This window comes from Roseovarius albus, from assembly GCF_900172335.1.
In the GTDB taxonomy this organism is placed as follows: domain Bacteria; phylum Pseudomonadota; class Alphaproteobacteria; order Rhodobacterales; family Rhodobacteraceae; genus Roseovarius; species Roseovarius albus.
The window spans coordinates 114,068-170,742 of record NZ_FWFX01000004.1; the positions used below are offsets into that span (position 1 = coordinate 114,068).

The 56,675-nt window shown below is 54.8% G+C and carries 54 protein-coding genes (2 of these 54 running past the window's edge); 34 read left to right on the plus strand and 20 right to left on the minus strand.

The features are described 5' to 3' along the window. A protein-coding gene (locus tag ROA7450_RS07930) for a TVP38/TMEM64 family protein (RefSeq protein WP_085805170.1) crosses the window boundary here: on the minus strand, window positions 1-50 show its 5' portion. It extends 682 nt beyond the left edge of the window; only the first 50 of its 732 coding nucleotides appear in the window; the start codon lies at window positions 48-50; the stop codon falls past the left edge of the window. A gap of 282 nt (window positions 51-332) precedes the next feature. Here ROA7450_RS07930 and rpmH point away from each other — a divergent pair, with 282 nt between their 5' ends. The 3 genes from rpmH to yidD are packed head-to-tail and all read left to right on the plus strand — an operon-like array spanning window position 333 to window position 1,134. After that, window positions 333-467 carry a 50S ribosomal protein L34 gene (gene rpmH, locus ROA7450_RS07935; protein WP_008554144.1) on the plus strand — a complete coding sequence of 45 codons (135 nt, stop codon included), beginning with the start codon at window positions 333-335 and terminating at the stop codon, window positions 465-467. Between the two features lie 23 nt (window positions 468-490). Further along, complete coding sequence (gene rnpA / locus ROA7450_RS07940; RefSeq protein ID WP_085805171.1) at window positions 491-892, plus strand: ribonuclease P protein component; 402 nt, start codon at window positions 491-493, stop codon at window positions 890-892. Continuing rightward, window positions 889-1,134, plus strand: coding sequence for a membrane protein insertion efficiency factor YidD (gene yidD / locus ROA7450_RS07945; RefSeq protein WP_085805172.1), 246 nt, complete (start codon window positions 889-891; stop codon window positions 1,132-1,134). The genes rnpA and yidD overlap by 4 nt, the downstream gene beginning before the upstream one ends. Before the next feature lie 125 nt (window positions 1,135-1,259). Here the strand turns inward: yidD and ROA7450_RS07950 are convergent, their stop codons facing one another. Then, on the minus strand, window positions 1,260-3,311 hold the full coding sequence (locus ROA7450_RS07950; RefSeq protein ID WP_085805173.1) for a tetratricopeptide repeat protein: 2,052 nt from the start codon (window positions 3,309-3,311) through the stop codon (window positions 1,260-1,262). Window positions 3,312-3,641: 330 nt separating this feature from the next. Here ROA7450_RS07950 and ROA7450_RS07955 point away from each other — a divergent pair, with 330 nt between their 5' ends. Both ROA7450_RS07955 and ROA7450_RS07960 read left to right on the plus strand, forming a co-directional pair. Continuing rightward, complete coding sequence (locus tag ROA7450_RS07955; protein WP_159454023.1) at window positions 3,642-4,484, plus strand: GNAT family N-acetyltransferase; 843 nt, start codon at window positions 3,642-3,644, stop codon at window positions 4,482-4,484. A gap of 167 nt (window positions 4,485-4,651) precedes the next feature. Then, the gene (locus tag ROA7450_RS07960) at window positions 4,652-4,933 is read left to right on the plus strand and encodes a helix-turn-helix domain-containing protein (RefSeq protein WP_085805174.1); all 282 of its coding nucleotides are present in this window, start codon (window positions 4,652-4,654) and stop codon (window positions 4,931-4,933) included. Between the two features lie 33 nt (window positions 4,934-4,966). Here ROA7450_RS07960 and ROA7450_RS07965 read toward each other — a convergent pair whose 3' ends face one another. Next, window positions 4,967-6,346, minus strand: coding sequence for an FAD-binding oxidoreductase (locus ROA7450_RS07965; protein ID WP_085805175.1), 1,380 nt, complete (start codon window positions 6,344-6,346; stop codon window positions 4,967-4,969). A gap of 81 nt (window positions 6,347-6,427) precedes the next feature. On the opposite strand from ROA7450_RS07965, the gene ROA7450_RS07970 reads away from it, so the two are divergent. Further along, a complete protein-coding gene (locus ROA7450_RS07970; RefSeq protein WP_085805176.1) occupies window positions 6,428-8,119 on the plus strand; it encodes a chloride channel protein in 1,692 nt (563 codons plus the stop codon). Between the two features lie 153 nt (window positions 8,120-8,272). On the opposite strand, the gene ROA7450_RS07975 is transcribed toward ROA7450_RS07970, so the two are convergent. From ROA7450_RS07975 to ROA7450_RS07990, 4 genes are read right to left on the minus strand one after another with little or no spacing between them, the layout of a single operon-like run. Continuing rightward, complete coding sequence (locus tag ROA7450_RS07975) at window positions 8,273-8,713, minus strand: hypothetical protein (RefSeq protein WP_085805177.1); 441 nt, start codon at window positions 8,711-8,713, stop codon at window positions 8,273-8,275. Between the two features lie 46 nt (window positions 8,714-8,759). Continuing rightward, on the minus strand, window positions 8,760-10,064 hold the full coding sequence (locus ROA7450_RS07980) for an FAD-dependent oxidoreductase (RefSeq protein ID WP_085805178.1): 1,305 nt from the start codon (window positions 10,062-10,064) through the stop codon (window positions 8,760-8,762). 9 nt (window positions 10,065-10,073) lie between these two features. Then, window positions 10,074-10,415, minus strand: a complete 342-nt coding sequence (locus ROA7450_RS07985) for a DUF427 domain-containing protein (protein ID WP_085805179.1) — start codon at window positions 10,413-10,415, stop codon at window positions 10,074-10,076. A 60-nt stretch (window positions 10,416-10,475) separates the two neighbouring features. Then, the gene (locus ROA7450_RS07990; protein WP_085805180.1) at window positions 10,476-12,278 is read right to left on the minus strand and encodes an aminopeptidase P family protein; all 1,803 of its coding nucleotides are present in this window, start codon (window positions 12,276-12,278) and stop codon (window positions 10,476-10,478) included. A 183-nt stretch (window positions 12,279-12,461) separates the two neighbouring features. On the opposite strand from ROA7450_RS07990, the gene ROA7450_RS07995 reads away from it, so the two are divergent. Further along, complete coding sequence (locus ROA7450_RS07995) at window positions 12,462-13,232, plus strand: methyltransferase domain-containing protein (protein ID WP_159454024.1); 771 nt, start codon at window positions 12,462-12,464, stop codon at window positions 13,230-13,232. A 52-nt stretch (window positions 13,233-13,284) separates the two neighbouring features. Here the strand turns inward: ROA7450_RS07995 and cobT are convergent, their stop codons facing one another. The 4 genes from cobT to ROA7450_RS08015 form a co-directional block, all read right to left on the minus strand. Further along, complete coding sequence (gene cobT, locus ROA7450_RS08000; RefSeq protein WP_085805182.1) at window positions 13,285-15,162, minus strand: cobaltochelatase subunit CobT; 1,878 nt, start codon at window positions 15,160-15,162, stop codon at window positions 13,285-13,287. An 11-nt stretch (window positions 15,163-15,173) separates the two neighbouring features. Further along, the gene (locus ROA7450_RS08005; RefSeq protein ID WP_085805183.1) at window positions 15,174-16,616 is read right to left on the minus strand and encodes a glycosyltransferase family 25 protein; all 1,443 of its coding nucleotides are present in this window, start codon (window positions 16,614-16,616) and stop codon (window positions 15,174-15,176) included. A 130-nt stretch (window positions 16,617-16,746) separates the two neighbouring features. Next, complete coding sequence (gene cobS, locus ROA7450_RS08010) at window positions 16,747-17,733, minus strand: cobaltochelatase subunit CobS (protein ID WP_085805184.1); 987 nt, start codon at window positions 17,731-17,733, stop codon at window positions 16,747-16,749. 172 nt (window positions 17,734-17,905) lie between these two features. Then, window positions 17,906-18,532 carry a DnaJ domain-containing protein gene (locus tag ROA7450_RS08015; RefSeq protein ID WP_085805185.1) on the minus strand — a complete coding sequence of 209 codons (627 nt, stop codon included), beginning with the start codon at window positions 18,530-18,532 and terminating at the stop codon, window positions 17,906-17,908. 306 nt (window positions 18,533-18,838) lie between these two features. On the opposite strand from ROA7450_RS08015, the gene guaB reads away from it, so the two are divergent. The 3 genes from guaB to ROA7450_RS08030 all read left to right on the plus strand — a co-directional run bounded on the left by guaB (window position 18,839) and on the right by ROA7450_RS08030 (window position 23,877). Beyond that, a complete protein-coding gene (guaB, locus tag ROA7450_RS08020) occupies window positions 18,839-20,287 on the plus strand; it encodes an IMP dehydrogenase (protein ID WP_085805186.1) in 1,449 nt (482 codons plus the stop codon). Continuing rightward, window positions 20,287-21,468 carry an RsmB/NOP family class I SAM-dependent RNA methyltransferase gene (locus ROA7450_RS08025; protein WP_085805187.1) on the plus strand — a complete coding sequence of 394 codons (1,182 nt, stop codon included), beginning with the start codon at window positions 20,287-20,289 and terminating at the stop codon, window positions 21,466-21,468. The genes guaB and ROA7450_RS08025 overlap by 1 nt, the downstream gene beginning before the upstream one ends. 438 nt (window positions 21,469-21,906) lie before the next feature. After that, window positions 21,907-23,877: an ATP-binding response regulator gene (locus ROA7450_RS08030; RefSeq protein ID WP_370738205.1), complete on the plus strand. Its 1,971-nt coding sequence runs from the start codon at window positions 21,907-21,909 to the stop codon at window positions 23,875-23,877. Here ROA7450_RS08030 and ROA7450_RS08035 read toward each other — a convergent pair whose 3' ends face one another. Continuing rightward, on the minus strand, window positions 23,878-24,507 hold the full coding sequence (locus tag ROA7450_RS08035; RefSeq protein WP_306372426.1) for a sulfotransferase family protein: 630 nt from the start codon (window positions 24,505-24,507) through the stop codon (window positions 23,878-23,880). A 199-nt stretch (window positions 24,508-24,706) separates the two neighbouring features. On the opposite strand from ROA7450_RS08035, the gene recA reads away from it, so the two are divergent. The 4 genes from recA (at window position 24,707) to ROA7450_RS08055 (ending at window position 29,340) form a co-directional block, all read left to right on the plus strand. Then, window positions 24,707-25,786: a recombinase RecA gene (recA, locus tag ROA7450_RS08040; RefSeq protein WP_085805190.1), complete on the plus strand. Its 1,080-nt coding sequence runs from the start codon at window positions 24,707-24,709 to the stop codon at window positions 25,784-25,786. A 129-nt stretch (window positions 25,787-25,915) separates the two neighbouring features. After that, the gene (gene alaS / locus ROA7450_RS08045) at window positions 25,916-28,576 is read left to right on the plus strand and encodes an alanine--tRNA ligase (protein WP_085805191.1); all 2,661 of its coding nucleotides are present in this window, start codon (window positions 25,916-25,918) and stop codon (window positions 28,574-28,576) included. Between the two features lie 3 nt (window positions 28,577-28,579). Continuing rightward, window positions 28,580-28,867 carry a DUF1330 domain-containing protein gene (locus tag ROA7450_RS08050; protein WP_085805192.1) on the plus strand — a complete coding sequence of 96 codons (288 nt, stop codon included), beginning with the start codon at window positions 28,580-28,582 and terminating at the stop codon, window positions 28,865-28,867. Beyond that, window positions 28,867-29,340, plus strand: a complete 474-nt coding sequence (locus ROA7450_RS08055) for an MOSC domain-containing protein (protein WP_085805193.1) — start codon at window positions 28,867-28,869, stop codon at window positions 29,338-29,340. Before ROA7450_RS08050 ends, ROA7450_RS08055 begins: the two co-directional genes overlap by 1 nt. A gap of 7 nt (window positions 29,341-29,347) precedes the next feature. Here the strand turns inward: ROA7450_RS08055 and typA are convergent, their stop codons facing one another. Together typA and ROA7450_RS08065 are read right to left on the minus strand one after the other, a co-directional pair. Beyond that, window positions 29,348-31,171, minus strand: coding sequence for a translational GTPase TypA (gene typA, locus ROA7450_RS08060; protein ID WP_085805353.1), 1,824 nt, complete (start codon window positions 31,169-31,171; stop codon window positions 29,348-29,350). A gap of 181 nt (window positions 31,172-31,352) precedes the next feature. After that, window positions 31,353-31,853, minus strand: a complete 501-nt coding sequence (locus tag ROA7450_RS08065; RefSeq protein ID WP_085805194.1) for a single-stranded DNA-binding protein — start codon at window positions 31,851-31,853, stop codon at window positions 31,353-31,355. A 187-nt stretch (window positions 31,854-32,040) separates the two neighbouring features. On the opposite strand from ROA7450_RS08065, the gene ROA7450_RS08070 reads away from it, so the two are divergent. Then, on the plus strand, window positions 32,041-32,637 hold the full coding sequence (locus ROA7450_RS08070; protein WP_085805354.1) for a lytic transglycosylase domain-containing protein: 597 nt from the start codon (window positions 32,041-32,043) through the stop codon (window positions 32,635-32,637). On the opposite strand, the gene ROA7450_RS08075 is transcribed toward ROA7450_RS08070, so the two are convergent. After that, window positions 32,634-33,452: a helix-turn-helix domain-containing protein gene (locus ROA7450_RS08075; protein ID WP_085805195.1), complete on the minus strand. Its 819-nt coding sequence runs from the start codon at window positions 33,450-33,452 to the stop codon at window positions 32,634-32,636. The genes ROA7450_RS08070 and ROA7450_RS08075 overlap by 4 nt on opposite strands. A gap of 83 nt (window positions 33,453-33,535) precedes the next feature. After that, window positions 33,536-34,417: a tRNA (adenosine(37)-N6)-dimethylallyltransferase MiaA gene (miaA, locus tag ROA7450_RS08080; protein ID WP_085805196.1), complete on the minus strand. Its 882-nt coding sequence runs from the start codon at window positions 34,415-34,417 to the stop codon at window positions 33,536-33,538. A 148-nt stretch (window positions 34,418-34,565) separates the two neighbouring features. On the opposite strand from miaA, the gene pyrH reads away from it, so the two are divergent. The 13 genes from pyrH to ROA7450_RS08145 all read left to right on the plus strand — a co-directional run bounded on the left by pyrH (window position 34,566) and on the right by ROA7450_RS08145 (window position 47,154). Then, entirely contained in the window at window positions 34,566-35,297 is a 732-nt protein-coding gene (gene pyrH / locus ROA7450_RS08085) for a UMP kinase (protein ID WP_085805197.1), read from the plus strand. Window positions 35,298-35,357: 60 nt separating this feature from the next. After that, a complete protein-coding gene (frr, locus tag ROA7450_RS08090) occupies window positions 35,358-35,921 on the plus strand; it encodes a ribosome recycling factor (protein WP_085805198.1) in 564 nt (187 codons plus the stop codon). A 17-nt stretch (window positions 35,922-35,938) separates the two neighbouring features. Beyond that, entirely contained in the window at window positions 35,939-36,661 is a 723-nt protein-coding gene (uppS, locus tag ROA7450_RS08095) for an undecaprenyl pyrophosphate synthase (RefSeq protein ID WP_085805199.1), read from the plus strand. After that, on the plus strand, window positions 36,661-37,443 hold the full coding sequence (locus ROA7450_RS08100; RefSeq protein ID WP_085805200.1) for a phosphatidate cytidylyltransferase: 783 nt from the start codon (window positions 36,661-36,663) through the stop codon (window positions 37,441-37,443). The genes uppS and ROA7450_RS08100 overlap by 1 nt, the downstream gene beginning before the upstream one ends. Continuing rightward, complete coding sequence (gene dxr, locus ROA7450_RS08105; RefSeq protein WP_085805201.1) at window positions 37,440-38,633, plus strand: 1-deoxy-D-xylulose-5-phosphate reductoisomerase; 1,194 nt, start codon at window positions 37,440-37,442, stop codon at window positions 38,631-38,633. The genes ROA7450_RS08100 and dxr overlap by 4 nt, the downstream gene beginning before the upstream one ends. Window position 38,634: 1 nt before the next feature. Further along, window positions 38,635-39,984 carry an RIP metalloprotease RseP gene (gene rseP / locus ROA7450_RS08110; protein WP_085805202.1) on the plus strand — a complete coding sequence of 450 codons (1,350 nt, stop codon included), beginning with the start codon at window positions 38,635-38,637 and terminating at the stop codon, window positions 39,982-39,984. A gap of 339 nt (window positions 39,985-40,323) precedes the next feature. Continuing rightward, window positions 40,324-42,651, plus strand: a complete 2,328-nt coding sequence (gene bamA / locus ROA7450_RS08115; protein WP_085805203.1) for an outer membrane protein assembly factor BamA — start codon at window positions 40,324-40,326, stop codon at window positions 42,649-42,651. 8 nt (window positions 42,652-42,659) lie between these two features. Then, complete coding sequence (locus ROA7450_RS08120) at window positions 42,660-43,247, plus strand: OmpH/Skp family outer membrane protein (RefSeq protein ID WP_159454025.1); 588 nt, start codon at window positions 42,660-42,662, stop codon at window positions 43,245-43,247. A gap of 70 nt (window positions 43,248-43,317) precedes the next feature. Beyond that, window positions 43,318-43,782 carry a 3-hydroxyacyl-ACP dehydratase FabZ gene (gene fabZ, locus ROA7450_RS08125; protein ID WP_085805205.1) on the plus strand — a complete coding sequence of 155 codons (465 nt, stop codon included), beginning with the start codon at window positions 43,318-43,320 and terminating at the stop codon, window positions 43,780-43,782. A 5-nt stretch (window positions 43,783-43,787) separates the two neighbouring features. Then, window positions 43,788-44,603: an acyl-ACP--UDP-N-acetylglucosamine O-acyltransferase gene (lpxA, locus tag ROA7450_RS08130; RefSeq protein WP_085805355.1), complete on the plus strand. Its 816-nt coding sequence runs from the start codon at window positions 43,788-43,790 to the stop codon at window positions 44,601-44,603. Then, entirely contained in the window at window positions 44,600-45,403 is an 804-nt protein-coding gene (locus tag ROA7450_RS08135; RefSeq protein ID WP_085805206.1) for an LpxI family protein, read from the plus strand. The genes lpxA and ROA7450_RS08135 overlap by 4 nt, the downstream gene beginning before the upstream one ends. Then, the gene (lpxB, locus tag ROA7450_RS08140) at window positions 45,403-46,569 is read left to right on the plus strand and encodes a lipid-A-disaccharide synthase (RefSeq protein ID WP_085805207.1); all 1,167 of its coding nucleotides are present in this window, start codon (window positions 45,403-45,405) and stop codon (window positions 46,567-46,569) included. Before ROA7450_RS08135 ends, lpxB begins: the two co-directional genes overlap by 1 nt. A gap of 24 nt (window positions 46,570-46,593) precedes the next feature. Beyond that, window positions 46,594-47,154 carry a hypothetical protein gene (locus tag ROA7450_RS08145; RefSeq protein WP_085805208.1) on the plus strand — a complete coding sequence of 187 codons (561 nt, stop codon included), beginning with the start codon at window positions 46,594-46,596 and terminating at the stop codon, window positions 47,152-47,154. A 5-nt stretch (window positions 47,155-47,159) separates the two neighbouring features. Here the strand turns inward: ROA7450_RS08145 and mnmA are convergent, their stop codons facing one another. After that, window positions 47,160-48,299 (minus strand): tRNA 2-thiouridine(34) synthase MnmA, encoded by a 1,140-nt coding sequence (gene mnmA, locus ROA7450_RS08150; protein ID WP_085805209.1) that lies wholly within the window; start codon window positions 48,297-48,299, stop codon window positions 47,160-47,162. A 122-nt stretch (window positions 48,300-48,421) separates the two neighbouring features. On the opposite strand from mnmA, the gene sciP reads away from it, so the two are divergent. The 5 genes from sciP to ROA7450_RS21425 all read left to right on the plus strand — a co-directional run bounded on the left by sciP (window position 48,422) and on the right by ROA7450_RS21425 (window position 54,100). Next, window positions 48,422-48,709: a CtrA inhibitor SciP gene (sciP, locus tag ROA7450_RS08155; RefSeq protein ID WP_085805210.1), complete on the plus strand. Its 288-nt coding sequence runs from the start codon at window positions 48,422-48,424 to the stop codon at window positions 48,707-48,709. 92 nt (window positions 48,710-48,801) lie between these two features. Further along, a complete protein-coding gene (gene ctrA / locus ROA7450_RS08160) occupies window positions 48,802-49,521 on the plus strand; it encodes a response regulator transcription factor CtrA (RefSeq protein ID WP_085805211.1) in 720 nt (239 codons plus the stop codon). Between the two features lie 116 nt (window positions 49,522-49,637). Further along, entirely contained in the window at window positions 49,638-51,785 is a 2,148-nt protein-coding gene (gene ligA / locus ROA7450_RS08165; RefSeq protein WP_085805212.1) for an NAD-dependent DNA ligase LigA, read from the plus strand. Then, entirely contained in the window at window positions 51,782-53,872 is a 2,091-nt protein-coding gene (gene recG / locus ROA7450_RS08170; RefSeq protein WP_085805213.1) for an ATP-dependent DNA helicase RecG, read from the plus strand. The genes ligA and recG overlap by 4 nt, the downstream gene beginning before the upstream one ends. 105 nt (window positions 53,873-53,977) lie before the next feature. Then, window positions 53,978-54,100: a hypothetical protein gene (locus ROA7450_RS21425; protein ID WP_268808456.1), complete on the plus strand. Its 123-nt coding sequence runs from the start codon at window positions 53,978-53,980 to the stop codon at window positions 54,098-54,100. 419 nt (window positions 54,101-54,519) lie between these two features. Here the strand turns inward: ROA7450_RS21425 and ROA7450_RS08180 are convergent, their stop codons facing one another. After that, window positions 54,520-54,975: an iron-sulfur cluster assembly scaffold protein gene (locus tag ROA7450_RS08180; protein ID WP_085805215.1), complete on the minus strand. Its 456-nt coding sequence runs from the start codon at window positions 54,973-54,975 to the stop codon at window positions 54,520-54,522. Between the two features lie 48 nt (window positions 54,976-55,023). Between ROA7450_RS08180 and hisI the strand changes: the two genes are divergently transcribed. Further along, window positions 55,024-55,404: a phosphoribosyl-AMP cyclohydrolase gene (gene hisI / locus ROA7450_RS08185; protein WP_085805216.1), complete on the plus strand. Its 381-nt coding sequence runs from the start codon at window positions 55,024-55,026 to the stop codon at window positions 55,402-55,404. Between the two features lie 37 nt (window positions 55,405-55,441). On the opposite strand, the gene gluQRS is transcribed toward hisI, so the two are convergent. Beyond that, window positions 55,442-56,311 (minus strand): tRNA glutamyl-Q(34) synthetase GluQRS, encoded by an 870-nt coding sequence (gene gluQRS / locus ROA7450_RS08190; protein WP_085805217.1) that lies wholly within the window; start codon window positions 56,309-56,311, stop codon window positions 55,442-55,444. Further along, window positions 56,308-56,675, minus strand: partial view of a class I SAM-dependent DNA methyltransferase gene (locus tag ROA7450_RS08195; protein ID WP_085805218.1) — the 3' portion only. The gene runs 247 nt beyond the window's last position; only the last 368 of its 615 coding nucleotides appear in the window; its start codon lies beyond the right edge, outside the window; it ends in the stop codon at window positions 56,308-56,310. Before ROA7450_RS08195 ends, gluQRS begins: the two co-directional genes overlap by 4 nt.

Genomic DNA, 56,675 nt, shown 5'->3' on the forward strand with positions numbered 1-56,675 from the left:
GGCAAGTTCCGCATAAGAACGTTCTTTTCGGAGGGTCTGGTCTCTTCCATTTCAGGGTCCGCTTTTATTGCTGTGTCTCCTTAAATGAATGTTCCGGGTTGAAATGGCCATAAACCTCACGCGTGGGTGAACTGTGGTGATGATATGTGGTCTCGAAACGCATTAAAGCTGGCCAACTGTAACATCTGAACGGAAACTTGCAGGAATTTGTTGCAAAAGCGGGCAGATGGGTTTGACTTGTCCCAAACAGCCCACTATAGCCGGGTCTCGAATTACCCTTTGGTTTGCGTTGATTCCTAATCGGCGCGACCCTCAATGTTGGAGACGGAGCGATGAAACGCACCTATCAGCCTTCTAACCTGGTCCGCAAGCGGCGCCACGGTTTCCGCGCGCGTATGGCCACAAAGGCCGGCCGCAAGATCCTTAATGCACGTCGGGCACGCGGCCGCAAAGAGCTGAGCGCATAAGCGCCAGTCTTAGGATTGTGAACATGAAACCGCCGGGGAACTCTGTTAATCATACAGAGAGTATTTCCCCGGCGGCTTCCGTTTGCCTGGAGGTTTTGCGTAAACGGCCACAGTTTATCGCGGCGTCCAAGGCAAAATGGCGCAGAACGCCGTCGATGACCGTGCAGGCACGCCCGCGTGATGATGATAAACCTTTGATTGGAATTGGTTTTACTTGCTCCAAGAAGGTTGGAAATGCCGTCGCGCGTAACCGCGCTAAACGCCGCCTGCGCGAGGTGGCGCGGGCTGTGCTACCCAATGAGGGGCGCGCAGGTTGGGACTACGTGTTGATCGGGCGGGCCAATGAAACAGCAGGCCGCCCCTTTGAGACGCTGATCACCGACCTGCAAGACGCGCTGAAATACCTGCATAAATCCGGAAAATGAGCCCGCTGGCGCATATCCTGTCCTGGCCGGTCAAAGCCTACCGACTCGTCTTTTCCCCATGGGTCGGCTTTAACTGCCGCTATCATCCGACCTGCAGCAAGTACGCGCTGGAAGCCCTAGAAAAACATGGCGGAATTAAAGGCGGATGGCTAGCCTTGCGACGCATTTTACGCTGCCATCCATGGGGGAATAGCGGGTTAGACCCGGTGCCTGAAGCGAAATCGCCGAAAGCCGAAAAGTAAACAGAGCGAACGTACAAGCTGTACGTTTTACCCCCCAGCTTTGTGCATAAATCGATGGCCACTCCCTTTAGAGCGCCACGCGATTATATTCGGCAGAACCATAGATGTGAGTGGGTTTTGCAAATCTATTGCCCTTCGTCTTTCAACTTGTTTTCTACATCCTCTAGCCGAGAGAAGTATTTGTGTTCGGGGCGTAGACCTGCTGCAACCAAACCATCGCGGATACCGTCGAGCGCCTCTTTGGCGGCCTGCTTATCGCCGGTTTGTACCAGGCAGGAGGCCTGCAGGATGCGCGTGTTCAAGACATGCGGATGCCGCGTGCCTAGCACTTCGGTCCGAAGCGGCAGGAGCTCTTGCACCTCAGCTAGCGCCCCGGTGGCGTCGCCCGTGTCGTTTAAGCACTGTGCGAGGAGATAGCGCGTGGACAAGACATGGGGATGTCGCGCGCCTTGCACGTCGGAGTACAGGGGCAGGAGCTCTTGCACCTCGTCCAGCGCCCCGGCGGCGTCGCCCGTGTCGTTTAGGCACTGTGCGAGGAGATAGCGCGTGGACAAGACATGGGGATGTCGCGCGCCTTGCACGTCGGAGTACAGGGGCAGGAGCTCTTGCACCTCGTCCAGCGCCCCGGTGGCGTCGCCCGTGTCGTTTAGGCACTGTGCGAGGAGATAGCGCGTGGACAAGACATGGGGATGTCGCGCGCCTTGCACGTCGGAGTACAGGGGCAGGAGCTCTTGCACCTCGTCCAGCGCCCCGGTGGCGTCGCCCGTGTCGTTTAGGCACTGTGCGAGGAGATAGCGCGTGGACAAGACATGGGGATGTCGCGCGCCTTGCACGTCGGAGTACAGGGGCAGGAGCTCTTGCACCTCGTCCAGCGCCCCGGTGGCGTCGCCCGTGTCGTTTAGGCACTGTGCGAGGAGATAGCGCGTGGACAAGACATGGGGATGTCGCGCGCCTTGCACGTCGGAGTACAGGGGCAGGAGCTCTTGCACCTCGTCCAGCGCCCCGGTGGTGTCGCCCGTGTCGTTTAGGCACTGTGCGAGGAGATAGCGCGTGGACAAGACATGGGGATGTCGCGCGCCCTGTACCTCGGTCTCAAGCGGCAGCAGCTCTTGCAGCTCGGCCAGCGTCCCGGCGGCATCGCCTGTGGCGTTCTGGCACTGTGCGAGGAGATAGCGCGTAGCCAATACGCCGGGGTGGCGCGCGCCTTGAACCTCGGTCCGAAGCGGCAGTAGCTCTTGCACTTCGTCCAGCGCCCCGGCGGCATCGCCTGTGTCGTACTGACACTTTGCGAGGAGCAAAACTGCATAGAAGAACTCTGGGTGACGTTCGCCAAAAAAATTGCGCAACTCTTTGCGCAATGGCGTTGCTTCCTCCAAAGCCTCTTTGCTTCTGCCAAGGACGTTCAGGGCTTCGACCCGGTGCCGGCGAAAGAGCAGGTGTTCTTGTGTGCCGGTGCCATAAGGGGCGCGGCGGGTGAGCATCAGGCCGTGTTTGGCCAAAAAGAGCATGACGGCATAATGGCCGCGATCCCTGGCATTGAAGAATGCGATTTTGAGGGCTTCGATATCCATGGGCAGGCGGGCCGCGCGTTCTGAGAGTGCCTGCCGATCTGCGCTATCCTTTAGTTTTACGCGCGCGCAGGAGGTTTCTGCAATTCCGGCCGCATCGCCCAGATCATCGGCCAGCATTCTGACAGTCGTATCACGGGGCGAGAGGGCCAGATAGGCCAGCGCCCAGCCGCGGGCATTGGAAAACGCCGATGCGCCATCTTCGACGGACTGGCGGATCGCCTCGTCCATGCGGGTGTGGAAAGCCAGAAGAAGTGCCTCTTTTTGTCGCTCAACAAACTCTTCGGACAATTCCATCGCCCGCTCTTCGTTGCCGTCTTTCATCTCGCGCGTGTGATTTGCGATAAAGGTGTCCGGTGTTTCAGCTTCGAGAGCGTCGAACTGAGCCTTGAGCTTTGCGGCTTCGGCCTGGGCGGTGTTCAGCCGTGCCTTGAGTGCATTATATTCGGTGACAGAATCCCGGACTTTGCGGGTCATTTTCCAAGTTGGCAGGCTAAACAAAAACGCGACAACTGCTGGGATGCCCGCAAGGGTCAGAATTTGTGTGATGGCCGACATATCGCGAAGTTCGGTCAGAAACTCAATAAGACTATCAATGATAAACGTCATGCTATTACTTATTTCCTGAAACTATACTGCAAAGCGTAGAGGGTCAGACACCGTAGGAAAAGCCTGATTTTCCACCAATGTTTGAGCCGTGCATTGACGACGCGCGGCGGACAACAAATTGGCCGAGTTATTGCCGTTGCATATCTCCGCGCTACCCAAGAGGCTGGGCCATACTGTTTTATGGCCCGGCGCTCCGACGGTTGTGACAGACGCGACGCCGAGGTGTCAAAGCGACACTGGTGCCGCAGTTGAAGCGAGTTGGCAGGCCCCTTTGCCTCCGTTCGCTTCCGGTTTAGGGTGTTTCGAGCATCAAACAGAGACGGAAGCCAGATGGAATACAAAGCCGAAACCAGAGCCATGGACATTTCGGAACTGGAACTGGTGCTGTCATGGGCGGCCAATGAGGGTTGGAACCCCGGCTTGGCGGATGCTGCGGCCTTTCACGCTGCGGGTCCGGGTGGGTTCTTTCTGACTTGTGTGGATGGCGATCCCGTCGCTGCCATTTCCGTGGTCAATCATGATGAGCGTAATGCATTTCTTGGCCTGTATATCTGTCGCCCAGACTGGCGTGGAAAAGGGCTGGGCATGATGACATGGCAGTTTGCCATCAAACATGCCGGCGCGCGTTCGATTGGGCTCGACGGGTTGCCGGATCAGGAAGAGAATTATCGCGCATCTGGGTTTATCAAGACGGGATCGAGCCTCAGGCATGAAGGTCGTGTCGAGGCTCGCGAGTCGCAGAATGTGCGATCCGCCCAACGCGGCGATTTGGACATCTTGAGGGCACTCGACGAACGCGCCAACGGTTTCCCTAGACCAGCATTCATAGCTGCGTGGCTGCAGGAGCGTGTGGGCCGACGTGGAACTCGGGTGCTGCTTCGCGATGGCAGAATTTGCGGCTTTGCAACCTGGCGTGCGTGTCAAAACGGCACCAAGATTGGTCCGATTGTGGCCCCTGATCTCGCTGCTGCCCTGGAATTGGTTTCCGACATTGCGGCACTGCGTCTGGATGGCCCACTGATCATTGATGTTCCCGAGGCCAACCATGACCTAAGGCGGGAGCTTGAGCACAACGGTTTTTCCATACCCTTTGTAACAGCTCGAATGTATCGCGGTGCTGCCCCGCATTCGGGAGAGGCCCTGCAAGCCATCGCGACGATGGAACTTGGCTAACAGCACAAACAGCTTAAATAATCCCGAGTAGAGAGAACACAGATGATTGTCGTGTTTTAGTGGAGCATGCTGGTTCATCTTGCATTTTCCTTTTTTGAACCCCATTGAGCAGGAAGGCGAAGGTTCGCCAATGCCCTTGCGGGGGGCTGAAGTGGAAGGCATGTGATATGAGCGTAATGACAATTGATGCCGTGCGGCTGAAAACAGTACGCAAGGCACGCAAGTTGGGGCGGCCTCGGTTGGCGAAGATGTCTGGATTGACCGAGCGTCAGGTTGCTCGGTTCGAAGGTGCGGGTACTGCATCCGGTGAGGCGAGCATAGACACGGTTTCGCGCCTTTCTGAAGCACTCGGTGTGCCGTTGGGCGTTTTGATCGGCGAATTGGACCTGATTGATGAAGATTTGAAGCCAGATTCTGAAACGCGCTGCACGAATGGGTGTTGCGGGTAAGTTCCAAAGCAAACGACTTTGACCTAATCGGCTCTAATTCCGCGGCGGGACCAGCTTGCCGGGGTTAAGGATATTTTGAGGATCCAAGGTTTGTTTGAGTTGGCCCATGATGAGCCATGCGCCCCCGTGTTCTTGCGCCATGTATTTCATCTTACCCAAGCCAATGCCGTGTTCGCCGGTGGCGGTGCCATCAAATTCCAGTGCGCGCTCGACAAGGCGGTGGGAGGCCGCGATGGCGCGCTCGCGGGTGGTGGTGTCGTCTTCGTCAAACATAAGCGTGGCGTGGAAGTTACCGTCGCCGACATGGCCCAGAATGGGTGCGTTTTCAAAGCCAAGTTCTGCCAGATCGCTTTGGGCGGCGGCGATGGTCTCAGACAGGCGTGATATGGGCACGCAAACGTCAGTGACCAACGCGCGCGCGCCGGGGCGGGTGGCGAGGATGGCGTGATAGGCGCTGTGGCGCATGGCCCAAAGGGCGCGGCGGTCTTCTTCCTTGGTGGCCCATTGGAAGGCGGACCCGCCATGCTCTTTTGCGATTTCGCCAAAGGTTTCGGCCTGCTCGGACGCGCTGGTTTCCGAGCCGTGAAATTCGATCAGCAGGTGGGGCTGCTCGGGCAGGTCCATCTGGGAATAGGCATTGACGGCGCGAATGGAATTGACATCCATCAGCTCAATCCGGGCCATGGGCAGGCCCATCTGGATGGTATCGGTGACGCATTGCACTGCCTCGTCAACAGACGGGAAGGCGCAGGTAGCGCTGGAGATTGCCTCGGGCTGGCCATGCAGGCGCAGGGTGAGCTCAGTAATCAAGCCAAGCGTGCCCTCGGCCCCGACAAATAACGCAGTCAGGTCATAGCCTGAGGAGGATTTGCGGGCTTGAGTACCGGTGCGGATCACTTCTCCCGTGGCGGTTACGACTTCGAGCGCCTGCACATTGTCACGCATGGTGCCGTAGTGGACAGCAGTGGTGCCGGAAGCACGGGTCGAGGCCATGCCGCCCAGTGTGGCATTGGCACCGGGATCGACGGGAAAGAAGAGGCCGGTGGCGCGAAGCTCCTCGTTTAAGGCTTCGCGCGTGACGCCGGGTTGCACGGTGACGGTCATGTCCTTTGGCTGTACGCTGAGTATTTTGTTCATCTGAGAAAAATCGACGCTCAAACCGCCTGTAGTGATCTGGGTTTGACCTTCGAGCGAGGTGCCCACACCCCAAGCCACAATTGGGCAGTGGTGACGGGCACAGATTTGAGTGATCTGAGCGACCTCGTCGGTGTTATGTGGATAGGCGACCGCATCGGGGGGTGAAAGTGGAAAATGAGTCTCACTGCGGCCATGAATATCCAGATCGGACTTGGACTGGCTGAGGCGTTGGCCTAACAATGAGTATAAGTCGACAATTGCGCCTTGGATATCCATGAGGTGCCTTTCTGGTATGGTTATTTGCAACTTACGGGGAACGGCTGAGGTAGAAAAGGGCGCTTGGGGCAGGCAGGATAGATGTCGGATAAAAAAACTTCCCAGATGCTACGCGAAAAGGTGCAGGAGGCACAGGTTGCCCTGCGCAAAGCCTGGGCGACGATGTTGGCCCGTGGGCCGAGCCAATTTCAGTTTTGGTTGATCGCATTGTTGATCGGTATTGCAGCAGGTTTTGCCGCGCTGTTTTTCCGCAAGGCGATCAATGGGTTGCAACGGTTTGTTTACGGTACAGACGATGTGCATCGGCTTCATAGTTTTGCGCTGGAACTGCCGTGGTATTGGGTAATGTTGGTGCCCGTGCTGGGAGGGCTGATCGTTGGGATCATTCTGCACAAGCTGACGCCAGACGCACGGGCGCGGTCGGTCGCGGACGTCATTGAGGGCGCGGCATTGCATGATGGTCGGGTGGAAACCAAGGCAGGGCTTGGCTCGGCGCTGGCATCATTGGTGACGTTGGGCATGGGCGGGTCCAGTGGTCGTGAAGGGCCTGTTGTGCATATGGCGGCGGTTATTTCGACCTGGGTGAGCGATAAAATCAAGGCCAACGGGATCACCGGGCGGGACTTGCTGGGCTGCGCGGTGGCCGCGGCGGTGTCGGCCTCGTTCAATGCCCCGATTGCTGGAGCTTTGTTCGCATTGGAAGTGATATTACGACACTTTGCGGTGCACGCTTTTGCCCCGATTGCCATCGCCAGTGTGGCGGGGACGATCATCAACCGGATCGAGTTTGATGAAACTGCAGAATACGCCTTGCCTCTGGCGAATACACTTGAGTTTTATGTCGAGCTGCCGGCGTTCTTGCTGTTGGGGCTGTTGTGCGGCTTGATCGCAACCGCTCTGATGCACGCGATTTTCTTTGCTGATGACATGGCTAACCACGTCCAGAACCGTCTGCGAGTGCCGCGTTGGTTGCGCCCGACCATTGCAGGGCTGTTGCTGGGCATCATTGCAATCTGGTTTCCGCATATCATCGGGGTTGGATATGAGACGACCTCGGCTGCATTGACGGGAGAGCTTTTGTTGTGGGAGGCGATCGTTTTTTGTGCGCTAAAGGTGTTGGCGGTGGCCATTACAATTGGCGGTCGTATGGGGGGCGGGGTGTTTTCGCCGTCGTTGATGATCGGGGCGCTCACTGGGCTGGCCTTTGGGTTAATCGCAACCGGGATATTTCCGCAGGTTTCGGGATCTCACACGCTTTATGCATTGGCCGGGCTGGGGGCGGTCGCCGCTGCCGTGCTGGGGGCGCCGATCTCAACCACTTTGATTGTATTTGAGTTAACTGGCGACTGGCAGACCGGTTTGGCGGTGCTGGTGGCTGTATCAATGTCGACAGCCTTGGCATCGCGGCTGGTAGAGCGATCCTTCTTCCTGACACAGTTAGAGCGGCGCGGAGTACATCTGGCGGCAGGTCCACAGGCCTATTTGCTGGCGTTGCACAGGGTGGCGAAGTTGGCGCGGCCGATTGGAGGGGAGACCAGCCCCACCGAAGAAGCCTGTTGGGGGCTGATCGAGGACGGGATCTATATTGATGGCAATACGACGCTGGAAGCGGCGATGCCGATTTTTGAACGCACGAATATTTCCTACATTCCGGTGGTGACTTTGGTGGGTGAGGGAGAGCCGGCAGAGTTGTGGGGGACGTTGCATCAGGTGGATGCGCTGCGGGCGTTCAACAAATCGCTGGCGGAGGTGTCAGCGGAAGAGCACAGTTGAGAACTTGCTGAGATGTGCGCCTGCGGCGCGCAGGTTGATCTCGTTGTCGGCCTTTGGCCTCCACCTCGGGCCTGCCTCCGGCGGGGATATTTATGGTCAAATGAAGCGGAAGGGACCTAAGGGACTCGTGTGAAGGTTTTTGAGTGAGGTTTATCAAAACCGGTGGCTTCCCCAGTAGTCTTTCGTTGCCAGGAAAATCAGATTCATCGCGAACATACATCCGATCATATAAAAGAAAAAACCACCGATAAAAGGAGCGGGATCTAGGGGTTTGGACATACGTATCCAGATAACAAGCAAACCAATGACCAAGAAAAGTGCCATGCCAGATTGGAGCTTTATGACAAACCTCAATACGGAACCATCTTTTGGAAAAGCAGATTGTTTGGCGAAGTCAGTGGAAAACTTCAGGGAATCTTTGATGGCATAAAGTTTACGAGACGTAGCTAGCATAGCTGCGATATTTATCACCACCAGAACAATACACGGAATAGTGCCAATCCATGGGGCAATGAAGAAGGATGCAGCCCATAAAAGGTAGAGTTTGATTGCTGCAGTTAAGCCGCCTGGATCGCGTAAACCTAAAAGAAACATCAAAAAGTGCTCCGTTTGCGTTAGTGAGTGACTGCGGGATTGGTTGTTAGACGAGAGAGGTTGTGCCTAAGCCGTTGACGCCTTGTTGGGTGAGTGAGGTGATCAAGGCGTCTGTGTCGATCTCTTGCACTGGTTTGTTATCGGTGATGGCCTGTGCGGCGGCGGTGCCGGTGGCCTGACCCATGGCGATGCATTGCGGCATGCCGCGCACGGAAGCGAATGCGGTCGGGTCGGCACAGATGATGCGGCCGGCGAACATCAGGTTGGTGATGGTTTCAGGCACCAAGGCGCGGAACGGGATGGTGTAATAAGAACCTGTTTCGACAATGGCCTCGTGGGTCATGTCATCCTCGCCGCGCATCACGTCATCGATGGGGTTGTCGCAGCAAACAATGCCGTCGTCGAACTTTCGGGCGCTGGCGAGGTCTTGTGCAGTGATACGATACATGGCTTCGAGTTTGCGGGTTTCGCGCACGCCGACGGTGGGGGACAGCATCGACATATGGGCGTTTTTAAATCCGGGAACATCCGAGCGCAGGAATTGCGCCAGTTGATGGCAGCGGCGGCGACCTTCTTGCGTGGCTTGGCCGACAGCAACCGGATCGGTGCCGTCAACGCCGCGAATATGGACCGAATTGCAAAAGACTGAGCCTTTGTGGAAGGCCTTCATCAGGTAGAGCTGGGCCAGATCCGGGTGCAGACGGCCCTCAGAAACGCCCTTGGCGGCATATTTGGTAAAGTAGGGATCGGAGTCGGCGAAAGCGCGGCCCCAATCGACGCCGACCATCATGAAAGAGATGGTGACGCCCATCATGTTGCCACTGGCATCACCCAGCGTATAAGGCACGCCCGCCTTGGCGGAGATGTCGCCATCGCCGGAGCAATCGATGACGATTTTGGGATTAATGGTGAAAGGCCCGTTGCGATCAAAGCATTGCACGGCAGCGATGCGATTGCCGTCCATTTCGGGGGCTGAGGCGGTGGCGTTCAGGCGGGTTTTCACGCCTGCCTCTTCGAGCATTTCGAACATCGTCAGGGTGGCGATGTCGTGATCGTAGATGATCTCGGGGCCGAAGTTTTCCAGTGTGCAGGGGCGTTTTTCGGCGGCAGGGGGATCCATCGCCTCGAGCCGTTCGGTGAGTTCCTGCATCAATCCACCGATGATCTGATCCACCGGGTAGGCTGCGCCCCAAGGCATGCCGGGGCAAAAAGCCATGACGCCGCCGACCTTGCTGGTGGCCTCGAGCAGGATGACATCTAAGCCAAAGCGGCCCGCAGCAACAGCCGCGCCAAAGCCTGCGGTGCCGCCGCCGATGATCAGAACATCCGTGTGCTCGACCCGTGCATTCATTGGGTGGGTTCAGACCCGTTCGACGGTGACGTCGTCGTTGGTATAAAAGGCGAGATAACCTTTGATATCGGTTGCGCCATCGGTAGGGGCCTCGTAGCTCCAGCCTGCGTTGTCGATGGTTTTGCTTTTGGTGACGATGGAATAATAGCTCGCATCGCCCTTGCGCGGGCAGAAGCTGGTACGGTCGCTCTCATCAAGAAAGGCCATCGCGATGTCGGAGCGGGGAAAGTAAATCACATCATCATGACCAGATTCAGACAGGGCCAGTGCGTTTTTGCTTTCGGCGAGGACGGCCCCGCCTGCGCGGACGGTCCATGTGCCCGAGGCTTTTCTGATCTTGATATCTGGCATGTGTAAATCCCTTGTTGGTCGTGTCTGCGTGTTTTTGCAGTTTTTTGTAACAGATTTGTCTTACACGGGCTGGGTGGCTTGTTCCAGCCATCGCGCGGTTTCTTTGTCAAGAAGCGGCGTGATCTTGTCGCGGCAAGTCTGATGATAGGTGTTGAGCCAGTCGCGTTCAGGTTGGCTGAGCATGTACACATTGATCAGCCGCGTGTTGATGGGCACAAAATTGAGCGTCTCGAAACACAGCTTGTTGGACTGATCGCCGCCGGGCAGGGTGTCTGCGGGGGTGACGACCACAAGGTTTTCGATGCGGATACCGAAGGCCCCTTCGCGGTAGTAACCGGGTTCATTCGAGACGATCATGCCGGGTTCAAATGGGACATGGCTGATTTTGGACAGGCGCTGTGGCCCCTCGTGCACGCAGAGGTGCACGCCCACGCCGTGGCCGGTGCCGTGGTTATAGTCCTGATCGGCGAGCCAAAGCGGGTAACGGGCGATGGCATCAAGATCGCGACCAGCAAGACCGGCAGGCCATCGCAGGCGGGAAATGGCGATCATGCCCTGCAAGACGCGGGTATAGGCCTGTTTTTCATCGTCTCCGATGTCACCAACAGGAAGGGTGCGGGTGATGTCAGTCGTGCCATCAAGGTATTGGCCGCCACCATCAAGAACCAGCAGTTCGCCGTCTTGCAAGGTACGGTTCGAGCTGTGGCTGACCCGGTAGTGTGACATGGCCCCATGCGGCCCGGTGCCGGCAATGGTATCAAAGCTGATGTCGAGCAGTTTACCGCTGGCCGAGCGGTAGGATTCAACCTTGGTGACGACGTCAATCTCGGTGATCGTGCCGGGGGCTTGTTGGTCATACCAATGCAGGAACTGGCACATGGCGACGGCATCGCGCAGGTGAGCGGTGCGGGTGGCCTGAATTTCGGCGCTTGTTTTGCGGGCCTTGGGCAGAACGCAAGGGTCTTGAGCAAAGACGTACGGCACGTCCGAGGCTTCGAGCTGCTGCACCACCCACAAAGGTGCGCTGGTGTCATCCACACGAACAGGGCCAGTCAGGCTGCGCAGGGCCGGGCCAAAGGCATGGGGCGGGCGAATGGTGATGTTGGCCCCGAGGTGGGCTTTGACCGCGTCGTCCAGTTTTTCGTCATCGATGAACAGCGTGAGATGCCCGGTGTCATGCAAAATAGCAAAGGCATGGGCCACAGGATTGCGGGGGATGTCGCGGCCGCGGATGTTGAGAAGCCATGCGATGGAGTCGGGCAGGGAAAGGACAGCGGATTCGTGACCAGCTGTTTTGAGATCATCAGCCAGACGCGCGCGTTTGTCAGTGTGGGGGTCGCCGGCAAGCTCATCAGGATAAACCGAGACGGAGCCTTGCGGCGGAGCAGGCTGATCGGCCCAAATACGATCAATCAGGTTTTCATGCGCTTTGAGGCTGATGGCGCTGCCTTCAAGCCCTTTCTCGATCGTTTTGATCTGCGACGGTGTGTAATGTAGGGGATCGTAACCAACGGTGCCACCGTCGGGCAGCTGCGCGCGTAGCCAGCCAGCGGGCAGGGTGGCGGGCCAGTCAACCGGGGTGAAATGATCGGTATCCACCTGCATTTTGACCTGCACAGTGTAGCGCCCATCGATAAAGACACCCGCAATATCGGCGAGTGCGATGCAGAAACCTGCGGAACCGGTAAAGCCGGTGAGGTAGGCCAGTCGTTCATCACAGGCGGCGACATATTCGCCTTGATGGGCGTCTGCACGGGGGATCATAAAGCCGCTTAGGCCATCTTTGGCCATCTCGGTGCGTAACTCCGCAAGACGGGGGGGGCCTTGTTCCGGGCTGGCGGTGTCATCGAAGGTCTGGAACATGGTGATCCCCTTGGTCTGTGTACTGGGCGTACCGTGCTCAGACGGTGAAGAAATGTCCAGAGGGGAAAATGTACCACGGCGGCGTTATGAGTGGGTGGTCGGGGCCGCCATTTGGGCGGGTTTCGGAAATGTGATAAACAGGCATTTATTGAAAATGAGCATGTGAGACTTGTTATGGCATCCATGGAATATGACGAAAGCTTCGCAGAGCGGCTCGAAGCGGTTTATCTTGGGCCGGATGTGGTGGCTCAACGCGAAGATACTTTGAGGCGGCTTGCAGTCGCAGCTGGCGAAAACGTTCTGGATATCGGCAGCGGGCCAGGGTTTCTGGCGGCGGATCTAGGCAAGGCCAGCGGTCCAACGGGTCAGGTGGTCGGGGTGGATGTTTCCGAGCAGATGGTTGAGCGTGCGAGGGCGAGAAACACTGACGCTTGGGTGTCTTACGAGGTGGCAGATGCAACGGCTTTGCCTTTTGAGGATGAAAGTTTTGATGTCGTCGTCAGCACGCAAGTCGCAGAATATGTGCCGGACATTAAGGCCTTTTGTTCAGAGGTTTATCGCGTGCTCAAACGCGGCGGGCGCGGATTGATATTGGCAACCGACTGGGATGCGGTCTGCTGGCACAGTGAAAACCCGGAACGTATGAAACGTGTATTAGAGGCCTTTGCCCCGCATTGCGCCGATAGCCGCCTTCCCAGAACATTGGCCGCGCGGCTGCGTCAGGCAGGGCTGCAAGTAGAGGATGTCAGCTATTTTCCGATCATCAATCTGGACCGTTATGAGGGGTGTTATAGTGCGATGATCGTGCCCTTCTTCACCGCCTATATCGGTGGGCAAGGCACGGTGCCACAAGAAGAGCTGGAAGACTGGGCTGCTGAACAAGTCGCACTGAACGATCGTGGAGAGCATTTCTTTTCATCAGGGCGGTTTAGTTTTGAAGTTTCTAAACCGTAGGCGTCAAAAATAGCTTATTTGGCAATCTAAATCCGATTTTTTCAAAATGCCGTTAACCCGCGCGTCTGATGCCCATGACACGGGCTCGGGCGCGGGGGTCGCTGTCAAAGAGCGCGGCGAGTTGTTCGGTCATGGCCCCGGCCAATTGTTCGGCGTCGGTGATGGTAACGGCGCGTTGATAGTAGCGGGTCACGTCATGGCCGATACCGATGGCGAGCAGCTCGACCTGCTTGCGTTTTTCTACCATTGCGATGACGTCGCGCAGGTGTTTTTCCAAATAATTCGCGGGGTTAACCGACAAAGTGCTATCATCGACAGGCGCGCCGTCTGAGATGACCATCAGGATTTTGCGGGCCTCGCGGCGGGCCACGGTGCGACGGTGTGCCCATTCCAGTGCCTCGCCGTCGATGTTTTCCTTGAGCAGGCCTTCTTTCATCATTAGGCCCAGATTGGCGCGATTGCGGCGCATCGGCGCGTCAGCCGCCTTGTAGATGATGTGGCGCAGATCGTTGAGACGACCGGGCAGTTGCGGGCGGCCTTCGTTCAGCCAGTTCTCACGGCTTTGGCCACCTTTCCAAGCGCGGGTGGTGAAGCCCAGGATTTCCACCTTGACGTTGCAACGCTCAAGCGTGCGCGCAAGAACGTCAGCGCAGATTGCAGCAATCGAGATTGGGCGTCCGCGCATGGAGCCGGAATTATCGAGTAGCAGCGTCACCACGGTGTCGCGGAATTCGGTGTCTTTTTCGACCTTGAAGGACAGCGGCGTCGTGGGGTTGGCGACCACGCGGGCAAGGCGGCCTGCGTCAAGAATGCCTTCCTCGCGGTCAAACTCCCAACTGCGATTTTGCTGGGCTTGTAGGCGACGTTGCAGTTTGTTGGCCAAACGGCTGACCGCACCTTTCAGGGGTTCGAGTTGCTGATCAAGGTAGGCGCGCAGGCGCTCCAGCTCGGCCTGTTCGGCCAGATCAATGGCGTGAATTTCTTCATCAAATTCAGTCGTATAGACGTTATATTCAGGGTCTGCGTCTGAGATCGGCTGTTGGGCCGGGGGCTCGAGCGGGGCTTCGCCTTCGGGCAGTTCCTGCTCTTCACCTTCTTCCTGTTCGGCCATCTCGTCCAGACTGACCTGCGCCTGCGACTGATCTTGCTGCTCTTCCTGGCTTTGCTCAGGGTCGGCGTCGGCTTCCTCTTCCTCGCCTTCATCCTCGCCAGTGCTATCAGGATCTTCTTGATCGTCACTGTCTTCCTCGGCCTCGTCCTGCTGATCTTCATCCAGTGCATCAGGGTCATCGCCCAGCTGATCGCCGTAACCCAGATCGTCGATAATTTGACGGGCGAATTTGGCAAATTCAGTTTGATTTGAAAGCTTTGCCTGCAAATCTTCAAGTGTACCGCCCGCCTGATCTTCGATGAACCCTTGCCACAGCTCCATCACGTTTTGGGCCGCTGGCGGGAGGTCGCGGCCGGTGGCCAGATGGCGGATCAGATAGCCAGCGGCGACCGGCAATGGGGCATCAGAGGCTTCACGGATCTGGTCATAGCCGCGGCGCTGCGCTTCGGCCCCGATTTTAGCGTCGATATTGCCTGCGGTGCCGGGCATGTGACGCGCGCCCAGCGCTTCGCAGCGGGCGGTTTCCATCGCGTCATACAGCTCGCGCGCCATTTCACCGGGGGGCGAATAGCGGGCGTCGAGACGGTTGTCGTGGTACTTGTGCTTGAGCGCCAGCGCATCAGCGGTACCACGGGCTTGCAGAACCTCTTCGCGGTGCATGCGGCGGCTGACCTGCGGCAGGCGCATCGCATCGCCAGACACGCCCGAAGGGTCAACGGTATAGGTGATCGTCAGGTCGCTGTTGTCGGCCATGACCTTGGTGGCCTCGGCCAAGGCTTTCTTGAACGGATCAGCGGGGCTATCAGATGGTTTTCTCATGGTCGGATCCGTTACGTGTTGCAACCTTCAGGTAGATCATATCTGTAGGTTTTACAGTAGTCTTGCAAGAGTTTTGCGGCTTTGGCGCTAAGGCTTGACCAATCTGGCGTGGTCTCGGGTGCGTTGGGCTGCGCTTGAGAGGTAATCGCGCCTTCATTCACCTCATAGCCTTCGGATTTGAGATAGACGAGCAGATCGGGTGCGTCTTGTTCGATCCGGCAGGTGAAGGCAGGGTTCTGGTCGCGAATGATCTGGCTCCACAGGCAAAGCGAGGCCACGGCGCGGTCTGCGCCAGTTTCGAAATCGTTCAGATCGGTGCCGGTCAGACGCAGGATGTGATCGCGCAGGAAGCTCTGGTTTTCCGCGTTGAGGTTCAAGATGTCCGATACGGCTGTTTTCGGGTCTTGAACCGCCTGAATCAGGTGCTTCCAATGAAGAGCACGACGGGTGCGGGCGATTGGATCGTCTGAATTGGGGTTTTCGTGCGCTTCTACCGCAAGCGCGCTGCTGCTGAGACCGTCGTACCCATCTTGTTCAAAGCCTATCTCTAGACCAGCGGTTTGTAACATCTGTGCAAGGGACTCAGCTCCTGCGTTCGGGTGTGAGACGCACAGGATAGGGCGGCTGTAGATCCGTTTGATGTGTTGGCGCAGGCGTTGGTGGTGGGCCTCGATCTCTTCCTTAGTGCCATGGGCCTTGAGATGCTCAAGGTGGTTTTCCTTGGGATGAATGTGAGAATCCAGGCTGCCAGTGGACCATGACAGATCGGTGGCGATTGGGGGCAGGAGGGTGAGGGCCTGACCGGGTTTGGGGGCGTTTTGATGCAGGTGAACATCTGATGTGGTGTTCACGCCGTCAAACTCGGCCACGACCTGTGCGGCAAAGGCGGGGGTCATGGCGTAGCAGTAGTTCGACATGCGCACGTCATCGATCAGACGGAAGCGGCGCCATTTGCTGTGCTCCTCCGAGTGGGGCGAGCTGAGGCGCAGGAGTTTTGGCGTGGTTGGGGAAAAATCCAGTGTGCCCTTGGTGATGCGGTGCTTGAGCTTCTTGAGAATGCGCGGGGCCCAGGGGTGCAGGATGATGTCATCTTCCATCACCAAGGCGGGGCTGTTGCTGGCCGAAATTTTGCGCCAGATGGAAAGAAATCCTGCGAAATTAGCCACTTGGGGCGGGATTAGCGCGTTGTTGAAACACTTGCAGCGCTCTTGACCACAGCGAAAGCAGGGCGGGAATTGAAAGACCTGACCGGTGTCAAAGAGCGCCTGCACCTCTGGCGCGTCGGGGCCGTAGCCGTCGTGCCATTCAAAATTGGTGATGCCGAATTCGGCCAGATGTTTGGGCAGACGTTCGCGCCGCTCAATTGCAGAAGGCAGGCTGAGGATATAGATCTTGTCAACCAGCCCCGAAAAGATGCCGAGACCGTCCAATGTTTGGTGGTTGTGTCCGGTCATGCTGGAGCCTTGTCAAAATATGGATAGAACTGATCGAGGTCCAATCGACTGAATGCGTTCAGTTTGCATTCTTGCTTTGAAAAAGGAAAAGAGCAGAATTTCCAATGACATGTTCTGCTCTTCTCATTCATTAACCCATGCTCATGCTGGCGGCGCTTTCGGGCAGTTCCTCGTCGAAGCAGCGCTGATAGAACTCGGCCACGGTCTGGCGTTCCAGTTCATCACATTTGTTGAGGAAGCTCAGGCGGAAGGCATAGCCAACATCACGGAAGATATGGGTGTTTTGTGCCCAGTTGATCACGGTCCGAGGGCTCATCACGGTGGACAGGTCGCCGTTCATAAACGCGGTCCGGGTCAGATCGGCGACAGTAACCATCTGGCTGATGGTGTCGCGGCCTTCGGCGGTGTTGAACAGCGGCGCTTTGGATAGCACGATATTGGTTTCGGCGTCGTGGCTGAGGTAGTTCAGCGTCGCAACCAGTGACCAACGGTCCATCTGGGCTTGGTTGATCTGTTGCGTGCCGTGATACAGCCCGGTGGTGTCACCCAGACCAACGGTGTTGGCGGTGGCAAACAGGCGGAAGTTTGGGTTTGGCGTGATGATCTCGTTCTGATCCATCAAGGTCAGTTTGCCGTCGGTTTCCAGAACCCGCTGGATCACGAACATCACGTCGGCGCGGCCGGCATCGTATTCGTCAAACACAATAGCCACAGGGTTGCGCAGGGCCCAGGGCAGGATGCCCTCGTGGAACTCAGTCACCTGCTTGCCATCGCGCAGTTTGATCGCGTCTTTACCGATCAGGTCGATCCGGCTGATGTGGCTGTCGAGGTTGACGCGCACACAGGGCCAGTTGAGGCGGGCAGCGACCTGCTCAATATGAGTTGATTTGCCTGTGCCGTGGTAGCCTTGGACCATGACGCGGCGGTTATGGGAAAACCCAGCCAGAATCGCGAGGGTGGTGTCTGGGTCGAACTTATAAGTCGCGTCAATTTCCGGCACGCGATCGGAAGGCTCGGCAAAGCCTTTGATCGTCATATCAGTATCAATTCCAAACACTTCGCGGACGGAAATCTCTTCGGTCGGTTTCGCGTTCATATCCAAGCTTCCGTCAGCCATTTCAGACCCTTCTCAAAACATGTGTAGGCAATTCAAGATGTGGTGCAACAAATTGACCAAAAGGACAAGGGGAATGAGGGGATTTCCTGATCATATGAACGATAGATCTATAAGGCCAGATTGTACGCCAACCCAGCCCAGCGCCACCAATTAGATCAACGAAGTAAATATCCTACTTAAAACTCTTGCTCTGTTTGATCTGATCCCAGGCCCAGACGGCTTCTTGGAGCTGTTCTTCCTGAGAACGGTCGCCGCCGTTCATGTCGGGGTGCAGGACCTTGATCAATTTCTTGTAAGCCTTGCGGATCTCAGCCTTGGTCCAGTTGTCTTGTGCTTCAAGAATATCCAAAGCGCGGCGCTCTGTCGGAGGCAGTTTGCGGGTGCCACCGGGTTTGTTGCGGCCGTGGTTTTGCGTGGCGTTGCCGCCCAACACCTGATGCGGGTCTTCGATACCCAGACGTGCCCAGGCACGGGCTTCGGGGTCCGAGAAGGATTTGGTTTCGCGTTCCCAAACTTTATCCTTAGACATCTGGGCGTTCATCTCAGCCTCGGTCGTGCCGTCGAAGAAGTTCCATTTCAAGTTATATTCGCGGATGTGCTCCTTGCAGAACCAGAAAAATTCATCCAGCACATCGGGCGCCTTGGGTGCTCGATAGAGGCCCGGCTCATTGCAGCCTTCATGTTCGCAAACCCGGGTCGAGGTTGTGGATTCGCCGGACATTCCCCGACGCCCACGCGGGTTTTTCTTCTTGGCCGTTGAGACGGACATATCGAAACCGAACGGATCTGATTTGCTCATGGACACACCTTTGCGACACGCGTTTGCGACTCGGAGGCCAGATTTTAGAATAAAACGCGCCGAAGGGAAGGTGCGAAATGACAAAAGTTTTTGATTTGCGGAATTTAGCCGGTTGTGCAGACAGGGAGTGTTCGTCGCATGATGCAATTAGGTGTCCGAGATTAAGTTATAGTTTTTATTAAGAGATTTCTACAATGATCGAGAACCTGTGCGATTGAAATACCGGGGAAATACGATTGGGCTTTCCCCTGAATGCGATCCATGCAATAGGGAGGCGTCAAACGAACTGCCCATGGAGATGATGATATGGAGATTCGTGAGGCGCTGACCTTCGATGATGTTTTGCTGGTTCCTGGAGAATCGAGTGTGCTGCCAAACACGGCGGATACACGGACCCGTGTGACGGCAAGTATTGATCTCAATATCCCGCTTCTGAGCTCGGCCATGGATACGGTGACCGAAGGGCGCATGGCGATTGCCATGGCACAGGCCGGTGGCATGGGTGTTATCCATAAAAACCTGAGTGCCGAGGAGCAGGCGCAGCAGGTGCGTCGGGTTAAGCGTTTCGAATCCGGGGTGGTGTATAACCCGATCACCTTGACAGCAGATCAGACATTGGCCGATGCCAAGGCGTTACAAGAGCGCTATCGCGTCACCGGTTTCCCAGTTGTTGATGGCGATGGTCGCGTTGTGGGCATTGTGACCAATCGCGACATGCGCTTTGCCAGTGATGACAACACGCCGGTGTCAGTCATGATGACCAGTGACAATCTGGCGATGCTGCGCGAACCTGCGGATCTGGAAGAAGCCAAAAGCCTGATGCGCGCGCGCCGGATCGAGAAATTGCTGGTGGTTGATGAGGCTGGCAAGCTGACCGGCCTGTTGACGTTGAAAGACACCGAGCAGGCGGTTTTGAATCCAACAGCCTGTAAAGACGATTTGGGGCGTCTGCGTGTGGCAGCCGCCAGTTCTGTCGGTGATAGTGGTTTTGCGCGCTCGGAAGCCTTGATTGATGCGGGTGTGGACATCGTGGTGATTGATACCGCGCATGGCCATTCGGCTGGCGTCATCGATGCGGTGCGCCGGGTCAAAGCGTTGTCCAATCAGGTTCAGGTCATTGCCGGTAACGTGGCCACGGCAGAGGCGACCCGTGCACTGATCGATGCGGGTGCGGATGCGATCAAGGTGGGCATTGGCCCCGGATCAATCTGTACCACGCGGATGGTAGCCGGTGTGGGCGTGCCCCAGCTGACCGCGATCATGGATTGCGCCAAAGCCGGTGGAAATACACCGGTAATTGCCGATGGTGGCATTAAGTTTTCAGGTGATTTTGCCAAGGCGATTGCGGCTGGGGCATCTTGTTCCATGGTCGGCTCGATGCTGGCGGGTACGGATGAAAGCCCCGGAGAGGTGATCCTCTATCAAGGCCGGTCGTTCAAAGCTTATCGCGGCATGGGCAGTCTGGGTGCGATGGCGAGTGGTTCAGCGGACCGGTATTTCCAAAAAGATGCAGCCAGCGACAAACTGGTGCCCGAAGGGATCGAGGGGCAGGTTCCGTATAAAGGTGGTGCTGGCACGGTGATCCACCAGTTGGTGGGCGGTCTGCGGGCGGCGATGGGCTATACTGGCTGTGCGACCGTGGATGAGATGCGCAAGAACTGCGATTTTGTGCGCATTACCGGCGCGGGCCTCAAGGAGAGCCACGTGCATGATGTGCAGATCACCCGTGAGGCCCCGAACTATCGGATCGGCTGATGACACCGGCGGCGCGGGTTCAGACCGCGATTGAACTTCTGGATGAAATTCAGGCGGGGGCTCCGGCTGAGAAGGTGCTGACCGGTTGGGCACGTCGTAGCCGGTTTGCCGGGTCCAAAGATCGGGCCGCGATACGCGATCATGTATTCGATGTGTTACGGCAAAAAAACAGCGCGGCCCAGTTGGGGGGCGGACAGTCCGGTCGAGCGCTCATGATTGGGCTTTTACGCCTGCAAGGCATAGATCTGGAGACGGTGTTTACCGGCGCCAATTATGCGCCAGCCGCCTTGAATGACGCTGAAACTGACGCTGCGCGTGTCAACCCGAACAGGCCCAGCGCAATCGATCTGCCAGATTGGATCGTGCCGCCGATGCAAGCTGCGCTTGGGGATGAATTTGGAGAAACCGCACGTCTGTTGGCACAACGTGCGCCAGTCTGTCTGCGGGTCAACCTGCAAAAGACAGGCGTGTCTTCTGCCGTATCGGCGCTTGCGGATGAAGGGATTTCGGCTCGGGCTTCAGCGCTTTCCCCGACCGCTTTGATCGTGGAAGAAGGCGCGCGAAGTGTCGCTGGGTCCGGGGCTTACCGTGACGGCTGGGTTGAATTGCAGGACGCGGCGAGTCAGTCGGCTATGGATCTTTTACCCCTAGAGCCAGACATGCGTGTGCTGGACTATTGTGCCGGAGGCGGGGGCAAGACTCTGGCGATGGCCGGACGGGTCAAAGCCCGGTATTTTGCACATGATGCGAATGCGGCGCGATTGAGCGACCTGCCAGAGCGCGCGGCTCGGGCCGGAGTTGACGTGAAGATCGTAACGCAGCAGCAATTGCGCAGCCAGACTTTTGATTTGGTGCTTTGTGACGTTCCGTGTTCGGGCAGTGGGACCTGGCGCCGAACGCCAGGTGCAAAATGGCGCTTTTCACCCGATGATTTAGCCGAGTTGATAGAAGTGCAGGCTGAGATATTGGATAAAGTTGCAATGCTGGTCCGTCCTGGTGGAAATTTGGTCTATGCAACGTGTTCCGTGCTTCAGAGTGAAAATGAAGAGCAGATTGCGCAGTTCTTGCAGGCTCAAAACGATTGGCGGATCGTGAACCAAAAACGGTGGCCTGTTCAGGCTGATGGGGACGGATTTTTCTGCGCTATCTTGCAAAAGATAACGAAATTTGAAGCGTTTTAGTGCTTAGCCGGTAACCTGCCATTAACATCTAACCCGACATATTGCCCCAAGGTTATACCTTGGGGAAAAGTCGTAGCTGTGCATACAATTGTGTTGATGTCTGTTTCGCAAATGTCAAAGCGTTTGGGATCTGGGATATGGTTTGTACTGGGCGTATCGGTCATAATAATCTTCGTTGCTGAAGTTTTTGTAAAAGATGCGTTGCAACTAGCGATGTTGCTGACGGGTTTTACGTGTCTGTACGCCGCTCTTTTGATCGGAACAGTGCGGGCAGGGCACGCGTGGATAACACGACAGGTTAGGCGAATAGGTCGGGACATATGTGAAGCCGAGGTTTTGCCTGCTATGTTTTGCTTGCCAAGCGCTTCGGGATTTTACGCCAATGCTAGCGCACAAACCCAATTTGGAGACCTATCTGTACGTGGCCCTCGCGCTGTGTTGGGGGAATTTTATGCTGACCCCGAAGCCGTGATGGTGCGATTACAGCGTATCGCCCGGGCACAGGGGCATGCAAGAGACGAGTTGAGTGGACCCCCAACAGGTCTGCAGCTTTTGGTGCGTCACTTGGGGCAGGGTCACTTTCTTTGGCAGTTTGGAGGAAAGTGGGCAGGGCAAGACAATCCGGAAGATAGCTTGCCGTTGCCCGTCTTTACAGTTGGTCCAAGCGGGGAAGTGATGGAACAGAATGCAGCCGCAGATGATGTGTTCGGACCACGTGTGATCCACCTGAGTCAAATCTGTGATATGGAGCGCCTCGAGGAGGGGGGCATTCACAATTTTCAAACTAAACATAAACAAGCTAAACATAAAAAGGTGTCCTGTCTGGTCGGACAATGGGCAATGGATGCAAAGGGCACGCAGCGCAAGGTTGTCTTGGCCCCGCTTTCAGATTCCGAAACGAGTTTCAGACGGGAAGAGACTGTATTTGGTGACTTGCCTGTCCCATTGCTCAAGCTGAAACGGAATGGAAGAATAGTTCTGTCCAACCGATCAGCACGCCAATTGATCGGGCAGCACGCTGTACCGGGGCAACGTTTGGAAGATCTGCTTGAGGGCTTGGGGCGTTCGATCATCGACTGGTTGGGGGATGCTGTTGCTGAGCGCGGTGAAAAACACTCAGAAGTTCTCAGAGTGAAAGATGCAGAGCGACAGGTCTTTGTTCGGATCGCCTTAGAGCGCATCCAAGAAAACGGCGAAACTCTGCTGATTGCGGTTTTGAGTGATGCAACCGAACTTAAATCTCTTGAGGCGCAATTTGTCCAAAGCCAGAAAATGGAAGCGATTGGGCAACTGGCTGGTGGAGTTGCGCATGATTTTAACAACTTGCTGACCGCGATATCAGGGCATTGTGATTTATTATTACTGCGCCACGATCCTGAAGAAAGCGTATACGCTGATCTCATGCAGATCAGTCAGAACACCAATCGCGCGGCGGCTTTGGTGAGCCAGCTTCTGGCTTTTTCCCGTAAACAGACGTTGAAGCCAAAAGTGATTGAAATGCATGAAATCCTGTCGGATCTGACACATCTTTTGAATCGTCTGGTTGGGGAAACAGTATCGTTGTCCGTGTATCATGGGATGGACTTGTGGGCCATTCGCGCAGATCAACGCCAGTTGGAGCAGGTCTTGATGAACTTGGTGGTGAATGCGCGCGATGCTATGCCAGAGGGTGGTGAAATCAAAATAGAAACAAGCAACTACATGATCGGCGCCCCCCTTGAACGGGACCGTGCGACAGTCGCGGTGGGGCGATACGTTAAGGTAGAGGTGAGCGATGAAGGATGCGGTATCCCCCAAGAAAAAATGCAAAAGATCTTTGAGCCATTCTATACCACAAAACGTGCCGGAGAGGGTACGGGGCTGGGGTTATCGACAGCCTATGGCATTATCAAACAAACCGGTGGATTTATCTTTGCAGACAGTAAACTCGGGGAAGGGACAAAGTTCACTCTGATACTGCCAGTACACGAGCGTGAGAAAAATGAAGTGGAACAGGCCCATATAAGCGAGCAGGAGGTCGTGATCACTGGGGGAGTGGTTTTACTTGTGGAAGACGAAGCACCAGTACGGGCCTTCGCCTCTCGCGCTTTGCAAATGCGTGGGTATACAGTGATCGAAGCCGCGTCTGGGGAGCAGGCGTTAACACTATTGCAAGACGTGAATTTGCAAGTGGATGTATTCGTGACCGATGTGATTTTGCCAGGGATGGATGGGCCGAGTTGGGTGCGCGAGGCATTGGAAGGGCGCCCCAAAACCGCCAGCATTTTCGTTTCCGGTTATGCAGAAGAATCATTTAGTGACCAACAAGACAGGATTGATCACTCGGCCTTTTTGCAAAAGCCGTTCTCCCTCATTGATTTGACGGGTTTGGTCGGGCAGAAAATTCAGCAAAAGCGTATGTTTGCTTGATCATGGCTTAGGGCGCGGTGGGGCGGGTATAAAATTTCCATTGTCGCCAATTCCATTCCAAAGTGTGATATCGGCGCCAAATTTGCGTTCAAACTTGGCGCGTGTCTGATCGGATAAGGTCAGGTCGCCAAGGCGCGAGACATTTCGGGGTTTTGTCTGAACAGCATGCCCTATGCGCTCTTGTAAAAATTTTTCGAGCCCGGCCCGATCATCGTATCGGAACAAGTGTGTTATGGCTGTGCCATTGCGTTGCGGCTCAAGAAACTTTGCCTGCGACCCGACTTTAGCAAATGCAGGTTGGTCGTTATGGCAATAGGCAGCGACAAAGTCGTCGAACGTGATCCCTTTGCTGCTAGTGGTTTTTCCATCCAAATCGGGGCGTTGGCGATAACGATACCAACTGCCAAGCCAATCAATTGGTTCTCGCATCACCGCGACAATGTCCAGGTTTTCGCCGATGAATCGGTCAATCATTGGTCGAAAGAACCGATTGTAACGATAGACGGGAGAGTGCTTGAGTTCCGGCGGGTGGTTGATAACGAAGGCTGCATGTGGCGCAAGGGCTTCTTGATAAGCGGTGCTTCCGGTTTTGGGTACAGAAAGGAACACCAGCTTGGCCTTTGAAAACACGAGCAATTTTGAGAGTCCTTCCAAGCTACAAACTTAATATCTGCCATTTAAACTACTCTTTAACCGATCCGGATGAAAGTTAAGTTGTGAACAAACTACTTGCAATGTTCTCATTTTGTCCACATAAGAATGAGAACAAGACGGGAACAATTGCAGCGATTGCCGCCTGCGGCAGGGTATGGAATAAGGAAGAGAAATAATGGCAACGGCAGATCTTTTATCAATGGACAGCAAGAAGAACGCAGATAAGCAAAAAGCGCTCGATAGCGCGTTGGCGCAGATTGAACGGCAGTTTGGCAAAGGCTCGATCATGAAGTTGGGGGCGGACAACCCGGCGCAGGATATCGAGGCAACTTCGACCGGCTCCTTGGGATTAGACATCGCCCTTGGGATCGGCGGTCTGCCTAAGGGCCGGATTGTCGAGATTTACGGCCCGGAAAGTTCTGGTAAAACCACGCTGACATTGCACTGCATTGCGGAAGAGCAGAAAAAGGGCGGCGTTTGCGCCTTTGTGGATGCGGAACACGCGCTGGACCCGGCCTATGCCAAGAAGCTCGGCGTTGATCTGGATGAGTTGCTGATCTCGCAGCCCGATACAGGCGAGCAGTCGCTGGAGATCGTGGACACATTGGTACGTTCCGGTGCTGTCAGCATGGTGGTTGTCGATTCGGTTGCGGCGCTGACGCCCAAATCGGAACTTGAGGGTGATATGGGCGACAGCAACGTTGGTGTTCAAGCCCGCCTGATGAGCCAGGCGATGCGCAAGTTGACTGGCTCGATCAGCCGCAGCAAATGTACAGTAGTGTTTATCAACCAGATCCGGATGAAAATTGGTGTTATGTTTGGTAGCCCCGAAACCACAACTGGTGGGAATGCGCTTAAATTCTACAGTTCGGTCCGTCTGGATATCCGCCGCATTGGGGCGATCAAGGATCGCGACGAGGTGGTCGGTAACGCGACCCGTGTGAAGGTTGTCAAAAACAAGGTGGCACCGCCGTTCAAGCAGGTTGAATTTGACATCATGTATGGTGAAGGCATCTCTAAGATGGGTGAACTACTGGATCTGGGCGTCAAAGCTGGCGTGGTGGATAAATCCGGCAGCTGGTTCAGCTATGGCGATGAACGCATCGGGCAGGGCCGAGAAAACGCCAAAAACTTCCTCAAGGAAAACACCCGCACCGCACTGGATATCGAAGATAAAATTCGCGCGGCACACGGATTGGATTTTGATATGCCCGAGGGCATGGGAAAAGAGGATGATGATATTCTCGAGGCTTAAACCACCGCGACATAATCTAATTAAAACCCAGGCCAGCATCGCCTGGGTTTTCTTATTGTAGACATGTTGCTGCGGCGCGGCTAAATCATGCAGGATGCCTTGCGCTCAGAAGCATGAAAAGAGACCCCGATGCCGACGCTGAATGAAATCCGTTCTACCTTTTTGAATTATTTTGACCAAAACGATCACCAGGTGGTCGAGAGTTCGCCCTTGGTGCCGCGCAATGACCCAACCTTGATGTTCGTCAACTCGGGCATGGTGCAGTTTAAAAACTTGTTCACCGGTGTTGAAAAACGTGATTACACCCGGGCCACGACATCACAAAAATGCGTTCGTGCTGGCGGCAAGCATAATGATCTGGATAATGTGGGGTATACCGCGCGGCACCACACATTCTTTGAAATGCTGGGGAACTTCTCGTTCGGGGATTATTTCAAGCACGAGGCGATCCCCTTTGCTTGGAATCTAATCACCAAGGACTTTGGTATCGACAAGAGCCGGTTGCTTGCCACGGTTTATCACACCGATGACGAAGCGTTCGAAATCTGGAGAAAGGTCGGAGTGCCTGAGGACCGGATCATTCGCATCGATACAAGTGATAACTTCTGGCAGATGGGCCCCACTGGGCCTTGCGGTCCATGCACCGAGATTTTCTACGACCACGGCGATCACATCTGGGGCGGCCCTCCGGGTTCAGCCGAGGAAGATGGCGACCGGTTCATCGAGATCTGGAACATTGTCTTCATGCAAAACGAGCAGTTCGAAGACGGTTCGATGAAAGCGCTGGACATGCAGTCGATTGACACCGGCATGGGGCTGGAACGGATCGGTGCATTGTTGCAGGGTAGCCACGACAACTATGACACGGATCTGTTCAAGGCACTGATCGAAGCCTCAGCCAATGCCACAAGTGTTGATCCGTACGGTGATCAGAATGTGCATCACCGTGTGATTGCCGATCACCTGCGCTCGACCTCTTTCCTGATCGCAGACGGGGTGATGCCATCGAATGATGGGCGTGGTTACGTTCTGCGCCGGATCATGCGCCGGGCCATGCGGCATGCACATTTGCTGGGGGCGAAAGACCCTGTCATGCATCGTCTGGTGCCTGCATTGGTAGCGCAGATGGGCGCAGCCTTTCCAGAATTGGGGCGCGCGCAAGCAATGATCGAAGAGACGCTATTGCTGGAGGAAACCCGGTTCAAGCAAACCTTGGATCGGGGGCTGCGACTGCTGGATGACGAATTAGGTGGCCTGCCAGAAGGAACGGCGCTGCCGGGGCAGACAGCGTTCAAACTCTATGACACTTACGGTTTTCCGCTGGACCTGACGCAGGATGCGCTGCGCGAACAGGGCCGTGAAGTGGATACAGACGGCTTTGATACCGCCATGGCAGAGCAGAAGGCCAAGGCACGTGCGGCATGGTCTGGCTCGGGCGAGGCGGCGGATGCTACAATCTGGTTCGATATCGCCGAACAGAATGGTACGACCGACTTCCTTGGTTATGATACCGAGGTGGCCGAAGGACAAATTTTGGCGCTGGTGCAGGATGGCGCGGCGACCGAACAAGCCGGAAAGGGCGACAAGGTGCAAGTGGTTCTGAACCAGACGCCGTTTTATGCCGAATCCGGTGGTCAGGTGGGCGACACGGGTGAACTAAAAACCGAATCCGGTCTGGTGCGTGTCACTGACACCAAGAAATCCGCTGGTGTGTTCATCCACATTGGAGAAGTCACCGAAGGTGAGATTTCCAAAGGGCAGGCGGCCCAGTTGGAGGTCGAACACGCACGCCGGTCGTCCATTCGGGCCAACCACTCGGCGACGCACCTGCTGCACGAGGCTCTACGCGGTGCGCTTGGCGAACATGTTGCACAGCGCGGCTCATTAAATGCGGCGGATCGTTTGCGGTTTGACTTTAGTCATGCCAAGGCAATGAGCGCAGCAGAATTGAGCCAGGTCGAAACCGAGGTGAACGCCTATATTCGTCAAAATACGCCAGTGGAAACGCGGATCATGACGCCAGATGATGCGCGTGATCTGGGGGCGCAGGCGCTCTTTGGTGAAAAGTACGGCGACGAGGTGCGTGTCGTATCGATGGGCGCCGATGCATCCTCGGGCAAGGGGATGGATGGCCAGACCTATTCGATTGAGCTGTGTGGCGGTACGCATGTGCGTCAGACCGGTGACATTGGGGTATTCGCTCTGATTGGTGAAAGCGCGTCCAGCTCGGGCGTGCGCCGGATTGAGGCATTGACGGGCGAGGCGGCCTTTGCCCATTTGAGCGCGCAGGCCCGACGGGTGTCTGATATTGCGGCGGATCTTAAGGCGAAGCCCGAAGATTTGGCAGATCGGATCAAAGCCCTAAGTGATGAGCGCAAGGCGTTGAGCAACGAGGTGGCGCAACTGCGGCGTGAACTAGCAATGGCCGGTGGGTCAGGCCAAGCAGCTGGCCCTGAGGCGCGTGAGATCAACGGCGTAAAGTTCCTATCGCAGGTTCTGAGCGGCGTGTCTGGTAAAGATCTACCTGCGTTGATTGACGAGCACAAGAACCGCTTGGGATCAGGTGCGGTCCTGTTGATTGCTGATGCGGATGGCAAGGCTGCCGTTGCAGCAGGCGTGACCAAGGACATGACCGACAAAGTGTCGGCTGTCGATCTGGTGCGTGCCGTGACCCCAGAGTTGGGTGGCAAGGGCGGCGGTGGCCGCCCGGATATGGCACAAGGCGGTGGCCGGGACGCCAACAATGCTGAGGCTGCGATCAAAGCGGCCGAAGCGGTATTGGAAGGATAAAATATGCCAGCACTTTGGATTGCACATGTGACCGTGACGGACGAAGAGTCTTATGGCAAATATGCCAAGTTGGCCGGGCCAGCGATTGAAAAGCACGGGGGGTACTTTATTGCCCGTGCGGGTCGTTACGTTCAGCTGGAAGGCAAAGAGCGTCCTCGCAATGTTGTGGCCAAGTTTCCTAGCGTTGAAGCGGCTGAGACCTGCTATCACAGCGCTGATTACCAAGAGGCGCTAAGCCATGCGCGCGATGCGTCCGAGCGTGAATTGCTGATCGTGGAAACGGCAGAATAATGCAGGGTTTTGCCGAATTGCTAAAAACGCATTCGGCACCGGGGCGCATAGAATGGATTGGCCTGCGGTCTGAACGCAAGGCCGATCTACAATCGGTTGAGAGCGCTGACGTTAAATTGGATGGCTTGGCAGGGGATCACGCGCGGCCGGGAAAACGTGCCCTGACGTTAATTCAAGAAGAACATTTTCATGTAATTGCAGCGCTTTGTGGGCAAGACATCATCTTGCCAAAGGTGTTGCGTCGCAATGTCGTGGTCAGTGGCATCAATTTGACAGCACTACGTCACAACAGGTTGCGGCTTGGAACGTGTGAGATCGAATTTACCGCGCCTTGTGCGCCTTGTTCCAGGATGGAGGCCGCCCTTGGTAAAGGCGGTTATAACGCCATGCGCGGGCATGGAGGGTGGTGCGCCCAAGTGTTGAAACCAGGGCGCATCGTAATTGGGGATACGCTGGTGGTGATCCGCGATTGAGAACTGCTTATGTCAGTGACTTCGCGTGGCGCTTGCGCTCGTGCGGGTCAAGGTAACGCTTGCGCAGGCGGATCGATTCCGGTGTCACTTCGACCAGTTCATCATTGTCGATGTAGGCGATGGCCTCTTCCAGCGACAGGGTGATCGGGGTGGTCAGGCGAACGGCTTCGTCAGTTCCCGAAGCGCGGACGTTGGTCAGCTTCTTGCCTTTTAGCGGATTCACCTCAAGATCGTTTTCTCGCGAATGTTCACCGATGATCATGCCGGTATAGATCTTGGCCTGCGCGCCGATGAACATCTTGCCGCGATCTTCCAGATTCCACAGGGCATAGGCGACAGATTCACCATTTTCCATGGAAATCAGAACGCCTGCGCGACGGCCCGGAATGCTGCCTTTGTGTGGGGCCCAGGAATGGAATACACGGTTTAGAACGCCAGTGCCACGGGTGTCGGTCAGGAATTCACCGTGATAGCCAATCAGGCCACGCGATGGCACCAGCGCCATGATGCGGGTTTTGCCAGCCCCGGCTGGTTTCATCTCGGTCAATTCGCCCTTGCGGGTACTGGTCAGTTTCTCGATGACGGCGCCAGAGTATTCATCATCGACGTCGACCGTGACTTCTTCGATAGGCTCCAGCTTGTTGCCGTTTTCATCTTCGCGTAACAGAACTTGTGGACGTGAGATTGACAACTCAAAGCCTTCACGGCGCATGTTTTCGATCAAAACACCCATCTGAAGTTCGCCGCGACCGGCGACTTCGAACGCTTCACCGCCGGGGGTGTCGGTGATGCGAATGGCGACGTTTGATTCCGCTTCTTTCATCAGACGTTCACGAATAACACGCGATTGCACCTTTTTGCCTTCGCGGCCAGCCAGTGGGCTGTCGTTGATGCCAAAGGTCACGGTGATGGTTGGCGGATCAATTGGCTGGGCTTCCAGCGGTTCATCCACGGCCAAGGCACATATGGTATCGGCCACGGTTGATTTCGACATGCCAGCTAGGCTGACGATGTCACCTGCGGTCGCTTCTTCAATGTCTTGGGTTTGCAGGCCGCGGAAGGCTTGAATTTTGGTGACGCGGAATTGTTCAATTTTTTGACCAACACGCGACAACGCCTGAACTGTTGCACCAACCTTGAGACGACCGGATTCAACACGGCCCGTCAGGATACGGCCCACAAACGGGTCGGAGCCCAGAGTGGTGGCCAGCATACGGAAATCTTCGTCAACGTGGTTCAGCTGCTTAGGGGCAGGGACGTGATTGACGATAAGATCGAACATAGCAGAGAGGTCACTGCGGGGACCGTCCAGCTCGTGGTCAGCCCAGCCGGAGCGGCCCGAGGCATACATGTGCGGGAAATCAAGCTGATCATCGTTTGCGTCGAGGCTAGCGAACAGATCAAAACACTCGTCCAATGCGCGATCAGGCTCGGCATCGGGTTTGTCGACTTTGTTGAGAACCACGATAGGGCGCAGGCCTAGAGCCAGCGCTTTGGAGGTTACGAATTTGGTCTGTGGCATCGGGCCTTCGGCTGCGTCAACCAGCAGAACTACACCGTCAACCATGCTCAGGATCCGCTCAACCTCGCCACCGAAATCGGCGTGGCCGGGGGTATCAACGATGTTGATGCGGGTGCCTTTCCATTCCACCGATGTGGGCTTGGCAAAGATGGTGATACCGCGTTCACGTTCCAGATCGTTGCTGTCCATGGCGCGCTCATCAACGGCCTGATTGGCGCGGAAGGCACCCGATTGTTTGAGCAGCTCGTCAACAAGCGTGGTCTTGCCGTGGTCAACGTGGGCGATGATGGCGATGTTGCGCAGATCCATCTGAAAAAGCTTTCCTGATTGAGTTTCCCCGCGCCCTATACGGGCAAGCGGCAAAAGGCCAGAGGCAAATCTGATTGCATGGCGGCTTTGCATGGGCTGATGGCTTTTATATCAGCGTGATGCTGAAAACAGAAACGGCCACCTGATGGCAGCCGTTAAGTGTGTCGCTATGGCTTGCGACTTAGAACGGGATTTCGTCATCGTAATCCTGACGGCCACCTCCGGCACCTTGGCCGCCTTGTGAGGGGCCGGAATCGTAACCGCCTTGGCCACCACCGCCGTATCCGCCACCATATCCGCCGCCTTGGCCACCACCGCCGCCGCCTTCGCCACGACCGTCAAGCATGGTTAAAGTGCTGCCAAAGCCTTGCAGAACCACTTCGGTGCTGTAGCGGTCGTTGCCGCTTTGATCTTGCCATTTTCGGGTTTGCAATTGGCCTTCGATATAGACCTTGGAACCTTTGCGCAGGTATTGTTCCGCCACCCGCACTAGGCCCTCGTTGAAGATCGCAACAGAATGCCACTCGGTGCGCTCGCGGCGCTCACCGGTGTTACGGTCTTTCCAATTTTCCGATGTGGCAATGCGCAGGTTGCAAACCTTGCCGCCATTTTGGAATGTGCGCACTTCGGGGTCGCGGCCCAGATTGCCGATGAGGATTACCTTGTTGACGGAACCGGCCATTGCGACCTCCTTGCATTCGTGAATTTTGTTACTTCAGGCTTACAACACTGTATGGCCGTGAAGGAAAGGTTAAAATTGTAAATATTGTTCCTTGCGGCTGCAGGATATTGCGCATTTTCGCATCTTGCTGGATCTTTGAATGAAACCATCTATAGTGCGCGACAAGTTGAGGGCGGTGGTGACAGGCATGCGTGCGTTTACATTAACAGTGATGGCTTTGGGCCTGCTGACTCCAAGCATGGGGGCGGCGGATACATTTTCCAGCAAAAACCGCAACAAGCTTTTCAAATCACAAACCGGCGTTCTGGATACCCGCGCCAAGCAGCAGTATAACAACTCGGTCCGGCTCAAACCGCAAAAGATACGGACACCCACGAAGTGGGGCGATGAAGCACTGGTTCGGGGCTATCACGGCAAATACAAAGGCAAGTACTTGGGCATGGCCCGCGATGCAGCACATCGTCACGGTATTCCTCAAGATCTTTTCCTGCGACTGGTGCAGCAGGAATCAGGCTGGAATCCACGGGCCAAATCACACAAAGGTGCCATCGGTCTTGCGCAGTTGATCCCAAGCACCGCGCGGTATTTGGGTGTGAATCCGCATGATCCTTATGAAAATTTGGATGGTGGTGCGCGCTATCTGGCAGAGCAGTATCGCGAGTTCGGCTCTTGGCGGCTGGCACTGGCGGCCTATAACGCGGGCCCGCAGGCGGTTAAGAAATACGGGGACGTTCCACCTTATAAGGAAACCCGAAATTACGTGAAGGTCATCTGGGGTGGTTAAGCCTTAGATGTTGGCTGTAATCTCTGATTTGAGGCTTTGCGCAATGCAGATGGTGTTTGATCCGTGTGCTTCACGATAAAGCGCGAAAAATAAGCGGCACTTCTGAATCCAAGCGAGGCAGCAATATCCTTTGCTGGTAGCGTGGTCGTTTCGAGCTTGTCTCTGGCATCATGGAGAATGCGTTGCGTCAATAGTGTTGCCGCCGTCAGGCCGGAAGAAGACCGGCAACATCTTGTCAGGTGGGTTGGGGTGACGCCAAGGGTTTTGGCATAATCTGCCATGGGTTTCCCAGTTGCATAGTCGTACTCGATCAAATTTGCATAGGCTTGAACAAGGCGATCGCTTGCGCTTGGCGCGGGGTTAGACTCGGCTGGGTGCTCGGCAATCCAGCGTCGCACCCAGACTGTTAACAGCTGCGCTTGTGCCGCAAGGGCTTCGGACATGAAGGGGCGGTTGGCGTTTTGCTCGCGTTGCATGGTTTCCAAAATGCCGGTGATCTCACTTTGATCGCGAGCGTCCCGCACCCGTAAATGTAGTGCTTTGTTTGGCATCTCGATCTGACTGTCGCCAGGGATCAGGCAAACCAGACCAAACACTTGCGGTCCGGGGGTAAAGGAAAACAAGGCCCCCGCTGGAATACACAGTGCATTGCGCGCGCCCATACCACGCCGCAGGCCTTGTAATAAGCAAAGGCCCTGACCACGGGTAAGCCAAATCACGACGTGATCCGTGCTGCTGTGAGGCAACTGTGCGCGCCATCCCGCAAGGCCCAGCCATTGGGCAAGTGAAAGGAGGCGCGGGTGAGCAGTGGTCATCGCAGATCCGGTTTCATCTGTACGTAAACTTACTCTTATTTTCGCAAAAGACTACAATGATGTCAGCAACTAACTTGGGTAACTTAAAGAGATGTCGCAGGCACCTTCTGCCACTTTGACATACGCGCGCGGAACCAGGTGCGTTGTCTCTTGGCAAATTGTCGTGTGGCGATTGTGGCGCGTTCTTTCGCCTGATCCAATGTTAGCCGACCATCGAGATGCGCAATCAGCTCGGGTGCGCCGATAGCCCTAGAGGACAAGAGTGAAGGATCCCAAACCGCTAGATTTTCTCGTGCTTCCTCAAGTGCACCTTGCTTTAACATCACATCAAATCGTTTTTCTATGCGATTGTTTAACCACTCTTTTTCGGATTCCACCAAAAGCGGTATGGTGCCTTGCAAAGGCAACAAAGGAGGAGGAGTGTTGTCCTGCCAATCGGTCAATCCACGGCCTGTGGTCTGCAGAACTTCCCACGCGCGCTGAACCCGCATTGGGTTCTGTACATCTATACGAGAGCGGGTTTCGTCATCGATATCAGCCAACATCGCGCTTAGTCCTTTAGTGCTCAGCTTTTTGTTGGCGTCTTCGCGTATTTTCGAGGGAGTTGGCGGAATTTCGGCCAATCCTTCAGTCAGAGCCGTGAAATAGAGGCCGGTTCCTCCGGTGATTATCGGTCTGACACCTGATTTAAGTACCATAGCCACTTCGCGTAGCCAATGACCCACAGAATAAGGGTCGTCATGCGCAATATGCCCATAAAGCAAATGCGGTGCCTGTTGCTCATCTTCGAGTGAGGGGCGCGCAGTAAGCACGCGCCAGTTGTCAAACACCTGAATGGCGTCGGCATTCACGATCACGCCGCCTTGTTCTTGCGCAATGCGTAGCGCCAGCGCAGATTTGCCAGAGGCGGTTGGCCCGGCAATTAGGACAGGTTTTTCTTTGGGAATGGCGGAAATGTCTATCATCGGACCTATCCAATAGGTCAGAATATCTCTAGATGCGAGAAAGATTTGCGCAAATTCCGTGCAGAGGCCGACTCTGCGATTGAACCTAGCCGCAATTTCCGACATTTTGCACATCAATTAGCCTAATCATTTTGCGGAGCGCTGCCCTATGTCCGAATCCGAGACCCCCGACTCTAAGTTCAAACGTGTCATGCTGAAGATCTCGGGCGAGGCACTGATGGGGGATCAGGGATTTGGCTTGCACCCGCCGACCGTTGAAAGAATCGCCAAAGAAGTGAAAATCGTCCACGATCTTGGGGTTGAGATTTGCATGGTCATTGGTGGCGGCAACGTGTTTCGAGGGTTGTCAGGCAGCGCGCAGGGCATGGAACGGACCACAGCCGACTATATGGGCATGCTGGCCACGGTGATGAATGCGCTGGCGATGCAAAGCGCGTTGGAAAAGCTGGGTGTGTTCTGCCGAGTTATTTCGGCCATTCGGATGGACGAAGTGGCCGAGCCATACATTCGCCGTCGTGCAGTGCGTCACCTAGAAAAAAAACGGGTTTGCATCTTTGCTGCAGGCACCGGAAACCCTTATTTTACAACGGACACGGCGGCAACATTGCGTGCTAATGAAATGGCGTGTGAGGCCATCTTCAAAGGTACCAAAGTCGATGGCGTTTACGACAAAGATCCTGTGACAAATGACGATGCAAAACGCTACGACAGGGTCAGTTATGATGAGGTTTTGGCCAAGCACCTGAAGGTGATGGATGCCAGCGCGATTGCATTAGCGCGCGACAACAATTTGCCAATCATTGTCTTCAGTCTGGATGAGCCCGGTGGGTTCCGCAGCATATTGGATGGCATCGGCACCTATACAACCGTGCACGGCTGACGTTAAAAGATTTAAAGATACGGCGCAGGACGAAGAACTGGCCGCAAGAAGGATAAAAATATGTCGGATGACTTCGAACTGGATACTGGGGATCTAGAGCGCCGCATGGACGGCGCAATTGCATCTTTGCGGACTGAATTCGCATCATTGCGTACGGGGCGCGCTTCGGCCAGCATGCTTGAGCCGGTGATGGTAGATGCCTACGGCTCACCCACTCCAATCAATCAGGTGGGGACGGTGAATGTACCAGAACCCCGGATGGTGACAGTGAATGTCTGGGACAAATCCTTGGTTGGGAAAGTGGAAAAAGCTATTCGTGAAAGTGGCTTGGGGATCAATCCTCAACTTAACGGCACGATCATCATGCTCCCCATTCCTGAGCTCAACGAAGAGCGTCGCCGTGAATTGACCAAGGTGGCCTCGCAATATGCGGAAAATGGTCGCGTTGCGATCCGCAATGTGCGTCGGGATGGCATGGACCAAATAAAAAAGGCCAAGTCCGATGGCATGTCGGAAGATGACCAGAAGTTCTGGGAAACTGAGGTGCAGGAGTTGACGGATAGCTACATAAAATCCGTTGATGAAGCGCTTGAAAACAAGCAAGCCGAAATTATGCAGGTCTGAGGACCGGAGGGCGCGCCATGGTCAGCACAACTGACACACAGCGGGGGCCGAACCATGTCGCGATCATCATGGATGGGAACGGCCGGTGGGCGCAGGCGCGGGGTCGGCCCCGCCTGTTCGGGCACCATGCTGGTGCGCGTCGCGTACGCGATGTTGTACAGGCGTGCCCAAAGTTGGGCGTCAAATATCTGACAATCTTTGCCTTTTCGACCGAGAACTGGAAACGAACTCAGACCGAAGTTGCCGGTCTGATGAAGCTGTTTCATCGTTATATAGTATCGGAAATGCAGGAATTCGTGAAATCAAATGTGCGGGTACGGTTTATTGGTGATCGTCTGCGGTTAGACCGTAAACTGCAGATACTGATGGATGAGGCGGAGCAGCTAACCAAAGGATGCGATGGTATCCATCTCACCGTTGCCTTGAACTATGGTGGACGCGATGAGGTTTCGCGCGCCACCAAACGATTGGCGCAGGATGTTGCGGATGGCCGGTTGGACCCCAAAGAAGTAAATGAAGAAACACTTCCAAAGTATTTGGATACGTGTGTTTTACCCGATCCAGACCTTGTGATCCGCACAAGTGGGGAAGCGCGCATTTCTAACTTTCTCCTCTGGCAATCAGCCTATTCAGAATATGAATTCGTCGAGACACTCTGGCCGGATTTCACAGAAGAAATATTTTCTAAGATCATCACCTCTTACGGGTCACGCGAGCGTCGCTACGGGGCGGTGTCCTGATGGCGGGATCAACGCAATGGGCTGATCTGAAGCCGCGTGTGATCTCTGCTCTTGTCATGGCGGCAGTGGGACTATGCGTCATCCTGGTAGGTGGTTGGCTGTTTACGCTGGCCATATCGATCATTGCTGGCGTGATGATTTGGGAAGTGATGCGGATGTTCATGGCACCCAAGGCGGTGTCGCAGGCAGCATTGTGTGGATTTGCGGTGTTCTTGTCCGCAATCTTGCCAGCGCTACTGGTGATTCCGATTTTGGGGGCAGCCGTCATCGTCACAGCCTCGAACGTTGAGCGTGACAGGGGCCTGTTTGTTAGCTATGCGCTGTGGATTTTGTTTGCCTGCTTTGGGTTCATCCTGCTTCGCCACGAGGCGGCGCTTACTTGGATGCTTTGGCTGGTGCTGATCGTAGTTGGTACAGATATTGCTGGGTATTTTGCTGGGCGTATGTTTGGCGGGCCGAAATTTTGGCCAGCGGTCAGCCCAAAGAAAACATGGTCTGGCACGGCTGCCGGCTGGGTGGCTGCGGCGATCATCGGGATCATTTTCACGGGACCAACGGGCATGGGAATCGGGTTCGTTATCGTTTCAGTGATCCTGAGCTTTAGTAGCCAGATGGGTGATATTGCCGAAAGTGCTTTGAAACGACGTATGGGGGTCAAGGATAGCTCGGATCTTATTCCCGGGCATGGTGGGTTTCTGGATCGGTTCGATGGCATGATGGGGGCATCGGTAGTGTTTGCGCTGTTTTGGATCATAGGTTTGCTGAGCTCGGGTGCGGCATGAGGCGTATTTCTATCTTTGGCGCAACCGGATCGATCGGCCAAAGCACGATCGATTTGATCCGTCGCGACAAAGACCAATATGATGTAGTGGCCCTGACCGGGGGTGCAAATATGGCCCAGCTTGCTGCGGATGCAGTGGAATTTAACGCCGAAGTGGCAGTCACGGCCTTTGACGACAAGTTACCCGAGCTTCGCGATGCTTTGCGGAATAGTGGGGTTGAAGCCGCCTCGGGCACTAGGGCTTTGGAAGAAGCGGCCAGTAGACCAGTTGACTGGCTGATGTCGGCGATTGTCGGGGCAGCGGGACTGAAGCCCGGCTTAATTGCACTGGAGCAGGGTGCGACGCTAGCGCTGGCGAACAAAGAATCGCTGGTTACAGCCGGACCATTGTTGATGCAGGCGGCACAGCAGCATGGGGCTAAGATCATTCCTGTGGACAGTGAACATTCAGCTGTGTTTCAGGCGCTGAATGGCGAAGATATCTCAACAGTGGAACGCGTCATTCTAACGGCCAGTGGTGGAGCATTTCGCGACTGGACGCTTGAGCAGATGGCGCAGGCCACCGCCAAGCAAGCGATGCAACATCCAAACTGGTCAATGGGTGCGCGGATCACGATTGATAGCGCTTCAATGTTCAACAAAGCACTTGAGGTGCTTGAAGCAAAAGAGTTTTTCGACCTGAAGCCTGAGCAAGTTGAAGTGTTAGTTCATCCAGAATCCCTGGTACATGCCCTGGTTGGATTTTGCGACGGGGGAATGATGGCCCATGTTGGTGCCCCGGATATGCGTCATGCCATAGGGTATGCGCTGAATTGGCCCAAGCGAAGGCCACTACCTGTTCCGATGCTGGATCTGGCGACGCAGGGCCAATTGAGCTTTTATGCCCCCAATCTGACCAATTACCCGGCGTTGCGGTTGGCCCAATCAGTGATGAAACGTGGCGGATTGAGCGGAGCAGTATTTAATGCTGCGAAAGAACGTGCGCTGGATCATTTTATGGCTGGTCGGATCGGGTTTTGTGATATGAGCGCCAATGTCGAGGCGGTTCTTGAGGGAATTACCGGATCAAGCAGTTTGATTGATGCGGAAGTGACCTTAGATAATGTGCAACACATCGACCGGATAGCGCGCGAATCTGTCGATGCCCGCGTGTTCAATAGCGACGCGCAACAAAAAGTACTGAGAGGCTAGTTTGGAATTTTCTTCGATCATCCCGCAATTTGGCGGTGCTTTGACGACAACCATTGCCTTTGTGTTGGCGCTCTCTGTCATTGTCGCGATTCACGAGTATGGACATTACATCGTCGGGCGCTGGTGTGGAATCAAGGCCGAAGTGTTTTCGCTGGGCTTTGGACCGGTGTTGTGGGCGCGTACCGACAAGCACGGCACTCAGTGGCAAGTGGCCGCTCTTCCTTTGGGGGGGTATGTAAAATTCCTCGGCGATGCTGATTCTGCCAGCGCGGGCGTGGATGCCGAAACCGTGGAGGCAATGAATCAAGCGCAACGCCGGCACACAATGCATGGCGCCCCGCTGTGGGCCCGAACAGCCACAGTCGCTGCGGGCCCGATTTTCAATTTCGTGCTGGCGGTTCTCATATTCGCCGGGATTTCAATAGTGCAGGGCAAGATCAAGGAGCCTTTGGCCATTGGCGAACTGCGTCCGTCCCCGATTGAGGAAATCACATTGGAGCCCGGCGATCAGGTTGTTCGCATTGCCGGGACCGAGGTGCCTGATTGGGGAACCGCAGGCGCGTTCGATGCCTTTCTCAATGATCTGCCCATCGAGCCGGTTCTTGATTATGATGTTGTCCGCGATGGCCGAGCGATTAGTGTCGCGGGCCCGTATCCGCGACCACCGGTGATTGTGGGTCTTGCACCCCGTTCGGCGGCCTATTCTACAGGTCTGAAGAATGGTGATGTGATCCTAAACGTGGATGGCGCCCCATTGACTGCGTTTTCAGAATTGAAAGACATCGTTGAAGGATCGAACGGCAAAGAACTGGCGCTGGATATCTGGCGGGCTGGGGAGGTTCTGGAGTTTAATCTCAGCCCGAAGCGCGTTGATGACCGCGGGGCAGACGGCAGCTTTGAGACCCAGTGGCGCATTGGCATCGCGGGTGGCCTTGCCTTTGAGCCTGCAACTACGTCGATCGGCATAGGAGAGGCGCTCTTGTCTAGCGTCGCTCGTCTCTGGTCCGTAATCGAATCCTCGCTATCTGGGCTGTATCATATGGTGACGGGCGCGATCAGCAGCTGCAACATGTCGGGGCCGCTTGGCATTGCCCAGGTCTCGGGCGCAATGGCGAACCAAGGCGCGGGTAGTTTCATTAACTTCATCGCAATTCTTTCAGCAGCCGTGGGGCTGATGAATCTGTTCCCGATCCCTGTCTTGGATGGTGGGCACTTGGTTTTCTATGCCTACGAGGCAGTTGTTCGACGGCCTCCAAGTGCGAGGGTTATGCATGCGCTGATGAGCTTTGGTCTTATATTTGTTCTGGGTTTAATGGCCTTTGCGCTAACGAATGATATTTTGTGCCCATGATCGAGCGTCACAGTTTCGCCACAATCTCTCACGGAATGATGCCGCAATCTTGAGGTAGACGTTTCTGAGCAAACATTGTGAGGCTGTCATGATTCAAGGTGCCAGTGGATTTCGTGGACTATCACTCCTGTTCAACCTGAACTGGGATAGAATTCTCTACGTGGCAACGGTTCTTGTTGCCCTGTTTGCAGGTGCATTCTTCGGCTCATTGTTACTGTAATTGTGCGATTTAAGCGGCAGTCCGTTGCCGTTTGATATTCTGGCGCATTGGTCTTTTGACAAGGCACCGGAGTCCGGTTAGTGACATTCACCAAAGGGATGTCTTACTGGGTTACAAGAATGAATAAATTCAATTGGGGGCGGGGTCTGAAGCATCTTCAGGCGAGGTATTTTGCGCCAACGTTTGGGATGCTATTTGCGATTCTGACGCTGATCGCCGCGCTGTCGTTTCCACAGAACTCGGCTGCCCAAACCTATCAATTCAATACTGTTTCGGTAGAAGGCAACCAACGGATCGATACGAATACAATCCTCAATTATGCTGGCATCAGCCGTGGGCAAACCGTTTCCGCTGGGCAGTTGAACGAAGCCTATCAGGATATTTTAGGCAGCGGGCTGTTTGAATCGGTAGAAATGGTGCCGCGTGGCAGCAACCTGACGATCAAGGTCAAGGAATTCCCAACCATCAACAAAATCGCCTTCGAAGGAAATCGGAAGCTTAAGGACGATGATCTGTCTGGCTTCATTGAGAGCCGCTCTCGTCAAGTTTTCAGTCCTACCAAGGCCGAACGTGATGCCGCAATCATCACCGAGGCTTATGCACAGAATGGGCGTGCCTCTGCACGAGTCACTCCAAAGATCATCAAACGCAGCGACAACAGGGTCGATCTGGTGTTTGAAGTTTTTGAAGGTGGAGCCATTGAGGTTCAACGCATCAGTTTTGTAGGCAACCGCGCATATTCTGACAGACGACTGCGCAAGGTGATTGGCAGTAAACAAGCGGGCCTACTGCGGGCCTTTATTGCGCGCGATTCATTTGTTGAGGATAGACTGGAGTTCGACAAACAGGTTTTGACGGATTTCTATAACTCGCGTGGCTATGTTGATTTTCGTGTGACAGGAACAAATGCCGAGTTGGCCCGCGAGCAAGACACTTATTTTGTGACGTTTAATGTTCAAGAAGGGCAACAGTTCCGGTTTGGGCAAATCACGACAGTTAGCGAGATCAAAGGTGTTAATGCGGATGTTTATCAAGATATCCTAAAAGTGCGCCCTGGTGTCGTCTATTCTCCCACGTTGATCGAAAGCTCGATTGCCCGCATGGAACGCCAAGGCATCAAGGATGGCGTTGATTTCCTAAGGGTTGAACCACGTATCAGCCGCAATGATCGTGATCTGACGTTGGATGTTGAGTTCGCATTGGTTCGGGGCCCCCGCGTATTTGTCGAACGAATCGATGTTGAAGGTAATACAACGACACTTGACCGGGTTGTTCGCCGCCAATTTGATGTCGTTGAAGGAGATCCATTTAACCCACGTCAAATTCGCGAAGCCTCTGACCGTATTGAGCGCTTGGGGTATTTTTCTGAAGTCGATGTCGAAGCACGTGAGGGGTCGCGCCCGGATCAGATTGTTGTCGATGTCGACGTCGAAGAGCAAACGACTGGTAGTGTCAGCTTCGGAGCAAGTTTCTCAACTAACGATGGACTCGGATTGAGCATTGGTTTCGCCGAACGCAATTTTTTAGGAAGGGGGCAACAGCTCTCGGCCCGAATCGCGGGTTCCGCCGATACGATTAACTACCGTATCAATTTTGTAGAACCGGCTTTCTTGGGACGTGATTTGGAATTTGGCCTGTCAACGTCGCTGTTCGAAACGAGCGACCGGAATAGCCTGTTCGATACCACAACTGCAGATTTAACTCCCAGCATCGCATTCCCAATCAGCGAAAATGGCCGGTTAAGCCTATTTTACAGCTTTGGCTACTCGGATATGGACGACTATACGGGCACGTCCGGGATCCTTGCTAGCGAAGTCGCAGAAAGTGGCCGCTTTTCGAGCGGGATCGGGTACCGCTACACCTATGACACCCGTCGAACAGGGTTGAACCCAAATGCCGGAGTTTTGCTTTCCTTTGGGCAGGAATTCAATGGCCTTGGTGGGGATCAGGACTATATTGAAACAACCGCCAGAATTGTTGGTCAGACCTTGGCCTTTGGCGAAGAAGTCACATTGCGTGCCACTTTGGAGGGCGGTGCCCTGAGCTACTTCAACGACCAAGAGAGCCGCGCCGTTGATCGCTATAGCCAGCAAATCATCCGCGGGTTTGAGCCTAACGGGATCGGCCCGATTGAAGGAACTGAGCATCTTGGCGGTGATTACTTCGCGGCTTTGAAGTTTGAGGCCGAATTCCCAATTGGCCTGCCAGATGAATACGGTATCACCGGTGGTGCCTTCTACGATATCGGTTCAATTTGGGGCATTGATACAACAAATGCGACAAGTGCGGTGAACTCTCAAGATTTCGAATTGCGCCACGTGATCGGTGTCTCTGTCTTCTGGGAATCGCCCTTTGGGCCGCTGCGCATGAACTTCTCACGTGCGCTCGAAGATCAACCTGGAGATGAAGAGCAGACCTTTGATTTGACAGTCCGGTCGAATTTCTGATGCTAACCATGATCTGGCAGCTGTTGCGATGTGTCTGTGTGGCAGGTTTTTTGGCGACCACAGCAGCCGCTCAGTCATTGGGGGTCGTCCAAAGCGACCTTCTCGTTTTAGATACGGATCGTCTTTTTACAGAAACGATGTTTGGTAAAATGATGACGACCGAATACCAAGCCGCTCGCGAAAAACTAAGCGCACAAAACCGTCAGATCGAAGCGGAGCTTGAAGCGGAAGAGAAACTTCTGACAGAGTTGAGGGAAGAAACCGCCCCAGTAGAGTTCAAAGCCTTGGCGGATGCGTTTGACGTCAAAGTTCAGAATCTACGTCGAGCCAGCGACAAGCAGGTGCGGGATCTGGAGCGAAGCCGGGACCTTGCTCCTGTTGCGTTTATGAGAACAGTCGAACCGATCCTAGTCGAATTGATGGTTGAAACTGGTGGTACCGTGATCTTGGACAAACGGAGTGTGCTGTTGCGGCGCGATGTTGTGGATATCACTGACATGGCAATCGCCCGCATTGATCAGAAGATCGGTGACGGAAAGCCGGAGGGCATTTCGCCCGACGCCGATGATCCAGAAAATGAGACCTCACAAGAGTGAGCCTCTCTTGCTCGCGCCTGCTTGAATTGCTAGGGATCATTTAAAAGAACAATGGTCGAAAGGGCGTAACATGAGCGAGCCGATGAAATCTGCTGATATTAATTTGATCCAACGGCTTATTCCTCATCGGTATCCGTTTTTGTTCATCGACAAGGTCGTGGACATTGACGGCTTCAAGTCGGCCAAGGGCATCAAGAACGTCACCATTAACGAGCCGTTCTTTCAGGGACATTTCCCGGGTAAGCCGATCATGCCAGGCGTCACTATAATCGAAGCCATGGCACAGACCTCTGCGGTTCTGGTATCGATGGGGTTAAACGCAGAAGATGCCGGACTGCTGGTCTATTTCATGTCGGTTGAAAAATGTAAGTTCCGCCGCATGGTCGTGCCCGGTGACGTGCTTGAGTTGCAAGTAACAACAATGCGTGGCCGCCCCGGTGGTAAAGTCTGGAAATTCCTGGGTGAGGCCTCGGTTGATGGTGAGGTGGCCTGTGAAGCGGAATTTGCGGCCATGATTGACGCACCCAAGGAATGATGGACATGGCGAGCAGGCCAGAGACCCAAATTCATCCCAGCTCAATTGTCGAGCCCGGTGCGCAGCTGGGGCAGGGCGTGCAGATTGGCCCGTTTTGCCATATCGGCGAAGAGGTGGTTTTAGGTGATGGCGTTGAGTTGAAGTCTCACGTCGTTGTGACAGGGGATACCCGGATCTGCGATGATACGGTGATCTTTCCGTTCAGTTGCATCGGCGAAATTCCACAGGACCTGAAGTTCAAGGGTGAGAGCACCAAGCTGATTATCGGCGCGCGCAATCGTATTCGCGAGCATGTGACCATGAATACCGGCACCGAAGGCGGTGGTGGCGTGACGCGTGTGGGCGACGATGGCCTATTCATGGCGGGCTGCCATGTTGCACATGACGTGCAGGTCGGCGATCGTGTGATCGTGGTCAATAACGCGGCGCTTGCAGGGCACTGTATCATCGGTGATGACGTGATCATTGGTGGACTGTCTGGCATTCACCAATGGGTGCGCATTGGCCAAGGGGCCATCATCGGGGCTGTCTCCATGGTGACCAATGATGTTATTCCATACGGTTTGGTTCAGGCGCCGCGCGGTGAATTGGACGGGCTGAACCTTGTGGGGCTCAAGCGCCGGGGTTTGGCACGCGCAGATATTTCCGAGTTGCGGGCGGCATTTCAGAGGCTTTCGAACGAGGCTGGTGGATCGTTCATGGAGCGAGCCAAAGATTTGGGCGAAACCGCGCAGAGTGAACATGTCAAACAGATTGTAGAGTTTGTCACAGGAGAGACCGATCGTTCTTTCCTGACACCGAAACCCGGAAATCGGAAATGAGCGGAAAACTCGGTATTATTGCCTGCGCCGGTGTCTTACCGGTTCTGATCGCTGAATATCACCCAGAGGCCCTGTGCTTTGGTTTAAAGGGCGTGCCCAATGATCTGGAGTGTGATGTCGATGTGCATCAAATCGAAAAGATTGGCGGTCTGTTCGCAGCAATGAAAGATCAGGGCGTTTATCGCGTTGTTCTGGCCGGCTCTCTGACGCGTCCACCTTTGAACCCGGCAGAGTTTGATCCGGTGATTATGGCATTCGCCCCAAGGTTGCTGGGGGCTTTGCAGGCGGGTGACGATGCGCTGTTACGGCGGGTGATCGCGTTCTTCGAAGAGCAGGGCTTCACCATGCTTGGTGCACATGAACTGGTGCCGGAACTGACGGCTGAAGCTGGTCTGCATTTGGGACCAGAGGTTAGTGAAGCCAATGCGGGGGACATCACCCGGGCTCAGGACATTTTAGCAGCGCTGTCGCCACTGGATGTAGGACAGGGTTGTGTGGTGGGGAATGGGCAATGTTTGGGCATTGAAACCCTGCAAGGCACGGATGCATTGCTGAAGTTCGTCTCAGAGACTGATGAATCCAGTCATGCTAAGGGTGGCGTGCTGGTCAAGGCCCCCAAGCTGGGGCAGGACCTTCGGGTTGATATGCCTGCGATAGGACCCAAAACGGTGCAGGCCGTCAAAGATGCACGGTTGGACGGCATCGTGATTGAAGCCGGTCGCGTGATGATCCTAGAGCGTGAAAAAACGTTGTCCGAGATTGAAAAGGCAGGTCTTTTCCTGTCTGCACAGAGCTTTTGATGCGGGTGTTTCTGGTCGCGGGGGAAGCGTCTGGTGACAAGCTGGGTGCGGCCCTCATGGCTGGTTTGAAATTGCAGACAGGGGTGGAATTTCACGGTGTCGGCGGACAATTGATGCAGGCTGAAGGTATGCAAAGTCTGTTTCCGATGGATGAACTGAGCGTAATGGGATTGGCGGAGGTTCTGCCGAAGTACCCCGAATTGCGACGGCGTCTACACCAGACCGCAAAAGCGGTGTTGGACCTGCAGCCCGATTTGTTGATTACCATCGATAGCCCGGATTTTGGCTTGCGTGTTGCGAAACTGGTGAAAGCCGAAAGCACTATCAGGACTGTGCACTATGTTGCACCCTCCGTTTGGGCATGGCGACCAAAGCGCGCGGACAAGATGGCCAAAGTTATCGACCATGTACTGGCGCTTTTGCCATTTGAGCCACCGTACATGACGGCAGCCGGGATGGAGTGCGATTTTGTGGGGCATCCAGTGGTTGAGGAACCAAATGCAACTGACGAAGAAATAAAAAACTTTCGCTCTGAGTTCGAACTTTCAGATCGACCTGTTTTGCTTGCTTTACCTGGATCACGTCGGGGGGAGGTCAACCGCTTGGCTCCTGTATTTGGCCCCGCGATCACGGCCTTTAAGCAGATGAATGCGGAGTTCGAAGTTGTGGTTCCAGCTGCAGGTTCCGTTGCTGACTTAGTGAAACAACAGGTACGAGATTGGGGCGTCATGGTTCACGTGCTGGACCCGAATGCTTACGATCTGGCAACCGCTCAGGCACACAAACGCGCAGCCTTTCGGACCGCAGACTTGGCGTTGGCTGCCTCGGGGACTGTGTCGCTTGAACTGGCCGCCACTGAAACTCCGATGGTCATCGCCTATGATTTCAATAAGATCACGCGATTTCTGATGAAACGTATGGCATTGATCGATACGGCCACGCTGGTTAATCTGGTGAGTGATACAAGAGTTGTGCCGGAGTGTTTGTTTGAAAATTGCCGGGCCGAGTTGATTGCGGAACAGTTACGCGAGATCAAAGAGCACCCAGAGGATCAGATTGCCGCCATGCGCCTGACGATGGAGCGTTTGGGAAAAGGTGGCGAAGCGCCGGGTTTACGTGCCGCCAAGGCCGTTTTAAAACGAATGAACGATGGCGAGGCAGAATAGGCATAGTGGGAGAGCTATTCTCGAATGGACTTAATCACATTTGCATTTTCTGCTGCGATTGCACAGCTTCTGACTAGTTTAGACAATCTCGCGGTTCTTCTTGCATTTATTCTGTCGGTTGGGCGTTCCCAGGCTGTTTCTGGTTATATCCTGTCGCAAGTGCTTATGCTTGGAGCTGCACTGCTCGCGGCGTTGGGTCTCGCGCAGTTGATGTCAGGACAGATCGGGTACCTCGGGCTGGTTCCGATCGTTTTGGGCGTCTGGACATTGTTGTTTCGTGCCAAGGACGAAGGCGAAATAAAGACACCGAAATACACTGGTACGGCGGGCATTGCGGTTATCTTTTTGTGTATGTCGTTTGATAGTTTTGCTGTGATGATGCCGCTCTTGGCGGATAGTTTACCCAGCTATCGCACAGCAGTGATTGTTGGGGCGATCATAGCTGTAGGGACGATTGTGGGCTTGGCCGCACTTGTTGCGAAGCCCATGAGGCATTGGGCTCCTAGATTAGAAAAGTTGGGCGCAATTGCGATGATATTGGCCGGTGTCTATGTGTTGGTGAACACAGGAACCGACATTTCCTGACTTGATTAGTATCCGCGCCAGATCCAGCCACCGCCCAAAATGCGACTGCTGTCGTTTTCGTAAAATACGCAGGCTTGTCCGGGGCTGATGCCTTCTTCGGCGACGATCAACTCAACCTCAGCTGTTGTGGCCGAAAGGGGGCGAATGACCGCCTCGCGCGGAGGGCGGGTGGAGCGAACTTTGACCGAGACGTTCCATTCGTCACGGCTCTCAAAGGGTTCGTCACCCAGCCAGTTGATTTCGCGCACAGGCACGGTGCGGGTCGACAGCAGATCTTTCGGCCCGACGATGACGGCCTTTTGGTCGACATCGAGCTTTACCACGTAGAGTGGTTCTGACAGGCCCCCAATGCCCAGCCCACGGCGTTGGCCGATGGTGTAATGGATCACCCCGTTATGATCCCCAAGTACGCGGCCATCCGCATGCAGGATTTGACCCGGTTCAGCAGCACCGGGGCGTAGCTTTTCGATGACGCTGGCATAGTTGCCATTGGGGACAAAGCATATGTCCTGACTGTCGGGTTTATCCGCGACCATCAGGCCGTACTTGGATGCCAGCTCGCGAGTCGCATTCTTGGAGGGCAGGTGACCCAATGGAAAGCGCAGAAAATCCAGCTGCTCAGGCGTGGTTGAGAACAGGAAATAGCTTTGGTCACGGTTGGCATCGGTGGCGCAATGCAGTTCGGAGCCATTTGCGCCCATCTTGCGTTGGATGTAGTGGCCCGTGGCCATGCAGTCGGCCTCAAGGTCCTTTGCTGTTTCCAAAAGATCCTTAAACTTTACCCGTTCATTGCATCGAATGCAGGGCACAGGGGTCGCGCCCGAAAGATAGCTGTCGGCGAACTCATCTATCACCGCGTCTTTGAAGATATTCTCGTAATCCAGAACATAATGCGGAAAGCCCATGTCCTCGGCCACGCGACGGGCGTCATGAATGTCGATGCCGGCACAGCAGGCCCCTTTCTTGGCTAATGCAGCACCGTGATCGTAGAGCTGCAAAGTGACACCGACGACATCATAGCCTTCTTCTGCCAACTGTGCGGCCACGACCGAGCTATCGACGCCACCGGACATGGCGACGACGACACGGGTGTCGGCTGGGGCCTTGGCAAAGCCAAGGGAGTTCAGGGGCGTTTCAAGCGGCATTTTATGTCTCCGGCGCAGATGCTTCGGAATATAGGAAAATCCTAACTACTCTCAAGGGTCAGTTTCACCGTGCGTTAACCGTCTGTGACAATTCTATCGGCGTCAGAGAAAAGGTAGATGCGATGTTTCTGAAGAAAGTGTACGGGCCGCGCGCTGTGACGTTACCTAATGGAGAAGTTTTAACACAGGCGGATTTGCCCGATGCGAACACGCGGCGTTGGGTCGCTTCGCGGAAACTCACAGTGGTGAGAGGCGTTTTATACGGTTTGATTTCACAATCGGAAGCCTTGAAAAAATATCAGCTCAGTGAAGACGAATTTCGTGAATGGGTGGTTTCATATGAAAAATTTGGAACGTCGGGTTTGAAGGTAACTACGCAAAATTTCGCAAAAAAAGATAGACAACTATAGGTAGAATACGCTATCTGTTCTCTTATAGTAATCAGCAGTTAACCATTTTTGCCGAAGCTTAATCGGAGATTTTATTATTACGGAGAGACCTAATGCGTGTGCTTCTCGTTGAAGATGACCCGACGACATCAAAGAGCATCGAATTGATGCTAACCCATGCCAACCTGAATGTATACTCCACCGATATGGGAGAAGAAGGGATCGATCTTGCCAAGTTGTATGACTATGACTTGATCTTATTAGATCTTGGATTACCAGACATGAACGGGCATGAAGTGTTGCGCCAACTACGCTTGGCGCGCATCGAAACACCCATCCTTATCTTATCTGGGACAGACGATACTGAGAGTAAAATCAAAGGCTTCGGGTTTGGTGCCGACGATTATCTGACTAAACCCTTTCACCGAGAAGAATTGGTGGCGCGCATTCACGCCATAATCCGAAGATCAAAGGGGCACGCCCAATCAGTGATCAGAACCGGACAGATCAATGTGAACTTGGATGCCAAAACAGTTGATGTCGATGGGGATGCGGTCCATCTGACCGGTAAAGAATATCAGATGCTAGAGCTGCTTTCCTTGCGTAAAGGTACAACCTTGACCAAGGAAATGTTCCTCAATCACCTTTATGGGGGGATGGATGAGCCGGAACTGAAGATCATTGATGTTTTCATCTGCAAGTTGAGGAAGAAGCTGTCAGAAGCGACGGGAGGGTTCAATCACATCGAAACTGTTTGGGGGCGCGGTTATGTGCTTCGTGATCCGCAACCGGCAGAGATGGACAACGGTCACCGTCTGGCGATTGGCGCCTAATTCTTGGATGATAAAGATCGAGGTTCAGCATGTGAGTGCTGGACCTCTGTTGCGCTGCATCCTATCACTTTGACCTGAAGCTGAAATCGGCGAAAGATCGAAGAGGGCATTATAGGATGTTTAAGACTGCGGTTGAGGCGCTGACAAAAGCAGAGGCCGAAAGAGAACTGGCCCAATTGGCAAAAACGCTGACAGAAGCGAACACAGCCTATCATGGCGAAGATGCCCCGCACATCACCGACGCCAAATACGATGCGCTAAAACAGCGAAATGTTGCCATCGAGGAGCGCTTTCCAAATCTGAAGCGTCACGACAGTCCCAGCAATCAAGTGGGTGCTGCCCCAGTTGAGGGATTCGCAAAGGTCACACACGCGGTTCGGATGTTGTCGTTGTCAAATGCATTTGACAACGAAGATGTGTCTGACTTCGATGACCGGATTCGGCGCTATCTTGGCCTGAGCGATGATGTGCTTTTGGACTATACCGCCGAGCCAAAGATTGATGGATTGAGCTTGAGCTTGCGCTATGAACATGGTGTTCTGGTCCAGGCTGCAACACGTGGAGACGGGGCCGTAGGCGAAAACGTTACCGCGAATGCAAAGACCATTGCCGAACGGATCATCGAAGATCGGAACCTTTCAGACATCCCAGATCGCATAGAGGGAGCGCCAGAGGTTCTAGAAGTGCGTGGTGAAGTGTATATGAGCCATGCAGACTTTGCAGCTTTGAACACCCGCCAAGCTGAACGTAATGGCAAACAATTTGCCAACCCGCGTAACGCTGCCGCAGGTTCGCTACGACAGTTGGATTCCGAGATAACGCGCCGTCGGCCTCTGCGATTTTTTGCTTACGCTTGGGGGGAGCTCAGCGCGCCGCTTTCCGACACGCAAATGGGAGCGATTGAGCGATTGCAGAGCTTTGGGTTTCAGACCAATCCGTTGACAGCTCTATGTGATGGCCCTGCTGGGATGCTGGCGCACTATGCGAAAATCGAACAGATGCGTGCGAACTTGGGGTATGATATCGATGGTGTTGTCTACAAGATTAACGATTTGGCGCTGCAAGGGCGTTTGGGATTCCGCAGCACCACACCACGTTGGGCCATTGCCCACAAGTTCCCCGCTGAGCTAGCCTGGACACGTCTGGAGGCAATTGAAATCCAAGTGGGACGCACAGGGGCACTCAGCCCGGTAGCGCGACTACTGCCCGTTACTGTTGGAGGTGTGGTGGTGAGCAACGCCACATTGCACAATGAAGATTATATCAAAGGCGTTGATAGTAAGGGCAATGACATCCGTGATGGCAAAGACATCCGCGAGGGTGACTGGGTTCAGGTTTATCGCGCGGGTGACGTAATCCCGAAAGTGGCGGATGTGGACCTAAACAAGCGCCGGGATGGCAGTGTGGTTTATGTTTTTCCCGACATCTGCCCGGAATGTCAAAGCCCTGCGATCCGGGAAGAGGGTGACGCGGTCCACCGCTGCACGGGTGGTCTCATATGTCCAGCGCAAGCTGTTGAAAAGCTAAAGCACTTTGTCAGCCGCGCTGCCTTTGACATCGACGGATTGGGTGCCAAGCAGGTTGAGCAATTTTATACGGATAAGTGGATCAAGGAACCTGCAGATATATTTACCTTGCAAGAGCGGTTCGGCAGCGGCGTTCAGCAACTTAAAAATCGCGAAGGATGGGGAGACAAAAGCGCGAGTAAGCTATTTCAGGCTATTGATAGTAAAAGAAAGATCCCGTTTTCACGCCTGCTTTTTTCGCTAGGTATTCGCCATGTCGGAGAGCAAGCCAGCAACTTGATTGCGCGCACCTACGGCCGGTGGGATGAGTTCGTGTCTGCGATGGATGCGATCCCGGATTATGATGGTCCAGAGTGGGATCGATTGCTGGGGATCGATGGGCTTGGAGAGGTTATGGCCCGCAGTCTTGTGACCGCCTTCAATCCTGGGCAGGAACGCGACAGTATTGATAAGCTCACCGCACATCTCTCGGTTGAGGATGCCGAGCAACCTGACACTGATGGCAGCCCAGTTGCCGGAAAAACGGTTGTTTTCACCGGTACGCTTGAAAAAATGACCCGCGCCGAAGCCAAGGCACGGGCGGAAACGCTTGGTGCAAAAGTGTCAGGCAGCGTAAGCGCCAAGACGGATCTATTGGTGGCGGGCCCCGGCGCTGGATCGAAAGCCAAGAAAGCGGCTGATCTGGGGGTTGAAACGATTGACGAAGATGGCTGGCTACAGCTGATCGGCGACGCATGAGTGGCCGGCCCGAAGTTCTGTTTCCACTCTTTGCCGGATTGGAAACGCTGGCAGGGATCGGGCCCAAGACCGTTCAAAATCTTGCCGCTTTGGATGTTGAAAAACCCAAAGATCTGATCCTGACGCTTCCGCAATCAGGGATTAACCGTCGCAAGCGGGCAACCGTTCAAGGGGCGGATCTGCCCGGAGTGGTGACCGTTGAGGTAATGGTCGGTGCCCATCGCCCCCCGGCCAAACGAGGAGGGGCGTATCGGATCACAGTTGAAGATTCCGCAACCTCGTTTCAATTGGTGTTTTTCCACGCGCGTGGCGACTATTTGATAAAGATTTTACCTGAAGGGGTGCGGCGTGTGGTGTCTGGTAAGGTCGAGCTGTTCGATGGTCTGGCCCAGTTGGTGCACCCGGACCACATTCTCCCTGTTGAGGAAATCGAAGATATTCCTGATTTTGAACCGGTCTATCCGCTGACGGCGGGGGTCAGTCAAAAAATGATGAGCAAGGCGGTGAACAGCGCCTTAACACGCGTGCCTGATTTGGACGAATGGATTGATCCGAACCAAAAAACGCAGTCGAATTGGCCGGATTGGAAAGACGCAGTTCAAACAGCACACGAACCGAATGTTATGGCGGACCTGTCTGCATCGCATCCAGCGCGGGAGCGGCTGGCCTATGACGAATTGATGGCGCATCAGCTAACACTGGCACTGGCGCGTAGCAAGTTGCGCAAGGCGAAAGGCCGATCCAGCGTTGGGACTGGTACGTTGCAAGCCAAGGTGCTGGCAGCGTTACCCTATACGCCAACCGGGGCGCAAACCCGGGCGATTGCCGAGATTTCCCAAGATATGGTTGATGAGCAACGGATGAACCGTTTGCTGCAAGGCGACGTCGGCGCAGGAAAAACATTGGTTGCATTCAACGCTTTGCTGACCGCAGTTGAGGCGGGCGGGCAGGGGGTGATGATGGCCCCAACCGAAATTTTGGCACGGCAACATCTGGAAGGTTTGAAGCCACTGGCCAGTGCTGCAGGCGTTCGATTGGAAATCTTGACCGGACGAGACAAGGGCGCTGCTAGACGAGAAAAACTTGCAGCTTTGATTGCCGGTGACATTGATATTCTGGTTGGCACACATGCCGTGTTCCAAAAAGATGTTGAATTCAGTGACTTGCGACTTGCGGTTGTCGATGAGCAGCACCGATTTGGCGTGCGGCAACGGCTAGAACTGGGCAACAAGGGTATCGCGGTTGATGTCTTAGTGATGACCGCCACGCCGATCCCGCGCTCACTGGCTCTAGCGCAATATGGGGATATGGACGTCAGTGTGCTGGACGAAAAACCCCCGGGCCGCAAGCCGATCAAAACCGCACTGGTGAATATGGCGCGGATGGATGAGGTGGTTGATCATTTGCACAAGGCCATCGCCGAAGGACGCCAGGCTTATTGGGTTTGTCCTCTGGTCGAGGAAAGCGAAGTTCTGGATTTGTCGAGTGCAGAGGATCGGTTCAAACATCTACGCGCAGCCCTAGGTGAAGGAAAGGTCGGCTTGGTCCACGGGCAAATGCCAGCCGAGGACAAAGATACGGCAATGGCGGCATTTCAGCGTGGTGATACCAATGTTCTGGTCGCTACTACAGTGATTGAGGTTGGCGTGGATGTGCCCAATGCCAGTATCATGGTGATTGAGCGTGCCGAGCATTTCGGTCTGGCACAGCTTCATCAATTGCGCGGGCGCGTCGGGCGTGGGGAAGCGCAATCAACCTGCCTGATGATGTATCAGGCCCCACTGAGCAAAGGAGGCGAACGCCGACTAACCACGATGCGGGAAACTGAGGATGGCTTCAAAATTTCAGAGGTTGATCTGGAGATGCGTGGGGCTGGTGATCTGATAGGAACAGCGCAGGCCGGTTTGCCGCGCTTTCGGGTGGCCGACTTGGAACGCCAGACGGCACTTATGGCGGTGGCGCAATCAGATGCGCGCAAATTGCTAGTCGAAGATCCGGATCTGACGTCGGAACGGGGGCAGGCGGCGCGTGTTCTTTTGTGGCTGATGGAACAAGATCAGGCAATTCGTTTGATTTCAGTAGGTTAAGAGTTTGCATCCATAAAAGTTCACAAATGTTCTCATAAAGTTCTTTACAGATCGTGAATAAAGTGAGAACAAAGTAGCAACTGTTAACGAAAAGGAGCCTATCCAATGCTTCGTCAGATCAAAACTGTTGCTGTAAACTCTCGTGAAACCTTACTGAGCGACGCGCTTGGCGTTGTGGCTTTGATGGTCATTTTGGTTGGAGGGCTGTATTTGCCCGGGTTGGTCTGACACTGATTACCGTTTTCTGCCTGCAATGTCCTGACCGGCTGTGCCTGCATCTTTTGTCCCAAGCGTGATGCACATTTTCCGAGACGACTGTCCCAAATTCTGTCTCCTGTCCCTGTCGAGCGGGTGCCTGCCTCTTCCCGCGTGAGGCCACAGACCGAAACTCATGACTTTGCACACCTACCGCCGCTGCCCACTTCGGGTGAGCGGCGGTTTTTTTGTGTATCATTTTTTGCCTGGACGCGTGGCCCAGACGGGTATGATGAAAACGAGGCAGGCGATCAAAAATAGCAGGCTGGCGACAACTCCAATTACGTCCCCGGCTTTGAGGGTAGTCCAGAGAAAGCCAATGGCGGATAGCGTAAAGAGCACCCATCCGGCAAAATTAAAAGCCCAGATTCTGCGCGGTGCCATCCTATGACTCATGCGCAGCTGCTGGCGTTGCTGATTTCTTCAAAAGCCTCAGCAGCGGCTGTCAGAGTCAGCAAAATGGAATCGTGACGATTCTTATAATCCCGTGCGGGCAACAAAACTTCGAGTCCATCAAAAGGGGCAGTAGGTGCTGGGCCATCCTGTTTAAGCATCGCCTTGAGACCATCGCGTGCCGTGATGATTTGATGTTGCGTGCAGCCGATAATATTTGCGCCAACAACGCTCGCTGCTGCTTGACCCAAAGCGCAGGCTTTGACATCCGCGGCATAGTCGGTGACACGCCCGTCTGTTACTTTGAGATCAACGGTGACTGTTGATCCGCAAAGCGGAGAGCGGCGCTTGACCGATGCATCAGGTGCCTCCAGACGTCCATGATGTGGAATATCCGCCGCCAGCTCGAGAATTCGAGCAGAATAAAGTTTGATTAGTTCGGTATCGCCGCTCATGGCTTTTCCTTTGCAGTGTTGTCCCATAGATAGAGACCAACGCCGCAGATGCAAAAGGTTTTCGATATGAATTTTGATCCATCATCCCTGAAATACAACGAAGCAGGACTGATCCCGGCAATTGCGCAGGATCATGAAAGCGGTGAAGTGCTGATGATGGCATGGATGAACATCGAGGCAGTGCAGAAGACTCTGGAAACGGGGCGCGTGACTTATTGGAGTCGTTCACGCAAATCGTTCTGGATCAAGGGTGAAACCTCGGGCCACATACAAGAGCTGGTGGATTTCCGGTTCGATTGTGATCGCGATTGTCTGCTTGTGGTGATCAAGCAGACCGGCGCGGCTTGCCACACCAATCGGCGCAGTTGTTTTTATACCGCCGTTCGGGATGGGACAGAAGAAGAGTTAATGGAACCCATGGAGGGTTGAGAGCTTGAAGGGCTCCCCAGCCCCCTACAAGATATTTTCAGCCAAATAAACGAGAGATCCCGGTGATTGTTCGGATGTCTGCGGGCGTGGCGCCATCTGCACGATACTTTGCAATGGCGCGGGCATCGTCTCGTTTGGCAAGGCGTTTGCCGTTTTCATCGCGGATAAGTGTGTGGTGGTGGTAGATTGGGGTGGGGAAACTCAACAGGTTTTGTAACAGAACGTGGATTTGCGTTGCTTCAAACAGGTCCTGACCTCGGATTACATGAGTGATCTCTTGATCCGCATCGTCGCAGACAATCGACAGGTGATAAGACGCCCCCATACCAGGGCGGGCGAGGGTGACGTCACCAACCGTCTCAACCATGTTTTGCGGGGTGATCTGACCGGCTTCGCCGTTTGGGCCGCTACCCGTTTCCGTGAATGTCAGTGGTGCCTTCAATGTGGCGAGTGCGCGCTTCATGTCGAGGCGCAGCGGTAGATCGGGCATGAGGCCTGTCATGGGGAACTCCGGGCGGCAAGTGCCCGGATAAATGATCCCGTCCGGTCCGTGCAGGGGAGCTCCTTCTTGTGGAGCAGACGCCGCTGCACGAATATCTGCACGCGAGCAGTTGCAGGAATAAAGTAATCCCCGATTCCAAAGGCATTGCAGCGCATCGCGGTAGCGTGGCAGACGTTTGGACTGACGCAGCACTGGATTAGGCCAACTGAGGCCAAGCCAGTTCAGATCCTCATATATCTGCGTTTCCCAGTCAGGCTTGCTGCGGCTTTGATCAAGGTCATCGATGCGCAGGAAAAACTGTCCGTCCTGTGTCTGCGCCATATCGTGCGCCAAACAGGCAGAATAGGCATGCCCAAGATGCAGTGGTCCGGTTGGAGAAGGCGCAAAGCGTGTTCTGAATGTCACTTCTTTTCAACAATATAGACGTTTGATTTGATGTCCTGACCAGGAAGATGCGGTCCGTATTTTTTGAATAGCAGCAATGCGGCACCACAGTCCAGCCAATCGCATAGGGCGCGCTCATAGCTTGGATCTGCGAGTGCGTGGTCATTCAGGCTTAGACCCAAAAGCCCGCCTTTTGGCAGGGCTTTCATGACCGTATGAAGCGTATCCGCCGGGGCAGCCCCTGTGCCGATCACACCGATAGCCGTGATCGCCGCATAGGTACCTTGAGGGATTGGGGTCTCATCAGCGATGTCGATTTGAATTAAGTTACGATAGGCGTCTTTTTCGGTTGCCTGCGACAGCATTTCTGCATTGGGGTCCATAC

Coding starts and splice junctions, on each gene's coding strand:
- ligA (WP_085805212.1), top strand. CDS start 49,638: ATGTTTAAGACTGCGGTTGAGGCGCTGACAAAAGCAGAGGCCGAAAGA.
- ROA7450_RS08180 (WP_085805215.1), bottom strand. CDS start 54,975: ATGAGCGGCGATACCGAACTAATCAAACTTTATTCTGCTCGAATTCTC.
- ROA7450_RS08120 (WP_159454025.1), top strand. CDS start 42,660: ATGATCTGGCAGCTGTTGCGATGTGTCTGTGTGGCAGGTTTTTTGGCG.
- ROA7450_RS07985 (WP_085805179.1), bottom strand. CDS start 10,415: ATGCCAGATATCAAGATCAGAAAAGCCTCGGGCACATGGACCGTCCGC.
- hisI (WP_085805216.1), top strand. CDS start 55,024: ATGCAAAAGGTTTTCGATATGAATTTTGATCCATCATCCCTGAAATAC.
- lpxB (WP_085805207.1), top strand. CDS start 45,403: ATGCGGGTGTTTCTGGTCGCGGGGGAAGCGTCTGGTGACAAGCTGGGT.
- ROA7450_RS07995 (WP_159454024.1), top strand. CDS start 12,462: ATGGAATATGACGAAAGCTTCGCAGAGCGGCTCGAAGCGGTTTATCTT.
- ROA7450_RS08075 (WP_085805195.1), bottom strand. CDS start 33,452: ATGACCACTGCTCACCCGCGCCTCCTTTCACTTGCCCAATGGCTGGGC.
- ROA7450_RS08015 (WP_085805185.1), bottom strand. CDS start 18,532: ATGAGCAAATCAGATCCGTTCGGTTTCGATATGTCCGTCTCAACGGCC.
- ROA7450_RS07970 (WP_085805176.1), top strand. CDS start 6,428: ATGTCGGATAAAAAAACTTCCCAGATGCTACGCGAAAAGGTGCAGGAG.
- rnpA (WP_085805171.1), top strand. CDS start 491: ATGAAACCGCCGGGGAACTCTGTTAATCATACAGAGAGTATTTCCCCG.
- uppS (WP_085805199.1), top strand. CDS start 35,939: ATGGTCAGCACAACTGACACACAGCGGGGGCCGAACCATGTCGCGATC.
- mnmA (WP_085805209.1), bottom strand. CDS start 48,299: ATGCCGCTTGAAACGCCCCTGAACTCCCTTGGCTTTGCCAAGGCCCCA.
- ROA7450_RS08055 (WP_085805193.1), top strand. CDS start 28,867: ATGCAGGGTTTTGCCGAATTGCTAAAAACGCATTCGGCACCGGGGCGC.
- ROA7450_RS08065 (WP_085805194.1), bottom strand. CDS start 31,853: ATGGCCGGTTCCGTCAACAAGGTAATCCTCATCGGCAATCTGGGCCGC.
- bamA (WP_085805203.1), top strand. CDS start 40,324: ATGAATAAATTCAATTGGGGGCGGGGTCTGAAGCATCTTCAGGCGAGG.
- ROA7450_RS07990 (WP_085805180.1), bottom strand. CDS start 12,278: ATGTTCCAGACCTTCGATGACACCGCCAGCCCGGAACAAGGCCCCCCC.
- ROA7450_RS21425 (WP_268808456.1), top strand. CDS start 53,978: ATGCTTCGTCAGATCAAAACTGTTGCTGTAAACTCTCGTGAAACCTTA.
- alaS (WP_085805191.1), top strand. CDS start 25,916: ATGCCGACGCTGAATGAAATCCGTTCTACCTTTTTGAATTATTTTGAC.
- cobT (WP_085805182.1), bottom strand. CDS start 15,162: ATGAGAAAACCATCTGATAGCCCCGCTGATCCGTTCAAGAAAGCCTTG.
- pyrH (WP_085805197.1), top strand. CDS start 34,566: ATGTCCGAATCCGAGACCCCCGACTCTAAGTTCAAACGTGTCATGCTG.
- ROA7450_RS07980 (WP_085805178.1), bottom strand. CDS start 10,064: ATGAATGCACGGGTCGAGCACACGGATGTTCTGATCATCGGCGGCGGC.
- guaB (WP_085805186.1), top strand. CDS start 18,839: ATGGAGATTCGTGAGGCGCTGACCTTCGATGATGTTTTGCTGGTTCCT.
- recA (WP_085805190.1), top strand. CDS start 24,707: ATGGCAACGGCAGATCTTTTATCAATGGACAGCAAGAAGAACGCAGAT.
- cobS (WP_085805184.1), bottom strand. CDS start 17,733: ATGGCTGACGGAAGCTTGGATATGAACGCGAAACCGACCGAAGAGATT.
- lpxA (WP_085805355.1), top strand. CDS start 43,788: ATGGCGAGCAGGCCAGAGACCCAAATTCATCCCAGCTCAATTGTCGAG.
- ctrA (WP_085805211.1), top strand. CDS start 48,802: ATGCGTGTGCTTCTCGTTGAAGATGACCCGACGACATCAAAGAGCATC.
- ROA7450_RS07965 (WP_085805175.1), bottom strand. CDS start 6,346: ATGGATATCCAAGGCGCAATTGTCGACTTATACTCATTGTTAGGCCAA.
- ROA7450_RS07975 (WP_085805177.1), bottom strand. CDS start 8,713: ATGTTTCTTTTAGGTTTACGCGATCCAGGCGGCTTAACTGCAGCAATC.
- ROA7450_RS07955 (WP_159454023.1), top strand. CDS start 3,642: ATGGAATACAAAGCCGAAACCAGAGCCATGGACATTTCGGAACTGGAA.
- sciP (WP_085805210.1), top strand. CDS start 48,422: ATGTTTCTGAAGAAAGTGTACGGGCCGCGCGCTGTGACGTTACCTAAT.
- ROA7450_RS08050 (WP_085805192.1), top strand. CDS start 28,580: ATGCCAGCACTTTGGATTGCACATGTGACCGTGACGGACGAAGAGTCT.
- ROA7450_RS07950 (WP_085805173.1), bottom strand. CDS start 3,311: ATGACGTTTATCATTGATAGTCTTATTGAGTTTCTGACCGAACTTCGC.
- miaA (WP_085805196.1), bottom strand. CDS start 34,417: ATGATAGACATTTCCGCCATTCCCAAAGAAAAACCTGTCCTAATTGCC.
- ROA7450_RS08005 (WP_085805183.1), bottom strand. CDS start 16,616: ATGACCGGACACAACCACCAAACATTGGACGGTCTCGGCATCTTTTCG.
- ROA7450_RS08145 (WP_085805208.1), top strand. CDS start 46,594: ATGGACTTAATCACATTTGCATTTTCTGCTGCGATTGCACAGCTTCTG.
- fabZ (WP_085805205.1), top strand. CDS start 43,318: ATGAGCGAGCCGATGAAATCTGCTGATATTAATTTGATCCAACGGCTT.
- ROA7450_RS08135 (WP_085805206.1), top strand. CDS start 44,600: ATGAGCGGAAAACTCGGTATTATTGCCTGCGCCGGTGTCTTACCGGTT.
- frr (WP_085805198.1), top strand. CDS start 35,358: ATGTCGGATGACTTCGAACTGGATACTGGGGATCTAGAGCGCCGCATG.
- yidD (WP_085805172.1), top strand. CDS start 889: ATGAGCCCGCTGGCGCATATCCTGTCCTGGCCGGTCAAAGCCTACCGA.
- recG (WP_085805213.1), top strand. CDS start 51,782: ATGAGTGGCCGGCCCGAAGTTCTGTTTCCACTCTTTGCCGGATTGGAA.
- ROA7450_RS07960 (WP_085805174.1), top strand. CDS start 4,652: ATGAGCGTAATGACAATTGATGCCGTGCGGCTGAAAACAGTACGCAAG.
- rpmH (WP_008554144.1), top strand. CDS start 333: ATGAAACGCACCTATCAGCCTTCTAACCTGGTCCGCAAGCGGCGCCAC.
- ROA7450_RS08070 (WP_085805354.1), top strand. CDS start 32,041: ATGCGTGCGTTTACATTAACAGTGATGGCTTTGGGCCTGCTGACTCCA.
- dxr (WP_085805201.1), top strand. CDS start 37,440: ATGAGGCGTATTTCTATCTTTGGCGCAACCGGATCGATCGGCCAAAGC.
- ROA7450_RS08025 (WP_085805187.1), top strand. CDS start 20,287: ATGACACCGGCGGCGCGGGTTCAGACCGCGATTGAACTTCTGGATGAA.
- typA (WP_085805353.1), bottom strand. CDS start 31,171: ATGGATCTGCGCAACATCGCCATCATCGCCCACGTTGACCACGGCAAG.
- ROA7450_RS08100 (WP_085805200.1), top strand. CDS start 36,661: ATGGCGGGATCAACGCAATGGGCTGATCTGAAGCCGCGTGTGATCTCT.